This window comes from Zestomonas ipomoeae (assembly GCF_057128665.1).
In genome coordinates, this window is record NZ_JBSKHQ010000004.1 from 1 (window position 1) to 57,061 (window position 57,061).

Annotated in this window: 49 protein-coding genes and 1 pseudogene (1 of these 50 cut by a window edge); 32 read left to right on the forward strand and 18 right to left on the reverse strand. The window is 65.4% G+C overall.

Annotated features, from left to right (window positions below; all coding sequences use genetic code 11):
• The 15 genes and pseudogenes from ACWKV7_RS07080 to ACWKV7_RS07150 form a co-directional block, all read left to right on the forward strand.
• Positions 1-327 (forward strand): annotated as a pseudogene (locus ACWKV7_RS07080) (type VI secretion system tip protein VgrG); the annotation flags it as partial.
• Entirely contained in the window at positions 324-3,548 is a 3,225-nt protein-coding gene (locus ACWKV7_RS07085) for a hypothetical protein (RefSeq protein ID WP_483856955.1), read from the forward strand. The pseudogene ACWKV7_RS07080 and the gene ACWKV7_RS07085, both read left to right, overlap by 4 nt.
• A complete protein-coding gene (locus tag ACWKV7_RS07090; RefSeq protein ID WP_483856956.1) occupies positions 3,545-4,780 on the forward strand; it encodes a hypothetical protein in 1,236 nt (411 codons plus the stop codon). Before ACWKV7_RS07085 ends, ACWKV7_RS07090 begins: the two co-directional genes overlap by 4 nt.
• Positions 4,781-4,878: 98 nt before the next feature.
• Positions 4,879-5,370 carry a hypothetical protein gene (locus ACWKV7_RS07095; RefSeq protein WP_483856957.1) on the forward strand — a complete coding sequence of 164 codons (492 nt, stop codon included), beginning with the start codon at positions 4,879-4,881 and terminating at the stop codon, positions 5,368-5,370.
• Complete coding sequence (locus ACWKV7_RS07100) at positions 5,357-6,424, forward strand: hypothetical protein (protein WP_483856958.1); 1,068 nt, start codon at positions 5,357-5,359, stop codon at positions 6,422-6,424. The genes ACWKV7_RS07095 and ACWKV7_RS07100 overlap by 14 nt, the downstream gene beginning before the upstream one ends.
• A gap of 869 nt (positions 6,425-7,293) precedes the next feature.
• Complete coding sequence (locus ACWKV7_RS07105) at positions 7,294-7,629, forward strand: hypothetical protein (RefSeq protein ID WP_483856959.1); 336 nt, start codon at positions 7,294-7,296, stop codon at positions 7,627-7,629.
• 58 nt (positions 7,630-7,687) lie between these two features.
• Positions 7,688-8,158, forward strand: a complete 471-nt coding sequence (locus ACWKV7_RS07110) for a hypothetical protein (RefSeq protein ID WP_483856960.1) — start codon at positions 7,688-7,690, stop codon at positions 8,156-8,158.
• Between the two features lie 210 nt (positions 8,159-8,368).
• Positions 8,369-8,743, forward strand: coding sequence for a hypothetical protein (locus ACWKV7_RS07115; RefSeq protein WP_483856961.1), 375 nt, complete (start codon positions 8,369-8,371; stop codon positions 8,741-8,743).
• A gap of 77 nt (positions 8,744-8,820) precedes the next feature.
• Positions 8,821-9,438: a hypothetical protein gene (locus ACWKV7_RS07120; protein ID WP_483856962.1), complete on the forward strand. Its 618-nt coding sequence runs from the start codon at positions 8,821-8,823 to the stop codon at positions 9,436-9,438.
• A gap of 313 nt (positions 9,439-9,751) precedes the next feature.
• Entirely contained in the window at positions 9,752-11,425 is a 1,674-nt protein-coding gene (locus ACWKV7_RS07125) for a phosphoinositide-specific phospholipase C-related protein (protein WP_483856963.1), read from the forward strand.
• A gap of 648 nt (positions 11,426-12,073) precedes the next feature.
• On the forward strand, positions 12,074-12,616 hold the full coding sequence (gene ectA / locus ACWKV7_RS07130; RefSeq protein ID WP_483856964.1) for a diaminobutyrate acetyltransferase: 543 nt from the start codon (positions 12,074-12,076) through the stop codon (positions 12,614-12,616).
• The gene (gene ectB, locus ACWKV7_RS07135) at positions 12,613-13,887 is read left to right on the forward strand and encodes a diaminobutyrate--2-oxoglutarate transaminase (protein WP_483856965.1); all 1,275 of its coding nucleotides are present in this window, start codon (positions 12,613-12,615) and stop codon (positions 13,885-13,887) included. The genes ectA and ectB overlap by 4 nt, the downstream gene beginning before the upstream one ends.
• A gap of 155 nt (positions 13,888-14,042) precedes the next feature.
• On the forward strand, positions 14,043-14,438 hold the full coding sequence (locus ACWKV7_RS07140) for an ectoine synthase (RefSeq protein WP_483856966.1): 396 nt from the start codon (positions 14,043-14,045) through the stop codon (positions 14,436-14,438).
• Between the two features lie 27 nt (positions 14,439-14,465).
• Positions 14,466-15,383 (forward strand): ectoine hydroxylase, encoded by a 918-nt coding sequence (gene thpD / locus ACWKV7_RS07145; protein ID WP_483856967.1) that lies wholly within the window; start codon positions 14,466-14,468, stop codon positions 15,381-15,383.
• Positions 15,384-15,474: 91 nt separating this feature from the next.
• Positions 15,475-16,905 (forward strand): aspartate kinase, encoded by a 1,431-nt coding sequence (locus tag ACWKV7_RS07150; protein ID WP_483856968.1) that lies wholly within the window; start codon positions 15,475-15,477, stop codon positions 16,903-16,905.
• 101 nt (positions 16,906-17,006) lie between these two features.
• Here the strand turns inward: ACWKV7_RS07150 and prfH are convergent, their stop codons facing one another.
• Entirely contained in the window at positions 17,007-17,624 is a 618-nt protein-coding gene (prfH, locus tag ACWKV7_RS07155) for a peptide chain release factor H (protein WP_483856969.1), read from the reverse strand.
• Positions 17,621-18,760 (reverse strand): RNA ligase RtcB family protein, encoded by a 1,140-nt coding sequence (locus ACWKV7_RS07160; RefSeq protein ID WP_483856970.1) that lies wholly within the window; start codon positions 18,758-18,760, stop codon positions 17,621-17,623. The genes prfH and ACWKV7_RS07160 overlap by 4 nt, the downstream gene beginning before the upstream one ends.
• Positions 18,761-19,262: 502 nt before the next feature.
• Here ACWKV7_RS07160 and ACWKV7_RS07165 point away from each other — a divergent pair.
• The gene (locus ACWKV7_RS07165) at positions 19,263-20,153 is read left to right on the forward strand and encodes a tetratricopeptide repeat protein (RefSeq protein WP_483856971.1); all 891 of its coding nucleotides are present in this window, start codon (positions 19,263-19,265) and stop codon (positions 20,151-20,153) included.
• 220 nt (positions 20,154-20,373) lie between these two features.
• Here ACWKV7_RS07165 and ACWKV7_RS07170 read toward each other — a convergent pair whose 3' ends face one another.
• The 3 genes from ACWKV7_RS07170 to ACWKV7_RS07180 form a co-directional block, all read right to left on the reverse strand.
• Positions 20,374-22,191 carry a C1 family peptidase gene (locus ACWKV7_RS07170; RefSeq protein ID WP_483856972.1) on the reverse strand — a complete coding sequence of 606 codons (1,818 nt, stop codon included), beginning with the start codon at positions 22,189-22,191 and terminating at the stop codon, positions 20,374-20,376.
• A 101-nt stretch (positions 22,192-22,292) separates the two neighbouring features.
• A complete protein-coding gene (locus ACWKV7_RS07175; RefSeq protein ID WP_483856973.1) occupies positions 22,293-23,516 on the reverse strand; it encodes a CaiB/BaiF CoA transferase family protein in 1,224 nt (407 codons plus the stop codon).
• 59 nt (positions 23,517-23,575) lie between these two features.
• Positions 23,576-24,754: an acyl-CoA dehydrogenase gene (locus tag ACWKV7_RS07180; RefSeq protein ID WP_483856974.1), complete on the reverse strand. Its 1,179-nt coding sequence runs from the start codon at positions 24,752-24,754 to the stop codon at positions 23,576-23,578.
• Positions 24,755-24,906: 152 nt separating this feature from the next.
• On the opposite strand from ACWKV7_RS07180, the gene ACWKV7_RS07185 reads away from it, so the two are divergent.
• Positions 24,907-25,806, forward strand: a complete 900-nt coding sequence (locus tag ACWKV7_RS07185) for a LysR family transcriptional regulator (protein ID WP_483856975.1) — start codon at positions 24,907-24,909, stop codon at positions 25,804-25,806.
• A gap of 9 nt (positions 25,807-25,815) precedes the next feature.
• Here ACWKV7_RS07185 and hutC read toward each other — a convergent pair whose 3' ends face one another.
• The 5 genes from hutC to hutI all read right to left on the reverse strand — a co-directional run bounded on the left by hutC (position 25,816) and on the right by hutI (position 32,487).
• On the reverse strand, positions 25,816-26,544 hold the full coding sequence (hutC, locus tag ACWKV7_RS07190; protein WP_483856976.1) for a histidine utilization transcriptional repressor HutC: 729 nt from the start codon (positions 26,542-26,544) through the stop codon (positions 25,816-25,818).
• A gap of 366 nt (positions 26,545-26,910) precedes the next feature.
• The gene (gene hutH / locus ACWKV7_RS07195) at positions 26,911-28,440 is read right to left on the reverse strand and encodes a histidine ammonia-lyase (RefSeq protein ID WP_483856977.1); all 1,530 of its coding nucleotides are present in this window, start codon (positions 28,438-28,440) and stop codon (positions 26,911-26,913) included.
• A gap of 233 nt (positions 28,441-28,673) precedes the next feature.
• The gene (gene hutU / locus ACWKV7_RS07200; RefSeq protein WP_483856978.1) at positions 28,674-30,335 is read right to left on the reverse strand and encodes a urocanate hydratase; all 1,662 of its coding nucleotides are present in this window, start codon (positions 30,333-30,335) and stop codon (positions 28,674-28,676) included.
• Between the two features lie 17 nt (positions 30,336-30,352).
• On the reverse strand, positions 30,353-31,273 hold the full coding sequence (gene hutG / locus ACWKV7_RS07205) for a formimidoylglutamase (protein ID WP_483856979.1): 921 nt from the start codon (positions 31,271-31,273) through the stop codon (positions 30,353-30,355).
• The gene (gene hutI / locus ACWKV7_RS07210) at positions 31,270-32,487 is read right to left on the reverse strand and encodes an imidazolonepropionase (protein ID WP_483856980.1); all 1,218 of its coding nucleotides are present in this window, start codon (positions 32,485-32,487) and stop codon (positions 31,270-31,272) included. Before hutI ends, hutG begins: the two co-directional genes overlap by 4 nt.
• A 213-nt stretch (positions 32,488-32,700) precedes the next feature.
• Between hutI and ACWKV7_RS07215 the strand changes: the two genes are divergently transcribed.
• On the forward strand, positions 32,701-33,408 hold the full coding sequence (locus ACWKV7_RS07215) for a DUF1266 domain-containing protein (RefSeq protein ID WP_483856981.1): 708 nt from the start codon (positions 32,701-32,703) through the stop codon (positions 33,406-33,408).
• Positions 33,405-36,074: a DUF805 domain-containing protein gene (locus ACWKV7_RS07220; protein ID WP_483856982.1), complete on the forward strand. Its 2,670-nt coding sequence runs from the start codon at positions 33,405-33,407 to the stop codon at positions 36,072-36,074. The genes ACWKV7_RS07215 and ACWKV7_RS07220 overlap by 4 nt, the downstream gene beginning before the upstream one ends.
• Position 36,075: 1 nt before the next feature.
• On the opposite strand, the gene ACWKV7_RS07225 is transcribed toward ACWKV7_RS07220, so the two are convergent.
• Complete coding sequence (locus ACWKV7_RS07225) at positions 36,076-37,734, reverse strand: Hsp70 family protein (RefSeq protein ID WP_483856983.1); 1,659 nt, start codon at positions 37,732-37,734, stop codon at positions 36,076-36,078.
• Between the two features lie 643 nt (positions 37,735-38,377).
• Between ACWKV7_RS07225 and ACWKV7_RS07230 the strand changes: the two genes are divergently transcribed.
• The 8 genes from ACWKV7_RS07230 to ACWKV7_RS07265 all read left to right on the forward strand — a co-directional run bounded on the left by ACWKV7_RS07230 (position 38,378) and on the right by ACWKV7_RS07265 (position 46,125).
• Complete coding sequence (locus tag ACWKV7_RS07230) at positions 38,378-38,686, forward strand: hypothetical protein (RefSeq protein ID WP_483856984.1); 309 nt, start codon at positions 38,378-38,380, stop codon at positions 38,684-38,686.
• Positions 38,687-38,922: 236 nt separating this feature from the next.
• Complete coding sequence (locus ACWKV7_RS07235; protein WP_483856985.1) at positions 38,923-39,405, forward strand: hypothetical protein; 483 nt, start codon at positions 38,923-38,925, stop codon at positions 39,403-39,405.
• A 228-nt stretch (positions 39,406-39,633) separates the two neighbouring features.
• Positions 39,634-41,826 carry a DNA helicase II gene (uvrD, locus tag ACWKV7_RS07240; protein ID WP_483856986.1) on the forward strand — a complete coding sequence of 731 codons (2,193 nt, stop codon included), beginning with the start codon at positions 39,634-39,636 and terminating at the stop codon, positions 41,824-41,826.
• Positions 41,827-41,863: 37 nt separating this feature from the next.
• Entirely contained in the window at positions 41,864-42,952 is a 1,089-nt protein-coding gene (locus ACWKV7_RS07245; RefSeq protein ID WP_483856987.1) for a TRAP transporter substrate-binding protein, read from the forward strand.
• A 116-nt stretch (positions 42,953-43,068) separates the two neighbouring features.
• Positions 43,069-43,737, forward strand: coding sequence for an outer membrane protein (locus ACWKV7_RS07250; protein WP_483856988.1), 669 nt, complete (start codon positions 43,069-43,071; stop codon positions 43,735-43,737).
• A gap of 87 nt (positions 43,738-43,824) precedes the next feature.
• The gene (locus ACWKV7_RS07255) at positions 43,825-44,406 is read left to right on the forward strand and encodes a TetR/AcrR family transcriptional regulator (RefSeq protein WP_483856989.1); all 582 of its coding nucleotides are present in this window, start codon (positions 43,825-43,827) and stop codon (positions 44,404-44,406) included.
• Between the two features lie 95 nt (positions 44,407-44,501).
• Positions 44,502-45,347, forward strand: a complete 846-nt coding sequence (locus ACWKV7_RS07260) for a Tim44 domain-containing protein (RefSeq protein WP_483856990.1) — start codon at positions 44,502-44,504, stop codon at positions 45,345-45,347.
• Between the two features lie 370 nt (positions 45,348-45,717).
• On the forward strand, positions 45,718-46,125 hold the full coding sequence (locus tag ACWKV7_RS07265; protein ID WP_483856991.1) for an SMI1/KNR4 family protein: 408 nt from the start codon (positions 45,718-45,720) through the stop codon (positions 46,123-46,125).
• A gap of 2 nt (positions 46,126-46,127) precedes the next feature.
• On the opposite strand, the gene ACWKV7_RS07270 is transcribed toward ACWKV7_RS07265, so the two are convergent.
• A complete protein-coding gene (locus tag ACWKV7_RS07270) occupies positions 46,128-46,787 on the reverse strand; it encodes a GntR family transcriptional regulator (RefSeq protein ID WP_483856992.1) in 660 nt (219 codons plus the stop codon).
• A 170-nt stretch (positions 46,788-46,957) separates the two neighbouring features.
• Here ACWKV7_RS07270 and ACWKV7_RS07275 point away from each other — a divergent pair, with 170 nt between their 5' ends.
• Positions 46,958-48,352, forward strand: a complete 1,395-nt coding sequence (locus ACWKV7_RS07275) for an aspartate aminotransferase family protein (RefSeq protein ID WP_483856993.1) — start codon at positions 46,958-46,960, stop codon at positions 48,350-48,352.
• Between the two features lie 17 nt (positions 48,353-48,369).
• Positions 48,370-49,737 carry a glutamine synthetase family protein gene (locus ACWKV7_RS07280; RefSeq protein ID WP_483856994.1) on the forward strand — a complete coding sequence of 456 codons (1,368 nt, stop codon included), beginning with the start codon at positions 48,370-48,372 and terminating at the stop codon, positions 49,735-49,737.
• Between the two features lie 602 nt (positions 49,738-50,339).
• Here the strand turns inward: ACWKV7_RS07280 and ACWKV7_RS07285 are convergent.
• From ACWKV7_RS07285 to ACWKV7_RS07295, 3 genes are read right to left on the reverse strand one after another with little or no spacing between them, the layout of a single operon-like run.
• Positions 50,340-51,059 carry a tetratricopeptide repeat protein gene (locus ACWKV7_RS07285; protein WP_483856995.1) on the reverse strand — a complete coding sequence of 240 codons (720 nt, stop codon included), beginning with the start codon at positions 51,057-51,059 and terminating at the stop codon, positions 50,340-50,342.
• A 41-nt stretch (positions 51,060-51,100) separates the two neighbouring features.
• Entirely contained in the window at positions 51,101-51,796 is a 696-nt protein-coding gene (locus tag ACWKV7_RS07290) for an RES family NAD+ phosphorylase (RefSeq protein ID WP_483856996.1), read from the reverse strand.
• The gene (locus ACWKV7_RS07295; RefSeq protein ID WP_483856997.1) at positions 51,796-52,206 is read right to left on the reverse strand and encodes an MbcA/ParS/Xre antitoxin family protein; all 411 of its coding nucleotides are present in this window, start codon (positions 52,204-52,206) and stop codon (positions 51,796-51,798) included. The genes ACWKV7_RS07290 and ACWKV7_RS07295 overlap by 1 nt, the downstream gene beginning before the upstream one ends.
• A 177-nt stretch (positions 52,207-52,383) precedes the next feature.
• On the opposite strand from ACWKV7_RS07295, the gene ACWKV7_RS07300 reads away from it, so the two are divergent.
• Entirely contained in the window at positions 52,384-52,872 is a 489-nt protein-coding gene (locus ACWKV7_RS07300) for an acyl-CoA thioesterase (RefSeq protein WP_483856998.1), read from the forward strand.
• A 30-nt stretch (positions 52,873-52,902) separates the two neighbouring features.
• Here ACWKV7_RS07300 and ACWKV7_RS07305 read toward each other — a convergent pair whose 3' ends face one another.
• Positions 52,903-54,168 carry a hypothetical protein gene (locus ACWKV7_RS07305; protein WP_483856999.1) on the reverse strand — a complete coding sequence of 422 codons (1,266 nt, stop codon included), beginning with the start codon at positions 54,166-54,168 and terminating at the stop codon, positions 52,903-52,905.
• 58 nt (positions 54,169-54,226) lie between these two features.
• Complete coding sequence (locus ACWKV7_RS07310) at positions 54,227-54,763, reverse strand: TFIIB-type zinc ribbon-containing protein (protein ID WP_483857000.1); 537 nt, start codon at positions 54,761-54,763, stop codon at positions 54,227-54,229.
• Positions 54,764-54,975: 212 nt separating this feature from the next.
• Between ACWKV7_RS07310 and ACWKV7_RS07315 the strand changes: the two genes are divergently transcribed.
• Both ACWKV7_RS07315 and ACWKV7_RS07320 read left to right on the forward strand, forming a co-directional pair.
• A complete protein-coding gene (locus tag ACWKV7_RS07315) occupies positions 54,976-55,371 on the forward strand; it encodes a DUF3301 domain-containing protein (RefSeq protein ID WP_483857001.1) in 396 nt (131 codons plus the stop codon).
• Positions 55,372-55,477: 106 nt separating this feature from the next.
• A complete protein-coding gene (locus ACWKV7_RS07320) occupies positions 55,478-56,602 on the forward strand; it encodes a M14 family metallopeptidase (protein WP_483857002.1) in 1,125 nt (374 codons plus the stop codon).
• A 58-nt stretch (positions 56,603-56,660) separates the two neighbouring features.
• Here ACWKV7_RS07320 and trpA read toward each other — a convergent pair whose 3' ends face one another.
• Positions 56,661-57,061, reverse strand: partial view of a tryptophan synthase subunit alpha gene (gene trpA, locus ACWKV7_RS07325; protein ID WP_483857003.1) — the 3' end only. Its footprint extends 409 nt past the window's final position; the window shows 401 of its 810 coding nt (coding positions 410-810); the start codon falls outside the window, past its right edge; the stop codon is at positions 56,661-56,663.

The following is a 57,061-nucleotide window of genomic DNA, read 5'->3' on the forward strand; positions in this document are numbered from 1 at the left end:
GAAGCCGGCAGCGAACTGACCCTCAAGGGCGGCGGCAGCTTCGTCAAACTCGACGGCGGCGGCGTGACCCTGGTCGGGCCGGTGATCAAGGTGAACTCGGGAGGCGCAGGTGGCAGTGGCTCCGGGGCCAGCCCCATCATGCCGGTCAAACCAAAGCCGGCCGATACCGCTCCAGTTGGGGAAAAAACCGGAAAGGCCAGAGCTAATACCCCTCTCGCCCCTCCTGAGCAGGGCAAAAAAGGACCAGAGATGCTGATTGTTGATGTCTGGGGGGACCCGGAACAGGGCGGACAAATCGAGCTACTGGATCCGGAGGACAAGGCATGAGCAGTTTCAACGATAAAAACATCGAGCAGGGTGTCCGCAAAAGTACGGAATATGAAAATACTCGTCGCGCTCGTCTCGTGTTGAATGTTGATCGCAAGGACGGGGGCAAGCTGCAACTGCCCATCCTGCTCGACGCCCGTACCACTGAAGAAGAAGAGAACATCCAGCAGAACACCCTGCTGGCTGTGGTGCCAATGGCACGCCTACCGGGATACGACAGCCATAGCGAAGCTCCCAGAGGCGCCCTGCCACGCCCCGGCCGCATTTACGTTTTCCTGCAAAACAGGTTATGGCGCGAACTGGAGTGCGACGGCAGAGGACAGTTGTCCGAAGTGGACGTCTCCCACTGGCGCAAGATGGCCGAGCAGGGGGGAAAAGCTAACCAACGCGATCCCGTCGGCAAAACTCAGCACCTGATCATCCTACCGGTAATCCTACAGGGCCGCGACATAGCCAATGACCTCTATATGGCCTACAGCGAAATGCCCTGGACCTGGGAGTACATCCAATGGCTGGAAGCCAGCAGCGGCCGCATTAAGAACCGCTGCCAGAATATTCGCCCGGCGTGGGCCGCCGCGGTGGTGGATGCCAAGCAGTGGAAGCCGACCCAAACCATGCCGGCGCTCCCCATCGCCAACATCACCCAGGGCCTCTGCGCTCGGGAACTGCATTTAGAAACCCTGCTGGAAGACCCGTCGCTGTATACGCCCCAACTCAAGGCGCTGCCCGCTGGCTCACTGCTTGGGCAACTGGAGAGCCGCCAGAGGGAACTGGCTGGACATATGAACCAGACGCCCCCCGACCCGCTGCCGCCCCTGGCCACGAAAGACCTGCTGACTGAATACCAACTGCGCGGCAATCCAAAACTAGTGGGCTTGATGCTCGACGACCCGCTGTTCAGCCTGCGCCATGCCACGGCCCAAGCACGCCTGTGCATGGAACTGCTCCAGATGCAGAACGCGCTGATACCACACCAACCCTTTGGCCACTACGCCGAGCTGCTGTACCAGCACGCGATGGCTAGCGGGGGCGCACTCAACGAGTTTGTGAAGCACCTGGACCTGCGCGCCCTGAAAAAGGCCGTTCTGCACGACGAGCGCCAAGCTGTGCGCAACCAGCTCTACGGAATTCAGGAGCGCCTGGTCCAACTGGTCAATTCGCGTTCCGCCCTCTTCAACGATTTCCTGTACGCCACGGACGAGCGCCTTCTGGAGCCCTATGCGCTTATCAGCGCAATACAACAGGCACTGCGCTCCCCCAAGGCCTGCGACTCGCACTGCATTGAAGCGGAAAACCGGAAAGTGATCGGCGACGCGCTCAAACTGGCGGAGCAACTCGCCGAAGGCAAGCATGCGTTGACACGCAACCTGCTTCCCCAAGCGCCGGACCAACGCTCCGATACCTTGAAGCGCCTGGATGCCCTGAAAAAGAAAGCCACTCCAAAAACCGAAGCGGAGCCCGAGCGGGTCGGCCTCTGCTCCCTGGGTTTCTTCGGTCAAGCCTATGTGGCGCAGAACCTGCTCCTAGGCATTGACGAACTACTGGGCGACTACATCCGTAGCAGTGCCCTGGTGCTGAAGAGCATCGAGCAGAATGCAAAGCTCACGCAGATAAAACTTGATCGTCTCTTCGTCCCAAGCTTCAATCTGCTCAAGCAGCTGCACAGCCAGGCCGATGGCTTGAAACTAATCACTCAAGCCGAAGCCTTGAACCAAAATCTGGTGATACTGGGTGTACATGGCGGCGGCCTGAGTTTCGGTCTTACCCCCACCGAGCGGCAAACCCTTACCCGAGATAACTACCTATACGCTAACCTTGAGGCCAAGGACGGCAGCACTGTCGCTACCACCAGCGGCAAAGAAGCCAATCGGCTAGGCTTTTCCCGCCAGAACTTTGCGCGCCGCGAACTCGGCCATATCCTAGTTATCGCCGCCCCTGCAGACGACCCGGTAGTGGCACAGTTCGCCAAGATCAGGAATATAGCGCCGCACCTCGGCAAGCTTGAGACCCTCAGCACCGCCCCCGGATTGCCGGCACTGGCAACGGTATGTGCGGCATTTAGTTTGTATGCGAATACGATTGGAGCAAGGGAATTAAAGAGTGCAGAGCCATGGCGTTTTCGAACTGGTGCACTGAGTGCTGTAACCGATCTATCCATAGCCGCTAACACTACGGCGCTTCGAGTACTCGAAGCGTTCGGCAAGACGGGGACCTCTTGGTATACGTTCTGGGAAAAGAAGGGTTTCTATATTCAATCGGAACGCTGGGCCAGCATTCTGAGGCAGCGCTCCGGCAGCAGCCTAATCAGCTATTCCCGTATCGGCAATGTCGGCGGCATGGCCCTGACAGCGGTTTTATTCAGCTGGGACGGCTACCGCGCCTACCGTGACGGCGAGGACGACCAAGCTCTGGCCTATGGCGGCTTGGCCTTTGCCGGTGCCGCCTCCTGGGCACTGTACGGCCTGGGTTTGCTTGGAGGACCGCTGACCATTGCAGTCGGCCTCGGCCTGTTCGTCGGCGGTCTAGCCGCTGCCGCTCTGTTGGCGGACAGCCCGGCAGAGCAGGCGGTCAAGCACGGTCCTTTCGGCAGCAAGCAGCGCCACCCACAGATGAATGATCCGCACCTAGCCTATCAGCAACTCCTCGGCACGCTCGGTCAGCCCCAGATACGTATCGCGCGCGTAAGCGATTGGTTCGCCAAAGCGCCGAAGGAAGAGCGGCTAGAAGTGAAAAAAGCCACCACGCGTCATAAAGTGAATCTCGATGCTTTGGATTGGGTCGTAGAACTGGAATCGGCCCTGCTCAGCCAATACCCAAATGGTCAAAGCTTTATTCTGCACGCGTGGGAGCGTCGCGCAGAGCTCACATATGGTAGAGGGTGGGACTATCGAAAGCCGCCACGCAACATCCCGAGAGAGAAACTGGGACCGCTCGTCATGGATGGTACCCGCGTGTTGTTCGTTCTGGGCCGGCAATACCCACCAGAATGGGTCCCGGGCTACAGCTTCCGCTATGCCCTGCGAGTCTGCGCTCAATTTCATCTGAGCGAATTGCAATGCCGTGCTGACGACTTGTTTCCGGAGTATAAGAATTTAATCCTCCCGCAACCTGCGCCGCGCAGCTGGAAGCCATACGACCCTCGCCTCGCGCCACGATCGAACGATACAGAAGAAGAAGCGCCCTATTGGTGCATCAAGCAGAGCGACTTTCAGCCTCTATGAACATTCAGACCTCGCCTGACTCTAGCGACTACTACAGCCCCGCCGCTTACCGCGCCGAAGCCCTGCCGCCGCTCCCCCCTACCAACCGTCACGGCGACCTCGGCGGCTTGCTACGCACCCCGCTTCGCTGGGGCCACTACGCCCACTTGGAGCCCTGGCAGGATACCGACCAGTATCTGAACCCCCAAGTGGCGGGCTATCTGCATCATCTCGAGAAAGACGGTGATACCAAGCTGTTCGTCAACCACCAACGCTGGAATTTCGAAAATCTCAGCGCATTCCTGATCTTAGTTCCGTTCTTAAAGGCAACTTGTCTTATTTTCTGGCCTTGGTTGTTCTGGCTATTCACCGTCCCATCAATGCATATAAAAAATGATAACCTTGATTTATTAGCAGAGCTGCTAGTGGTGCTCTTCTCACTATCAATGGTTTTTCTGAGCTCCTGGCTCATAGGGAAAAATAAAAAGAATCATCATGGCTATTTGACTCAAGTCGGGATCGGATTGGCCGCCGCTTTAATATTTTCCTTTGCCAACTATCAAACGGATGAGCATGGCTTTTTGCTTTTCTTGATGTGCGCTCTAATGGCCACATGCATCTTTATGGGCTGGATCGGTTGGGACTTCCTGCTCGTCACCTATCTGCGTCTGTTTCAGCACGATGGCAGTGCCTTCAACCGTCAGACCGGCATGCTCAGCTTCGCCCGGCGCTTTCGTAAACCCTTCGTCGCGCCCTTCTACGAATTCGACCCAGTCGTGGAATACCGTCCCGACCGCTACGGCGGCGGCAGCCATGCGCTCTGGCTGTTCCACCGCTATACCGGCAACAAGGTCTTCCTCGGCGCCCGGGTGCAGTCCATGGGCATGCGCCTGAAGGATTGCCTGGCCTTCTGGGATACCCTGCAACGCTATATGGATGTCAGCCAGCCGCTGCCCGATCTGCCCATCCTCGAACAGTTCCGCCACCTAGACCCCACCACTGCCGAGCACGACCGCAAGACTGGACGCAACCCACGCCATTGGCGCGACATGAGTTACAAAACCTGGGAAAAGCGCGGACGCGGCGAGCGCATGAAGCGCGTCGACGCCTATCCCTGGCAGCAAAAGCCTTGCATCGTCGAAGCCGCCATAGACCCCTCGCTCAGCATCGAAGCCTACTACCGCAGCCAGGAAGCCAAGGGCATCCAGGCCACGCCCAGGGCTGACGACTTCGACAATGTGCACCGGGGTTAACGGGGCTTCGGCTTTCTGGGCGACGCGCAGGAGACCCTGTCGCTATCCGCATCGCCATCGAGCGCAACCCCTATTACCAACCCGATGCCAAGCTGGATATGAATCAGGACCCCGACCTGCGCAAGCTGACCAGCGCCAATACCCGCATCCGCATTTCCAGCAACCTGCCTGGCATGCTCGCCCATTTGGGCGAGGTGGGTATCATGGCGCACTGTCGTCTGCGCACCAGCGAAGTACGCTATCGCGGCAATGGCGACGCCTACGGGCCCTTGATCAAGGTGCACGAACCTTCGAGTGAGGAGCGGCCACTGCCCGAAGGCCGCGCGTACTACCTGAATACGCCCCCCGCCCGCCCCTGGACCGGTAATGCGCGTGACACCAGCCTTCATCATGAATGGCAGGTACGGGCACAATTCCGCCTGGCACTGGACGGAGGTGAAAAAGGCGGACGCCCCGGCTCGCTCGTTTGGCTGTTCCCGCCACCGCCCATCAGAAACGGCAAGGCGGACGCAAGCAAGTCGCCCGCCCCAGACTTCAACGCAACCGACCTTCCCTTCTGGGCAGACGAGAAGACCCATGCCGAATCCTGATGCCTTCTACAGCCCCGATGCCTATAGCCCGGAGCATATTCCCGACCAGCCGCCGGCGACCAAACAACCCTGGCTGCGCCGCTTCGGCAGTATGCGCCTGCCCTGGGGCAATACTCAGGATCTGGTTCCACTCGATGTACTGAACAATGCCAAGCCCAGCGACCTGCGCCTGGTGGAAGCCGTTAAAAAGGAAAAGGCCGAGCAGCTGGAACAAGGCACATACGTTCCCAAGCTACTGGAGCATTTGGATCTGCATGCTCGCCTTGATAACGAAAAGATTAGGCATGCCCAGCTACCTGCAAGTTCAAAGTTTTGGATATATATGCAGATAATTGGAAAAGGTGGAACGATACTCATGTCACCAATAATAATAATCTCATTTATATTATCCGCTGACTACAAACGCGCGGACTGGCTGCCCGAGCTACTGCATATTTTATTCAATGTATTCCTCTGCTCTATCCTGCCGCTGCTAATAATATGGGGAATAGGCTGGCTCGTAATAAACCACTTTCCTAAACTCTGGATCAAACCCTCCAGAGGCCCACTCTGGGAGTTCAATCGCCGCACCGGACTGGTCACTGTCTTCGATTACGACAACAACGGCGAATACAAGAAAAACGGCACCATCGGCGAGAAGGTCGCGCCCTTCTACGAATTCGACGCCTATATCACCGTCTCTCCGGATCGCCAGGGCCTGCCCAACAATGTGCTGTGCATCGTGCACCGCTACCGGGATATCTGGATCAATATGGCCAACTTCGTCGCCCCCAGCGGCAGCACCTCCGCACCCTGCGCGCTCTGGGACTACCTGCAGAACTACATGGATATCGGCAAACCCCTGCCGGACACGCCGGAGCTGGAAGCCTTCCGCCACCTCGACCCCACCACGGCCGAGCACGACCGCCAGACCGGCCGCGAACCGCGCTACTGGCGGGACATGGACGACGACACCTTCAAGGCCAAAGTGCGGGAAATGACCGAGCGCATTCCCCAGATCGACACCTTCAGCCGCCCCAACCTGATGGCCCGACATGTGAGCTACGGTGGCTGAGCAATCCGGGAAGCACGGCCCCAGATTGCGCTGACGCTTATTCGGGCTGCGGCCCAGCCGATCAGAAACGGCAAGTCGCCAGCCCCGAACGTCAAGACCACCGACCTTCCCTTCTGGGCCGACGAGAAGACCCATGCCGAATCCTGATGTCTTCTACAGCCCCGGCGCCTACAGCCCGGAACATATTCCCGACCAGCCGCCGGCCAGCAAACAGCCCTGGCTGCGCCGCTTCGGCAGTATGCGCCTGCCCTGGGGCAATACTCAGGATCTGGTTCCACTCGATGTACTGAACAATGCCAAGCCCAGCGACCTGCGCCTGGTGGAAGCCGTTAAAAAGGAAAAGGCCGAGCAGCTGGAACAAGGCACATACGTTCCCAAGCTACTGGAGCATTTGGATCTGCATGCTCGCCTTGACAACGAAAAAATCAGGCATGCCCAGTTACCGGCAAGTTCAAAATTTTGGATATATATGCAGGTATTTGGAAAGGGGGGGACCATAATAATTACCCCTGTCATGCTTTTCTCGGCGCTACTAGTTATTAACTATAGTGAGCCGAATTGGCTAGAAAGATTGTTTACCTTACTGATAGAAACCTTTCTCTACATGATTCTTCCGTTACTGGTTATGTGGGGGGGTAGGCTGGCTTGTAATAAACCACTTCCCCAAACTCTGGATCAAAGCGTCCCGAGGCCCGCTGTGGGAGTTCAATCGCCGCACCGGACTGGTCACAGTCTTCGATTACGACAACAACGGCGAATACAAGAAAAACGGCACCATCGGCGAGAAGGTCGCGCCCTTCTACGAATTCGACGCCTATATCACCGTCTCTCCGGATCGCCAGGGCCTGCCCAACAATGTGCTGTGCATCGTGCACCGCTACCGGGATATCTGGATCAATATGGCCAACTTCGTCGCCCCCAGTGGCAGCACCTCCGCACCCTGCGCCCTCTGGGACTACCTGCAGAACTATATGGATATCAGCCACCCCCTGCCGGACACGCCGGAGCTGGAAGCCTTCCGCCACCTCGACCCCACCACCGCCGAGCACGACCGCCAGACCGGCCGCGAGCCCCGTTACTGGCGCGATATGGACGACGTCACGTTCAAGAGAAAAATTCAGGAAATGATCGAGCGCATCGCCAATATCGATACCCTCCAGCGCCCCAATATCATGGCCGAGCACGTAAACTACCAGACTGGATAACTCGACCACCAAGCGCTGGTTTGTCGGGCGAGTAGATGTTCTTTGTCGAGGGATCGCAGTGGGGCAGAATCGGATTCGGCTTTTTGCTAACAACGTTCATTTCACCGATGCCGAGTTCAAGTGCCTTGAGCCGCTGGTGCGCCAACCTGGCAACCATCATGGAAAGCTTGCCCTGGCAAGTGCGCTGGTTTCGCTGGGGCTATTCATATTTGGCTTGATAACCGAGCGCGATTGGCTAGTAGGAATAGCGGCACTTACCACGCCTATTTTGCCGCTTGTGGTCCTATACCTTCTTGGACGCGGGATTCCTGAAGACAGGACCGAAGCCTATGCAGAACAAGGCGGCCTGCTGCTGACCTTTACTTGCGGTCAGTACCCGGAGCTTTCAACTGATATTCGCATTCCGTTTTCGCAAATCGAGTCCATTGTTCTGGAATCGAAAGTGGTGCATGAGGCACGCATAGGGACTCATCGCTGGCGGCAATATCGGATCAAGACTTCCGCTCGGGCGAAACGCCGCATCTGTTGATCAATACCTTCCGGCCGCTTCATCTGGTCCTTCAGGATGTGCAACGGCTCTGCTCGCTGCCCGGTGTCGACCGGATCGATATGCAACTCCTGGCTGCGCAGCAGGAAATCGCTGCGCTCCGCATTGACGGGCCTCGTCCGGTTACAACCTGATAACCCACCCAGGCCAATGCAGGCCTACCCGCACCTCCAATCAAGGATGAACAAGCGAATGACCGATACATCGACAATCCAAGGCGCCTGCTCCAACTGCCAGGCCACCTTCGGGCTGGTGCAGGAGCAGCTCACCACCCTCCTGAGCAACTCCTGCATTAGCTGCGAAAACTGCAAGCAGTCGCTGGCGCTGACGCCAGAGGAAAGCGCCAGGTTCCAGTCCCTCAGCAGCGCGGGCATGGTCAGCATGGTGGCGGTCGCCGGTGCTGCGCTGGCCAGCCTGGTGGCGATCGTTCTGAAATGGGCGGGGGTGATCTCGTTCGAGGTGCAGATCACCGTCACCCTGGGCGCCATCGCGTTGGGCTGGCTGCTGATGTCGGCAACGAAGAAGTCGCTCGATCTAACGCTGGATTTGCAAGCGAGCGCACAATAAGCCGTTCATGCCAATCGCTGCCTCCCGAGGCAGCGATTCTCGAACCGAAGCCCGTCATCACGCCGGACCCCAGCCACATGTCGACAGCAACCGCCCGTTCTGCCCGCGCTAAAAAGCAGGCAGAAAAGAACGCGTTTCGATTGAGCAGCGAGATCGAGAAGGTATTGATCGGCGAGGCTGATCGAGGATTCCCGCGCCCCCGGTTCGAATGGACCCAGGCACATATTTCCTGGGTGGCAGGGGCACTCTTTCTGATATCGCTCGCCAACGTGGTTTACCGCAAGCAAGAGCTACCGCTACTGCTGGGGGTGGCCGTGTTCGTCGGGCTGGCTGGCGCCTTCATCAAGTGGGTCACCACGCCGGAGCCCGTCTGCGAGGATGAGTACGATCTAAGTGTCACTTTTCAGAAGGATGGCATCTCGCTACGCAAGCAAGCACCGAACCGCAATGGAGCCATGGAACAGGTCCGGGACTGGGTCGCACGCAGCAGGATCGTTTCGGTTGCTCCCTTCAAGCAGATGGGCTGGGTCTTCTGCCGCGAGCGCGGCATCGCGATTCGTTTGGATGATGGAGATGCCATCTTCATTGCGCTACGAGGGCCAAAGAAGACGTTCGCCGCACACCTCCAGCGTCTTTCGCACGCTCTGCCGCCCCTGGGCTATACGCTGGAGAAGCTGCGTAGCTTCCAGCCCTGAATGCACCAACGAATCGATCTGGCTCGCATAGCGTGCGAGCGATTGTTACCGCACCACCCTCCCGCTAGACACGAACAGCCAAGCAAGTAGCAACTCGCCAAGCTTTCCAGCTTTTAGTTCTGGCGCGCCGGACGGTGTGGTGCAAGCCGCGTCCTAGAGCCCTCCGGGCAGTTCCCCGCAGCACCGCGCCGGCGCCAAAAACCCCGGTCTAGAGCAGCTGCGCCCCCTCACGCAAGCGCCTCTTGGCTATTTGCTAAAGTCCCTGACTCGTACCGTTTCGCACTCCCCAAAACAACAAGGATGGAGTCGTCTCATGTCGCCTTTCCGTGCACTCGTGTTGGGCCTGGCGTGCCTGCTCGGCCTCCCGGCTTTCGCCAATCCGCAGGTGGACAGCTACCGGCAGAGCTGGGAATACCGCGCGCTATCGCTGCAGCGTCTGCTGGACCTGGGCAGTCCGCTGGGCAGCGCCAGCTTTCTGCATGCCCATAACGCCTATAACTCCAAGCACTACCAGAACCTCGGCAGCTACTGGGACCCTAACCAGCAATTGAGCCTTTCCGAGCAGCTCGACCTGGGCATTCGCGGGATCGAACTGGATGTGCATTACACCCTCGGGAACGCCTTCAGCAAGGAGTTGCTGCTCTGCCATGGGCAGGACAATCACACCGGCTGCAGCCCCTTCGACCGGCGCTTCAAGGACGGGTTGGCGGAGATCGGCAGCTGGTTGCGCCAGCCGGCCAATCGTCAGGAAGTGCTGCTGCTGTACATCGAGGATCACATGGATGGGCAGTACGACCGTGCGCTGAACGAGTTGAATGCGCAGATCGGCGACCTGCTCTATCGCCCCGGTAGTTGCCGCAGCCTGCCGATGAACCTTAGCCGAGCCGAGGTGCTGAACGCCGGCAAGCAGGTGCTGATCGTCGGCGGCAATTGCAGCCACGGCAATTGGGCGGCCAGCGCATACAACTACGGCTACCCGACCGACAACGACACCTTCCAGGCCTATCCGGCGTGCCGCACCAACAGCTACAGCACCGCCTATATCCAGAGCAACCTGATGCGCATCTACGAGGATGGCACCCAGCTGTCCAAGCTGTTCGGCAACCCACCGCCAGCCATCGATGCGCGGCGCATGGCGGAGTTGACCCAGTGCGGCATCGGCATCATCGGCCTCGATCATATCCAGCCGTTCGACTCGCGCATGGCGGCGCATATCTGGAGCTGGGGCCGCGACGAGCCGAACAACTATGCCGGCAACGAGCATTGCGCCCAGCAGCGCGCCGATGGCCGCTTCAACGATATCGACTGCCAGCGCCAGGCGCCCTTCGCCTGTCGCGATGGCGCCGGCAACTGGCGCATCACCGGGACACCTGGAATCTGGACCCAGGGCGAGGCGCTGTGCCAGGCGGAATTCGGTGGCGACTACCATTTCGCGGTACCGAAGAACGGCTACCAGAACGTGCAGCTGATGCAGCACAAGCTGAATGTGGGCCGCGAAGTGGAGGTGTGGCTGGCCTACTCCGACCGGCAGCAGGAAGGCCACTGGGTGCCGAACGACCACCCCAGCCTCGTTGCCCTGCCCGCGCCGGCTCCGGTCTATCGCAAGCTACGCAACGGCAAGGGCTACTGCCTGGACCTGGAAGGCCGCAGCACCGCCAACGGTACCGAGATCCACCAGTGGAGCTGCCACGGCGCCGACAGCCAGTTGTGGTACCAGGACGCCGCCGGGCGCCTGCACAGCAAGATGGACCCGAGCAAGTGCGCCGATGTCTCCGGTGGCGGCACCGGCAAGGGCACGCGGGTGGTTCTGTGGAGCTGCCACGACGGCGCCAACCAGGTCTGGCAGCGCGGCAGCAACAACTCGCTGCGACCGGCCCACGCACCGGGCATGGCGCTGGATATCAAGGACCCGTTCTGGGGCCAAGGCCAGCGTGCCCATCTGTGGAATTACCACGGCGGCGATTCCCAGCAGTGGCTGTGGGAGTAAACGACTCGATCCGCCGGTTCGCACGACCGCGAGCCGGCGCCATAACGTCCGCAACTTGCGCCGAAATAACGGCTATATATCCGCACGATAGCGACGATTGCCTGGCCTGCAGTGGGCGCTGATCAGCGAAACAATTAGCGCCTCAATTAGCGATTGATTCGCCGGCTCCACCCTGTCATTTACCTGACATATATCATCTATTTATCGCCCCATACCGCAGCCTGGCCAGGCGCTGACCGGCGAGTTCTCCGTGCGCATATTTTTCCGGATATTCGCAAATATCTGCCCGTGAATAACACCGCTATTCGGCAGTACTCCAGACGGCATATCCGAACGCCAGGATCATCGCTAAAACCCTCATGTTTACTGGGCTACATGAATTCCACCAGGGTCTTTCACTGACTCCGACCGGCCATCATCGTGCAACTATTCTGACTGCACGATGAACTTCGCCAGCGATGCTCGGTGAATTACCCCGCGAATCGCTTCTTTCGAAAATTTCAATAGGATAGTTGCAGCCCCCGTAACTAAGGCGCTGCACGCCAGTGCACGGTGCTTGAGCACGGCGAATATCCGGAGTTCGGGTTGAGAAAATTTTCCCGCTATGTTTACCCTAATAGGGATTCGCACAACTTCAAGGATTTTGTTTTGAGTTTTGCTCCCGTCACACTCCGTCGCCCAACCGACGGCGACGGACACTCGCTTCACCAATTGGTAGCTCGCTGCCAGCCCCTGGACCCCAACTCGGTGTATTGCAACCTGCTGCAATGCTCCGACTTCGCCGATACCGCCATTGCCGCCGAGAACGCCGACGGTCAACTGGTGGGATTCATCTCCGGCTACCGTCCGCCCGCGCGCGCCGACACGCTGTTCGTCTGGCAGGTGGCGGTGGATGCCTCCCTGCGCGGCCAGGGCCTGGCCTTGCGCATGTTGCTGGCACTGACCGAGCGCGTCGCCGCCGATGGCGTTCGCTACCTGGAAACCACCATTTCGCCTGACAACGGCGCTTCCCAGGCGTTGTTCAAACGGGCCTTCGCCCGCCTCGGCGTCGACTACCAGACCCGCACCCTGTTCTCCCGCGCCGTGCATTTCGCCGGCCAGCACGAGGACGAAGTGCTCTACCGCGCCGGCCCGTTCAACGCCCCTGTCTTGGCCCCCGTCTTGGAAAAAAGCCTCAAGGAGACCGCATGAAACTCTTCGAACAGAACGAATCGTCCGTCAGGAGCTATTGCCGCTCATTCCCCGTGGTGTTCCAAACAGCGCGCGGCGCGGAGCTGATCACCCGCGAGGGCAAGCACTACATCGATTTCCTCGCCGGCGCCGGCACCCTGAACTACGGGCACAACCACCCGGTGCTCAAGCAGGCGCTGCTCGACTACATCGGCAACGACGGCCTCACCCATGGCCTGGACATGTACTCCGATGCCAAGGAGCGTTTCCTCGAAACCTTCAGCCGGCTGATCCTGCAGCCGCGCGGCATGGACTACCTGATGCAGTTCACCGGCCCGACCGGCGCCAACGCGGTGGAAGCGGCGCTGAAGCTGGCGCGCAAGGTCACCGGACGCAACAACATCATCAGCTTCACTAACGGCTTCCACGGCTGCACCATCGGCGCCCTGGCCGCCACCGGCAACCAGCATCATCGCGGTGCCGCCGGCGTGCCGCTGACCGACGTCAGCCGCATGCCCTACGCCAACTATTTCGGCGACAAGGTCAACACCATCGCCATGATGGACAAACTGCTCAGCGACCCCAGCAGCGGCATCGACAAGCCGGCCGCGGTGATCGTCGAGGTGGTGCAGGGCGAAGGTGGTCTCAATGCCGCATCCGCCGAATGGATGCGCAAGCTGGAGAAGCTCTGCCGCAAGCACGAGATGCTGCTGATCGTCGACGATATCCAGGCCGGCTGCGGCCGCACCGGCACCTTCTTCAGCTTCGAAGAGATGGGCATCAAGCCGGACATGATCACCCTGTCCAAGTCGCTGTCCGGCTTCGGCCTGCCGTTCGCCATGTTGCTGTTGCGCCGCGAGCTGGACCAGTGGAAGCCGGGCGAACACAACGGCACCTTCCGCGGCAACAACCACGCCTTCGTCACCGCCGCCGCCGCCCTGGAGCACTTCTGGCGCGACGACGAGTTCGCCCGCAGCGTGCGTTCCAAGGGCAAGCGCATCGCCGACGGCATGAACAAGATCGTGCGCCGCTACGGCCCCGACTCGCTGTTCGTCAAAGGCCGCGGAATGATGGTCGGTATCAGTTGCCCGGACGGCGACACCGCCTCGGCCATCTGCCGCCACGCCTTCGAGCACGGTCTGGTGATCGAAACCAGCGGCGCCCACAGCGAGGTGGTCAAGTGCCTGTGCCCGCTGACCATCAGCGAAGAGCAGATCGACAAGGCCATGGGCATTCTCGACGCGGCCTTCGCCGCCGTGATGTCCGACCAGGCCCGCGAACAGGCTGTGTGAAAACGTAGCGAGCGAAGGTTAGGCAAGGCAAAAACAGGCGAGGAAGCGGAGTTTACGAGCTGTAAATGAGCATTCCGAGCCTGTTTTTAACGCCGCATAACCGAGCGCAGTAGTTTTCACACAGCCTGCAACCAAGCCTCTTGAGGAATTGAAAAATGATCGTACGCACCCTCAACGACTGCGAGCAGTCCAGCCGCCGAATCGTCACCGAGACCTGGGAGAGCACGCGCATGCTGCTCAAGGACGACAAGATGGGCTTCTCCTTCCACATCACCACCATCTACGCCAACACCGAGACCCACATCTGGTACCAGAACCACCTGGAGTCGGTGTACTGCATCAGCGGCGAGGGCGAGATCGAGACCCTGGCCGACGGCAAGGTCTACCCGATCAAGCCCGGCACCCTGTACATCCTCGACAAGCACGACGAGCACCTGCTGCGCGGCTTCAGCGAAATGAAGATGGCCTGCGTGTTCAACCCGCCGCTCAACGGCAAGGAAGTCCATGACGAAAGCGGCGTGTACCCGCTGGAGGCCGAAACCGTCGCCTGAATCAGGCCACAAGGGAGGAATCGACGCGTGACCCCTGAGCAAACCGACCTATACCCCTCGCGCCAGCACGACGAACCGAGCTGGAAGGAACGCCAGGACCCGGTGGTCTACCGCCGCGATCTGGAGAACGCGCCCATCGCCCCGGAGTTGATCGAGCGCTACGAGCGTGACGGCTATCTGGTGATGCATGACGTGTTCAGCGCCGAGGAAGTGGCGGTGCTACGCCGGGAGCTCGACCGCGTGCGCCGCGACCCGGCGGTGGCGGAGTCCGGCAAGACCATCGCCGAGCCGGACAGCGGCGCGGTGCGTTCGGTGTTCGCCATCCACAAGGACAACCCGCTATTCGCCCGCGTCGCCCGCGACGAGCGCATCGCCGGTATCGCCCGCTTCATCCTCGGCGGCGAGCTGTACGTGCACCAGTCGCGGATGAACTTCAAGCCCGGCTTCACCGGCAAGGAGTTCTACTGGCATTCGGACTTCGAGACCTGGCACGTCGAGGACGGCATGCCGCGCATGCGCGCACTGAGCTGCTCGATCCTGCTCACCGACAACGAGCCGCACAACGGCCCGCTGCTGCTGATCCCCGGCTCGCACAAGCACTACGTGCGCTGCGTCGGCGCCACGCCGGAGAACCACTACGAAGAGTCCCTGCGCAAGCAGCAGTTCGGCGTGCCGGACGACAACAGCCTGAGCGAAATGGCCAGCCGCTACGGCATCGATACCGCGCTCGGCCCGGCCGGCAGCGTGGTGTTCTTCGACAGCAACATCCTGCACGGCTCCAACAGCAACATCACGCCCAGCGCGCGCAGCAACCTGTTCTACGTCTACAACCAGGTGGACAACGCCGTACAGGCACCCTTCTGCGCCCACGCGCCACGCCCGGCCTTCGTCGCCGAGCGCGAGGACTTCACCGCGCTGGACATCCAGCCGCAGCAGTACCTCTGATCGACCTCGCAGGCCCGCGGCGGGCCTGCCTTCGCTCTTTGGCCGGCGCTTGCCGGCCCAGGGAAGCATTCACCTACGACTGGACGCCTACATGCATACCGTAGAAAAGATCGGCGGCACGTCCATGAGCCGCTTCGAAGAAGTCTTGAACAACATCCTCATCGGCCCGCGCCAGGGCAACCAGCTGTACCAGCGGATTTTCGTGGTCTCCGCCTACAGCGGCATCACCAACCTGCTGCTGGAGCACAAGAAGACCGGCGAACCCGGCGTCTACCAGCGCTTCGCCGACGCACGCAGCGAAGAGGCCTGGCGCGATGCGCTGGAGGCCGTGCGCCAACGCATGCTGGCGAAGAACGCCGAGCTGTTCCCCAGCGCCTTCGAGCGCCAGGCGGCCAACCAGTTCGTCGAATCGCGCATCGCCGATGCCGGCCAGTGCATGCTCAGCCTGCAGCGACTCTGCGCCTACGGCCACTTCCAACTCACCGAGCACTTGATGAAGGTGCGTGAAATGCTCGCCTCCCTCGGCGAGGCCCACAGCGCCTTCAACACCGTGCTGGCGCTCAAGCAGCGCGGGGTCAACGCCAAGCTGGTCGACCTCACCGGCTGGCACCTGGAGGCGCCGCTGGCGTTCGAGGCGATGATCCGCAGCCGCTTCGAGGACGTCGACCTGTCCCGCGAACTGGCCGTCGCCACCGGCTACACCCATTGCAGCGAAGGGTTGATGAACACCTTCGACCGCGGCTACAGCGAGATCACCTTCGCCCAGATCGCCGCTGCCACCGGTGCCCGCGAGGCGATCATCCACAAGGAGTTCCACCTCTCCAGCGCCGACCCCAAGCTGGTCGGCGAGAACACCGTGGTGACCATCGGCCGCACCAACTATGACGTTGCCGACCAGCTGTCGAACCTCGGCATGGAGGCGATCCACCCGCGCGCGGCCAAGACCCTGCGTCGTGCCGGTGTCGAGCTGCGTATCAAGAACGCCTTCGAGCCCGAGCACGCCGGCACGCTGATCAGCCAGAGCTACCGCAGCGAGCGGCCCTGCGTGGAAATCATCGCCGGGCGCAAGGATGTCTTCGGCCTCGAAGTGTTCGATCAGGACATGCTCGGCGATGTCGGCTACGACATGGAGATCACCAAGCTGCTCAAGCAACTGCGCCTGTACGTGGTGAACAAGGACTCCGACGCCAACAGCATCACCTACTACGCCTCCGGCTCGCGCAAGCTGATCGACCGCGCCGCGCGGCTGATCGAGGAGCGCTACCCGGCCGCCGAAGTCACCGTGCACAACGTCGCCATCGTCTCGGCAATCGGCTCGGATCTGAAGGTCAAGGGCATCCTGGCCAAGACCATGGCCGCTCTGACCGAGGCGGGCATCAACATCCAGGCGGTGCACCAGTCGATCCGCCAGGTGGAAATGCAATGCGTGGTCAACGAGGAAGACTACGCCGCCGCCGTGGCCGCGCTGCACCGCGCGCTGATCGAGCCGGAGAACCATGGCGAGGTGATTGCGGCGGCCTAACCTACCCGCCGTTCTGACAAGCGCCGGACCGCCCTGCAGATGCAACTTCGAAACGCTTTCGCACGCCGAGGAATCGCGGCCCGGGCGGGCCGCTTTCCGTACTAGGTGACGTCGTCGAAGCGCTCGCCCTTGAACAGGCGACGGGCGTTGCCACGTTCGAGGCGATGGTGGGACAACCGTCGCTGCGCGCGCAGCGCGTCGCTGGCCTGTTCCGCCTGCTCGGCCAGGCGACGGGCGATCAGCACCAGGGCCAGGCGCTTGTTGGCGTGCTGGCTGCGCTCGCTCTGCACCTTGACGCTGATGCCGCTGGCCAGGTGGGTGGCACGCACCGCCGAATCGGTGGTGTTGACGTGCTGCCCGCCGGGCCCCGACGAGCGCAGGGTTTCGAAGCGCACCTGGCTCTCCAGGCTGGCTGGCGGCGCGGCGAAGCGCGCGCCGCCGAAGAACCAGTTCTTGCGCTTATGGCCCGGCCGATAGGGGCTGGCGCAAATCCATTGCAGCGAACCGCTCCAGGCATCGGCCAGCGCCTCGGCACCCGCGCCGCTCAGGGCCAGCAACACCGAGCGCAGGGTAGCCGCACGCTCGCCGGCCTCCTGCTCCAGTACGCGCACCTCGACGCCCTGCCCGGTGGCCTCTGCCAGCAGGCGCTGGAGCGCCTTGGCCACCGCCAGGGCGCACTCTTCCGGCCCCTGGGCCGCCGACAATTGCAGCAGGATCATCGGCAGCACCCTACCCGCGTCTTGTAGGTCAGCACCGGTTTCAGCCGCGCCAGGACCCGCAGCAGGCCGGCCTCGCGCAGCGCACCGACCACCGAGTCGATGGCCTTGTAGGCTTCCGGCGCTTCCTCGTAGATCAGCGCCCGGTCGGCGCAGATCACCCGGCTGCCGAGTGCGGTGCGCGCCAGTTGCTCGACGCTGTAGCGCGCGGCCAGGCGGTCCTTGCACTCGCTGCGCATCCACTTGCGACCGGCGCCATGAGCCAGGGACAGCAGGCTGCGCTCGTCGGCCAGCGGTTCGACCAGATAGCTGTAATCGCCACGCGAACCGGGAATCACTACCAGCCCCTGGTCGGACGGGGTGGCGCCCTTGCGATGCAGCCAACCATCGAGCCCGCCGATGCAGGCCGGCGAGACCAGGTTGTGGTTGATATCCAGCAGCGCCTCGCCGTCAGCGCGCAAACGTTCCAGCATGCGTCGGGCGATCAATTGGCGGTTGGCCTCGGCGAAGCGCAGCGCACCGTCGTGACGAGCCAGGTAGTGCGCGCTGGCGGCCGTGTCGGTCTCCAGCCCGGCATGGCCGAACAGCTCGACCTGCTCGCGCAGGATCGCCTCGCCCAAGCCGCGCGAACCGCTGTGCACCAGCAGGAGCAGGTGCTTGCGGTCGATACCCAGGGTTGCCAGCGCCTCGTCATCGAAGCTCTGGTCGAGTTGCTGCAGCTCGGCGAAGTGATTGCCGCCGCCGATGGTGCCCAGCGAATGCTCGTGGCCGCAGGGCGGCAGGCCGAAGGCGGCGACGGCGTCCTGCCAGTCGTCGTCGAGCGCCGTATCCAGATCGCCCAAGCGTTTTTCCAGCTTGTCGAGATGCAGCTTGGCCGTCGCTAGATCGGTGCGCCACAGCGCCATGCCGCAGCCAATGTCGTTGCCGACCAACGCCGGGTACAGCCGGCCGACGGAGAAGAACGCCGCGCCGACCGGATAGCCGCGTCCGGGGTGCAGATCCGGCATGCCGGCGACCCGTTGCATGCCCGGCAGGCGGGCGGTGGTTTCCAGTTGCTGGATCGCTTTTCCTTCGATCCAGGTGTCGTCCGCGGCGATCAAAGCGACGCCGTCGGACAGATTGCGAATGCAAGTGCCCATAGTCCAATCCTGATGGGTTGAAACGAAGAACTAGGGTCTGTTGACGTTTCGGCGCGAGCCGCGTTGCTGCGCCAAATGGCGCCAGGCTAGGCGCAGGACGCAGGGAATGGTATTCCCTTGCCAAGTCCTGCAACGACGGCTGGCGCCATTTGCCGCGCAACCCGCAGGGACGGGCCTGTTTTTGCGCGGCACGTCGTTGCTCGACGGTTCATTTGGACGACCAAACTTCACGTCTCGCGTCCAGTTCCGCGCAAAAACAGGCGCCGTCGCGGCCACGGCGAAGCGTTAACAGACCCTATCGGATTGGCAGGCCGGAGCCGGGCAGAGCGGACCGCTAACGTTCAGCGGCGAGAGCGATCAAACCAGGCGCGACCTGCAAAGGGTGATCAGCTGTTGCATGATGTGGCTCCTTTGCAGTCGGTTGAGGGAAGGCGCGCATCCTAGGCTTATCCGGCGCGCCACGCAATCGCCGGAAGCCCGGTATCACCCAACGAGGAACATCATGGCCGCCGAAGACGTTGCCGAAGCGCTGCACGAACAAGCCATCGAGCTGTCCGACCAGGGCCGCGAGGACGAAGCGCTGGAATGCTACCGCCAGGCGCTGGAGCTGGATTTCGCCCGCCCGACCACCCACTACAACATCGGCCTGATCCACAAGTACCGGGGCAACTGGCAACTGTCGCAGCGGCACAACCAGTTCGCCGTCGACTTCGACCCGGAGGACGAGGCCAGCAACTGGAACCTGGCCATCGCCGCCACCGCCCTGCGCGACTGGGGTACCGCCCGCGCCACCTGGCAACGCCTGGGCCTGAACATCGAGCCGGGCCATGCGCCCATCGAGTCGGACTTCGGCATGACCCCGGTGCGCCTCAACCCGGATGAGGACGCCGAGGTGGTCTGGGCCCGCCGTATCGATCCGGTGCGGGCGCGGCTGCTGAACATTCCCTATGCCGGGTCGGGCTACTGCCACGGCGACGTGGTGCTGCACGACGGCGCGGCGGTGGGCTACCGCGAACACAATGGCCGCGAGTACCCGGTATTCAATGTGCTGGAGCTGTTCACGGCATCGGCCGAAAGCACCTACGAAGCCGAGCTGCAGGTGGCCGCGCCGGCGGACGTCGACGAGCTGCTGGCGCGCCTCGGCGAACAGGGCATCGCCGCCGAGGACTGGTCGCGCTCGGTGCGCATCCTCTGCAAGCAATGCTCGGAAGGCCACCCCCATGATCATCACCAACCGGAGGAAGTCGCGGCCGACGAGACCTTGCGGGTGATCGCCATCGCCGGACCGGACGAGGCGCTGATCCAGCAGGTCCTGGATGAGTGGGCGACGGCGGATCGCCGGGTGCTGCGCCGCGAGTGCGTGCTGGACGCGAACGAATTCGAAGGTCGCTAGAACGGCGCACTTCTGTAGGGGCAAACTTATTCGCCGGCGCCGAAAGGCGAATGAATTCGCCCCTACAGCCAGCGGCCGCGCATTTCCCCGTGAAGCGGCTGCGTGCCAGACGCGAACGAATTCAAGCGGCGACAGAACGGCACACTTCTGTAGGGGCGAATTTATTCGCCAACGTCCGCAAGGCGAACGAATTCGTCCCCACAACCAGCGGCTGCGCGGTTCAGTAACCGCGCATTTCCTCGTCCTTGAAGCGGCGGAACTCGCTGCTGCCGAGGACCAGCGCCAGCAGGCTGTCCATGGTGTAGGGGTCGTTGTCGAAGCCGCCGTGGCTGGTGGCGCGGCTCCACCGGCTGTCGCGACCGGCGACGTAGAGGTGGCCGCTCGGCGGCTGCGGCGCGCCGTGGTAGCGCGCCATGCCCAGCAGGGGAACCTGCTGCCACTTGTCCTCGAAGGCGTTGCTCACCAAATACAGCAGCGACTTGCGGTAGATCAGCGCGACGTTGTCGGCGCGCTCGTCCACGTCCGAGAGCAGGAACAGGTGCTGCTGGCGCACCTGCTGGCCAAGCAGCGGCGCCACCCGTTCCTGATGCAGTGCCAGACTGCTGGCCGGTGCCAGCAGGATCAGGTTGTCCAGCGGCGGCCCTCCGAGGGCGTGCCAGACCTGCAGCAGGCGCGCCTGCCAGATTGCCCCGGCGCTGTGCCCGACCAGATGCACGCGCGGCGCCGCCGGGCCCTGCTGGGCGAGCCAGGCGATCAGCCGGCGCAGGGTCTGGCTGCCGGCGGCTTCCGGCAGGAAGGCCCGTTCGCAATCACGCTTCATCTCCTGCCAGAGGGAGTGGCCGAGCGGCTGGGCGAGCTTTTCCAGCTGGTTGTCCCACCAGGAACTGAGCGCGCCGACGCGGTCGTCCGCCGCTTCGCGCTTGCTGCGCAGCACATCGGCCAGCTCTTCCCGCAGGCCGCTTTCCCAGATGAAGTGCAGGTCGTGCACGCCGTTGTCGGCGAAGGCGCGGCGCCATTTGTAGACGCGCATCGCCGCATTGCTGACCTGGTTCAGCCCGCCGTGGGCATACAGCAGCAGGTGCTTGGGCCGATGCAGCTGCAAATGGCTGATGATGCCGTCGAGCTGCGCTGGCGAGGAGGCGAACTCGCCGATTGGATCGAAGATGCCATCGTCGATGTGCAGGTAGTTGAGGGCGATCAGCTCCGGACGCGGCCCGCCGGATGCCGGACGCGCCGTGCCGCCGGCGGCCACGTAGCGGCTGGCGGTATCGCTCACCCGGTAGTCCACCGGCACCCCGAGCTGGGCGACCCAGACGTCCCAGACGTTGGCTTCGAAGTCCGCGTAGGTCCACAGGGCCACGCCGGCGCGCGACCGGCCGTCCACCGCCAGCCCGCCCCAGCCCGCGCCCCAGGAGTTCTGGATGAGAAAGCCCTCGCGGTTGTAGCCGACGATGGCGAAGGCATGCCCGGCTCCCGGCGGCTCGGCATCGTTCCAGCGGATCACCCCGCCTGGCGGCTCCTCCCAGCCGCTGTGGGTGGCGGCGGAGGCCAGCAGCACGCCGACGTCGCGCAGCGCCGCCTGCACGTCGTTGATGCGCGCCAGCACGCGAAAATAGGCGCCGAGGGGAACCTCCTGGGCCTGTTGCTGGATCTGCGGGGTCAGTCCGCCGCGATAGTCCGCCGGCCAAACCTCGGCCGCCACGGCGCCGTGCTTGTACCAACCCTTCATGGCGCCGCGGGTGCTGCTGTGGTTGTAGTTCTCGCCCGGCCACTGGTCGTAGCGCCTGGCCATGGCGAACAGCATGTCCGGGCTGACCCTGGTATCGCCGGCGCGCAGGTAATCGATCAGTGCGGCCAGGGCATAACCGGTGCAGGCGCCTTCCGCGCCCTGGTCAAGAATGTTCAGCCGCGGCCAGTCGGGGTACAGCTCGACTGGCAACGGGCAGAGCGACGCCGAATAGATCAGGTCGCGAAAGTCCATGGAGTCGCGGCGTACATCCAGTTCCGCCGGGACGTCCAGCTGGGTATCGGCAGCCATGGCCGTCTCCTTCCAGGGAGCGATTCATAGCTGAAAGCATCGACCAGGGGGTGGGGAAGTCAAAGCGCAGCGGCGAGCGCCGCCGCGCTGCACCGCAGCGCTTAGAGCACGCCGGCGCCGCGCAGTTCGTCGATGCGTTGCGGGCTCAGCCCCAGCACCTCGCCGAGCACCTTCGCGGTGTGCTCGCCGAGCAGCGGCGGCGCCTGACGATACTCCACCGGCGTCTCCGACAGGCGGATCGGGCTGGCCACCTGCGGCACCGTGCCGCCCAGCGGATGCGGCAGTTCGACGCGCAGGCCGCGGGCCAGCACCTGGGGATCGGCGAACACCTGGGCCAGGTCGTTGATCGGCCCGCAGGGCACGCCGGCCGCCTCCAGCTGGGCGACCCACTCGGCGGTGGTCTTGAACACCGTGGCCTGGCGGATCAGCGGGATCAGCTCGCCGCGATGGGCGACGCGAGCCTTATTGGTGGAAAAGCGCGGGTCGTCGGCCAAAGCCGTAAGGCCGGCGACCTCGCAAAACTTACGGAACTGGCCGTCGTTACCGATGGTGAGGATGAAGTCGCCATCGGCGGTGGGAAAGTCCTGGTACGGCACGATGTTCGGGTGGGCATTGCCCAGGCGTTTGGGCGCGTTGCCGGTGGTCAGGTAGTTCATCGCCTGGTTGGCCAGGCAGGCCACCTGCACGTCGAGCAGGGCCATGTCGATGTGCTGGCCAATGCCGGTCTGGTCGCGATGGGCCAGGGCGGCGAGCATGGCCACGGTGGAATAGAGACCGGTGAGGATGTCGGTCAGCGCCACGCCGACCTTCACCGGGCCGGCGCCCTCCTCGCCCTCGGCGCGACCGGTCAGGCTCATCAGCCCGCCGAGGCCCTGGATCATGAAGTCGTAGCCGGCGCGCTTGGCGTAAGGCCCGCTCTGGCCGAAGCCAGTGATCGAGCAGTAGATCAGCCGGGGATTGGCCGCCTTCAGCGCGGCGTAGTCCAGGCCGTAGGCCGCCAGGCCGCCGACCTTGAAGTTCTCGATGAGGATGTCCGACCGCGCCGCCAGCTCGCGCACCAGCCGCTGGCCCTCGGGCTGGGTGAAGTCGATGGTCACCGACTGCTTGTTGCGGTTGGCCGAGAGGTAGTAGGCCGCCTCGGGGGTGTTCTCGCCCTCGGCATCCTTGAGGAACGGCGGGCCCCAGTGGCGGGTATCGTCGCCGCTGCCGGGGCGCTCGACCTTGATCACCTCGGCGCCGAGGTCGGCGAGAATCTGCCCGGCCCAGGGCCCGGCGAGCACGCGGGACAGGTCGAGTACGCGAATATGCGAGAGGGCACCGGGCATGGCGGAAACTCCTAGGGATACACGGTTGGCCCCCTCTCCCAAAGGGTGAGGGGCGCAGGTCAGAAGAACGCCTGGATGCCGGTCTGCGCGCGGCCGAGGATCAGTGCGTGCACGTCGTGGGTGCCCTCGTAGGTGTTGACCACCTCCAGGTTGACCAGGTGGCGGGCCACGCCGAACTCGTCGCTGATGCCGTTGCCGCCGAGCATGTCGCGGGCCAGGCGGGCGATGTCCAGGGCCTTGCCGCAGCTGTTGCGCTTCATGATCGAGGTGATTTCCACCGCGGCGGTGCCTTCGTCCTTCATGCGGCCGAGGCGCAGGCAGCCCTGCAACGCGAGCGTAATTTCGGTCTGCATATCGGCCAGCTTCTTCTGGATCAACTGGTTGGCGGCCAGCGGGCGGCCGAACTGCTGGCGATCCAGGCAGTACTGACGCGCGGTGTGCCAGCAGAACTCGGCAGCGCCCAGCGCGCCCCAGGAAATCCCGTAGCGGGCGGAGTTCAGGCAGGTGAACGGACCTTTCAGGCCGCGCACGTCGGGAAAGGCGTTCTCCTCGGGGCAGAACACGTTGTCCATGACGATCTCGCCGGTGATCGAGGCGCGCAGGCCGACCTTGCCGTGGATCGCCGGGGCGCTCAGACCTTCCCAACCCTTTTCCAGCACGAAGCCGCGGATCTCGCCGGCGTCGTCTTTCGCCCACACGACGAACACGTCGGCGATCGGGCTGTTGGTGATCCACATCTTGCTGCCGGAGAGACGGTAGCCGCCGTCGACCTTCTTGGCGCGGGTGACCATAGAGCCCGGGTCGGAACCGTGGTTCGGCTCGGTCAGGCCGAAGCAGCCGATATATTCGCCAGACGCCAACTTAGGCAGGTACTTCTGCTTGGTCGCCTCGTTGCCGAACTCATGGATCGGCACCATCACCAGCGACGACTGCACGCTCATCATCGAGCGATAGCCGGAGTCGATGCGCTCCACTTCGCGGGCGATCAGGCCGTAGCACACGTAGTTCAGGCCGCTGCCGCCGTAGGTTTCCGGGATGGTGGCGCCGAGCAGGCCGGTCTCGCCCATCTCGCGGAAGATTGCCGGGTCGGTCTGCTCGTGACGAAAGGCTTCCAGCACCCGAGGGGCCAGCTTGTCCTGGGCGAACTGCTGGGCGCTGTCGCGCACCATGCGCTCTTCCTCGGTCAACTGCTGGTCCAGCAGCAGCGGGTCGATCCAGTTGAAGCTTGCCTTGGCCATTCGGGAATTCCTCGGAAATACGTGGGTCGTGCATTCATCCTAGGCAGCCCTGGCGATCTGGGCAAACGAGGATTTTGCACGGCATTGTGCGTTTTTCTCATTCCGTGGAAAGATTGATGCCTGTATCAGCGCCAGATTAGTGAGGTCAGCGCATGCGCCGCAAGATCCCCAGTACCGCCGCCCTGCTCGCCTTCGAGGCGGCCGCACGCCATGAGAGCTTTACCCGCGCCGCCGAGGAACTGGCGCTGACCCAGAGCGCGATCTGCCGGCAGGTCGCCGGGCTGGAGGAATTCCTCGGCATCGCGCTGTTCCGCCGCTCGCGGCGCGGGGTCAAGCTCACCGAGGCCGGACGCGGCTACAGCCGGCGAGTCGCCGCGCAATTGGATGCGGTGGAACGCGACACCCTGTCGGTGATGGGCCAGCACGGTGCCGACGGTCTGGAACTGGCGGTGGTACCGACCTTCGGCACCCAGTGGTTGTTGCCCCGCTTGAAGCGCTTCCAGGCCCTGCATCCGGAAGTGACGGTGAACCTGACCAACCGCACCCGGCCGTTCCTGTTCGCCGATACCGAGTTCGACGCCGCGCTGTATTTCGGCGACGGCGACTGGTCCGGTACCCAGTGCCATTACCTGATGCCGGAGAACGCCATGCCGGTGTGCAGCCCGGACCTGCTCGGCGGGCGCACCCGCGTCGATGCCGAGGCCATCGCCGGCCTGCCGCTGCTGCAGCAGAGCACCCGCCCCTATGCCTGGCGCCAGTGGTTCGCCTCCCTCGGCCTCAGCGTGCCGCGGGACATGACCGGGCCGCGCTACGAGCTGTTCTCCATGCTCGCCCAGGCGGCCGAACACGGCATGGGCGTGGCGCTGATCCCGCCGTTCCTGATCCAGCGCGAACTGGCCGAAGGTCGCCTGGTGATCGCCAGGGAGCACGCCAGTGTCAACGACAAGGCCTATTACCTGGTGATTCCCGAGCGCAAGGTGGAGTCGGCGGCGCTGCAAGCCTTCCGCGACTGGCTGGTGGAGGAGGCGCGGCGCTATCGCGAGCCGCAGTGACGCGCGAGGTCAGCCCTCGCCGCCGTCGGCCAGATGGATGTGGGCGCGCAGGGCGTAGCGGCTGCCGGGGTGCCAGAGTTGGGCGACGCTGACCAGGCGACCGCCGGACCAGGTGCGGCGCAGCAGCAGCAGGCAGGGCTCGTCGGCGTCGATACCGAGCAGCTCCTGCTCGCGCGCACCGGGCAGGCGGGCGCTGAGCAGGTGCTCGATGTCGGTCAGCGGGCAGGTGCGGCTGAGGTGCTGGTTGGGGGTGAGCTGGGTGTAGTCCTGTTCGAGGTAGTCCGGGCACAGCGCAGGGTTGACGTAGCGGTCTTCCAGTTGCACCGGGATTTCGTTTTCGCAATGCACGATCAGGCTGTGGAACACCGGCTCCTGGATGCGCACGGCCAGGCGCTGGGCCAGCTCGGCGTTGGCACTGAGCTGTTCCAGGTGCACGATGCGGGCGCTGTATTCATGGCCGCGGGCACGGATTTCCTCGGCGATGTTGCGGATCTCGGTGAGCGGCGACTCGGCCCGCGGCTCGGCGATGTAGGTGCCATCGCCGACGAAGCGCTCGACCACGCCGGCATCGGCCAGCTCGCGGATGGCGCGGTTAACGGTCATGCGGCTGACGCCGAATTGCTCGGCCAGGCTGGTCTCCGCCGGAATGCGGTCGCCCGGCCGCAGCTCGCCGGCACGGATGGCGGCGAGGATGTGGCTCTTGATGCGCTGGTACTGCGGGGCGTCGGCGGTGCTCATGGCGGCATAGCATACCTGTGCAGAGACGAAGCGGCTCGGGCTGCGCCTGTAGGGGCGAATTTATTCGCCTGATACGCCGCCAGGCGAATAAATTCGCCCCTACAGGTACGCAGGAACCACCTTTAGAACCAGAACGTAGCCCGGATAAGTCGCAGCACGCGGCGCAATCCGGGAAGCGTGGTCCCGGATTGCGCTGGCGCTTATCCGGGCTACGAAGCTGACCGAAAACCACGTAGGGCGGGTGCAACCCGCCGAGGCCCCGTGAGGCGGCGGGTTCCACCCGCCCTGCGGCTGACGACTGCGCCCGTAGGGGCGAATTCATTCGCCTGACGCGGCGTCAGGCGAATGGCCCTACCAATGCCTGCATCACAGGCTCGGCAACAACCCCGCCGTGGCGTAGTCGTTGTACGAACCGGCGCGGATCAGAGCGCTGGCGGCTTCGATGTCCGGGGCGAAGTAGCGGTCCTTGTCGTAGAACGGCACGCGCTCGCGCAGGCGGCCTATGGCACCTTCGAGCAGTTCGGAGGTGCGCAGCGGGCGGCGGAATTCCACGCCCTGGGCGGCGGCGAGCAGCTCCACGGCGAGGATGCCGGCGGTGTTTTCCGCCATGTCCAGCAGGCGGCGGCCGGCGAAGGCGGCCATGGACACGTGGTCCTCCTGGTTGGCCGAAGTCGGCAGGCTGTCCACCGAGGCCGGGTGGGCGTAGGTCTTGTTCTCGCTGGCCAGGGCAGCGGCGGTGACCTGGGCGATCATGAAGCCGGAGTTGACCCCACCGTTCTCCACCAGGAACGGCGGCAGGCCGCTCAGGTGCGAGTCGATCAGCAACGCCATGCGCCGTTCGGAGAGCGAGCCGATCTCGGCGATGGCCAGCGCCAGGTTGTCGGCGGCGAAGGCCACCGGCTCGGCGTGGAAGTTGCCGCCGGAGAGGATCTGCGCGTCTTCCGGGAATACCAGCGGGTTGTCGGAGACGGCGTTGGCCTCGATCTCCAGCACCCGCGCGGCGTGGCGGATCTGGTCCAGGCAGGCGCCCATCACCTGCGGCTGGCAGCGCAGGGAGTACGGGTCCTGCACCTTCTCGCAGCTGCGATGGCTGTCTTCGATTTCGCTGTGGTCGAGCAGGCGGCGGTAGGCGGCGGCGACGTCGATCTGCCCCGGCTGGCCGCGCACGGCGTGAATGCGTGCATCGAACGGCGTGCGGCTGCCTTTGGCCGCCTCCACCGAGAGCGCGCCGGAGACCAACGCGCTGGCGAACAGGTCCTCGGCGGCGAACAGCCCGCGCAGGGCGAAGGCGGTGCTGGCCTGGGTGCCGTTGAGCAGGGCCAGTCCCTCCTTCGGCGCCAGGGTCAGCGGTTGCAACCCGGCGATGCGCAGCCCGTCGGCGGCCGGCAGGCGCTGGCCCTGGTGGATCACTTCGCCCTCGCCGAGCAGCACCGCGCTCATGTGAGCGAGCGGCGCCAGGTCGCCGCTGGCGCCCACCGAGCCCTTCACCGGCACGCAGGGGTAGACCTCGGTTTCCAGCAGGCGCATCAGCGCATCCAGCACCACCTGGCGAATGCCGGAATGGCCGCGGGCCAGGGAGTTGATCTTCAGCACCATCATCAGCCGCACGGTGCCCTCGTCCATCGGCGCGCCGATGCCGGCGGCGTGGGACAGCACGATGGAGCGCTGCAGAACCTCCAGGTCCTTGGCTTCGATGCGGGTGTTGGCGAGCAGGCCGAAGCCGGTGTTGATGCCGTAGATCACCCGCCCCTCGGCGAGCAGCTGGCTGACGGTGGCGGCGGAGGCGGCGATGACCGCGCGGGCCTCGTCGGCCAGGCGCAGGCGCACCGGCTCGGCGGTGACGCGGCGCAGCTCGGCGAGGCTCATGCGGCCGGGGTTGATCAGCAGGTCGTACATGTTCGTGTCCTCGGATGGCCATGGGGGCCGGTCGTAATCAGGGGGACGCTGGGCGTCCGAAAAATCCGTTGGGACCGTAGGGTGGGTTGAGCGCAGCGATACCCACCATGGCGGCCTTGGCAAACGTGCATGGCTGGGGCCCCGCTCCTTGGGTATCGCTCCGCTCAACCCAACCTACGAATGATGCGCTTCGCCCCAACCTACAAATTGCGCGGCTCAACCCAACCTACCGTTCACTCCGTTTTCAGCATCGGCAGATCGAGCCCCTGCTCGCGGGCGCAGCGCTGGGCGATCTCGTAGCCGGCGTCGGCGTGGCGCATCACCCCGGTGCCGGGGTCGTTGCGCAACACCCGGCCGAGGCGCCTGGCCGCCGCGTCAGTGCCGTCGGCGACGATCACCACCCCGGCATGCTGGGAGAAGCCCATGCCCACCCCGCCGCCGTGGTGCAGCGAGACCCAGGTGGCGCCGCCGGCGGTGTTCAGCAGGGCGTTGAGCAGCGGCCAGTCGGACACCGCGTCGGAGCCGTCGCGCATGGCTTCGGTCTCGCGGTTGGGGCTGGCCACCGAGCCGGAGTCCAGGTGGTCGCGGCCGATGACGATGGGCGCCTTCAGCTCGCCGTTGGCGACCATCTCGTTGAACGCCAGCGCCAGGCGCGCGCGGTCCTTCAAGCCGACCCAGCAGATGCGCGCCGGCAGGCCCTGGAAGGCAATGCGCTCGCGGGCCATGTCCAGCCAGTTGTGCAGGTGCGGGTCGTCGGGGATCAGCTCCTTCACCTTGGCGTCGGTCTTGTAGATGTCCTCGGGGTCGCCGGACAGCGCCACCCAGCGGAACGGGCCGATGCCTTCGCAGAACAGCGGGCGGATATAGGCGGGGACGAAGCCGGGGAAGTCGAAGGCGTTCTGCACACCCTCTTCCAGCGCCATCTGGCGGATGTTGTTGCCGTAGTCGAGGGTCGCCGCGCCGCGCGCCTGCAGGTCGAGCATGGCCCGCACCTGCACCGCCATCGACTGCTTGGCCGCCTTGACCACCGCCTGCGGCGCGTTCTGCTGCTCGGCGCGCCACTGCTCCATGCTCCAGCCGGCCGGCAGGTAGCCGTGCAGCGGGTCGTGGGCGCTGGTCTGGTCGGTGACGCAGTCCGGGGTCACGCCGCGCTTGACCAACTCGGGGAACACCTCGGCGGCGTTGCCCAGCAGGCCGACGGAGATCGCCCGGCCCTCGCGCCTGGCGTCGTCGATCAGGCGCAGCGCTTCGTCCAGGCTGCTGGCCTTGTGGTCGAGGTAACGGGTGCGCAGGCGGAAGTCGATGCGCGTCTCGTCGCACTCCACCGCCAGCATGCAGAAACCGGCCATGGTCGCCGCCAGCGGCTGCGCGCCGCCCATGCCGCCGAGGCCGCCGGTGAGAATCCAGCGGCCCTTGGGGTTGCCGTCGAAATGCTGGTTGGCCACCGCGTAGAAGGTCTCGTAGGTGCCCTGGACGATGCCCTGGGAGCCGATGTAGATCCAACTGCCGGCGGTCATCTGGCCGTACATCATCAGGCCCTTGCGATCCAGCTCGTGGAAGTGCTCCCAGGTCGCCCAGTGCGGCACCAGGTTGGAGTTGGCCAGCAGCACTCGCGGCGCGTCGGCGTGGGTCTGGAACACGCCGACCGGCTTGCCGGACTGGATCAGCAGGGTCTGGTCGTCTTCCAGCCGCTTGAGGGTATCGAGGATGCTGTCCAGGCACTCCCAGTTGCGTGCCGCCTTGCCGATGCCGCCGTACACCACCAGCTTGTCCGGGTGCTCGGCCACCTCGGGGTCGAGGTTGTTGTGCAACATGCGGTAGGCGGCCTCGGTCAGCCAGCTCTTGCAGGTCAGCTCGCCGCCACGGGGCGCGCGCAGGGTACGGGGTCCGGTCATTGTTGTTCTCCTGGCCGTCAGCGGGCCAATTTCCAGAGCAGTCGGGCGGCGCTGCGGGCGCCGTGGTTGTCGATGTCGAAACGCGGGTTGAACTCCACCACCTCGGCCAGGGCCAGGCGGCCACTGGCCTTGACCCGGTCGACGATGGCTTCGATGAATTCCAGCGGCACGCCACGGGCGGCCGGGGCGCTGACGGCGGGCATCACGCTGGCCGGCAGCACGTCGAGGTCGATGGACAGCTGCACGGCGTCGACCCCGTCGCAGAAGGCGTCGATGCGCTCCAGCAGCGCCGGCAGGCGCTGCGCGTCGAGGTCCTCGTCGAGCCACCAGGTGAGGCCGAAGTCGCGGGCGTTGTCGAACAGCGCGGCGCTGTTGGACGGCTCGGCGACGCCGAGGCAGAGGTAGTCGAACGGCCGGCCGCGCTCGCGGTGCCAGGCGCCGATCTGGGCGAAGGGCGTACCGGAGCTGGCACGGGCGGCGCGGCGCAGGTCGAAGTGGGCGTCCAGGTTGATGATGCCGAAGCGTGCCTCCGGCCGCGCCTGGGCCAAACCCTGGAAGGTGCCCCAGGCGGTCTCGTGGCCGCCGCCGAGCACCAGCGGCAGGTGGCCGGCCTTGAGCAGCGCGGCGACGGCGTCGCCGAGGGCCTGCTGGGCGCCTTCCAGCTCCTCGCCCTCGCAGCGCACGTCGCCGGCCTCGTAGACCGGCTGCGAGCCGTGCCAGGCCAGGTTGGCCAGCGCCTTGCGCAGCGCCAACGGCCCTTCGGCAGCGCCGACCCGACCCTGGTTGCGGCGCACGCCCTCGTCGCTGGCGAAGCCGAGCAGCGCCACGCCGCTGGCGTCGGCGTTCTCGATGGGGCGCACGCACTGGTGCCAGCGCAGCGCGCGCGGGCCTTCGTCGGCGTCGACGCGGCCGCTCCAGAGGCTCATATCGGTGTTCATCGCGGCTCTCCCTCCAGCACCCGCTGCCACAGGCGCGGGGTCAGGGGTTCGTAGATCAGTTGCGCGGGATGCCCGACATCCCACAGGGCGAAGTCGGCGCGCAGGCCGGGGCGAATCATTCCGCGATCGGCCAGGCCCAGGGCGCGGGCGGCCTCGCGGGTCATGCCGGCGAGGGCTTCTTCCGGGGTCAGGCCGAACTGCGTGCAGGCCAGGTTGCCCATCAGCCGCAGCGAGGCGAACGGCGAGGTACCGGGGTTGAGGTCGCTGGCCACCGCCAGCGGCACGCCGGCGGCGCGCAGGGCAGCAACCGGCGGCTTGCGCGTCTCGTTGAGAAACAGGAAGGCGCCGGGCAGCAGCACGGCGACGGTTCCGGAGGCGGCCAGCGCGGCGATGCCGGACTCGTCGAGGTATTCCAGGTGATCGGCGGACAGCCCGGCGAACTCCGCCACCAGTCGCGCGCCGCCCTGGTCGGACAGCTGCTCCACATGGCCCTTGATCGGCAGGCCGAGCTGGCGGGCGCGCTCGAACACCCGGCGGCTCTGCGCCGGGGTGAAGCCGACGGTTTCACAGAACAGGTCCACCGCATCGGCCAGGCCGGCCTCGGCGGCGGCCGGCAGGATCTCCTCGCACACGCGCTGGATATAGCCATCGGCATTGCCGGCGAACTCCGCCGGCACCGTGTGCGCCGCCAGCAAGGTGGTGCGCACCCGCAGCGGCCGCTCGGCGCCGAGGCGGCGAGCGACGCGCAGCTGCTTGAGCTCGTGCTCCAGGCTGAGGCCGTAGCCGGATTTGATCTCGACCGTGGTCACGCCCTCGTTCAGCAGCGCCTGCAGGCGCGGCAGCGCGGCCTCGAACAACTGCTGCTCGCTGGCGGCGCGGGTGGCCGCCACGGTGGAACGGATGCCGCCGCCGGCCGCGGCGATCTCGGCGTAGCTGGCGCCGTTCAGCCGCCGCTCGAAGTCCGCGGCGCGGTCGCCACCCCAGACCAGGTGGGTATGGCAGTCGATCAGCCCCGGCGTCAGGCAACGCCCCTCGCCGTCGATCACCTCGGCATCGGCCGACGACCGCCACTCGGCCATCGGCACCAGGCGCTGGATCACGCCGTCGGCGACCTCTACTGCCGCCAGATCGTCGAGCAGGCCGTAGGGCTGCGGCCGGTCCGGATCGAGACTGGCGAGGCGCAGGTTGATCCAGCTGCGGGTCGAAGTGGGCATGGCATGTCCCTTGATTTATTTGTACATACAAATAGAAGCAAATGACCCATCAGTCAAGCTTAATGTATATACAAATGATCGAGCGCTTCCGCGGCTATCCCGTGAAAGGCTTCACAACCTGCCCGCCAGGCTGCTTGCGCGCAGCCCTGTGCCAGTAGAATGCCGGCCTTTGAAATCGATCCGGGCCGACCCTCGGCCCGTCCGGAGGCATTCATGGACGAATCGCAGCAGCATTGGCTCCTCGCGCTGTCCGCCCCGATGGTGGGGATCAATCAGGAAGCCGGCTACACCGAGCCCGGCTTCTACAGCCCCGAGGTACGCAGCGGCGTCGACCTCAACCATAGCTGGGGCATCACCGACCGCGGCGGACTGCTGGAGACGATCGAGGGCATGGCCGACAACGGCCATGCCGCGCGCCTCGCTCCGGCCTATTACGATTTCGACCGGCAGTCGCCGAGCCAATGGCGAGCCACCCTCGCCGAGCTGGACGAGCGCACACGGGTGCTCTACGAGTTCGCCGCCCGCACCGCCAGCGAGTGCGGCGCGGGCGGCATTCGCTCCTGGGACCTGGGGCGCATGGGCTTCCTGATCCGCTGCGGCCTGCGCAACGGCTGGGTCGACCTGGCGGAAAGCCTGTGGCTGCAGCAGCGCCTGGCCCTGCGCGCGCAGTACTACTACCGCAGCTGGCCCGCCTACATCAGCGGCTTCCTGTTCGGCCGGGTGTTCTGGATGTACCTGAACATCGAGCAGCCGGTCGAGCTGCAAGCCTGCCTGAGCCATGCCGGCGGCCACCCCGGTAACCACGAGATGATCCAGCACCTGTGCTTCCACGAGCAGTCGCCCCTGCGCGCGCTGCCCTGGCACATCGAGCTGCCGGAGCTGGACAAACCCGACAGCCTGCAGGAGTTCGACTGGTCATGACCACCTCGTGCTGGGACACCCTGGGCATCGCCGCCACCAATGACCTCGAGGTCATTCGCGATGCCTACCGCGGCCGCCTGCCGCACCATCACCCGGAAACCGACCCCGAGGGCTTCCAGCGCCTGCGCCGCGCCTACGAAGAAGCGCAAGCACTGGCCCGCGAGCAGGAGCCGACGACCGCCGAGTCCACGCCGGCCCCTGAGCACGAAAGCGTGCCGGCGCTGCTCGAAGCCTTCCGCAACCTGCTCGCCGACCCGGCCCAGCGTTTCCTGCCGGACGCCTGGTTGCGCTATATCGAGCAACTCGACCAGAGCACCCTGGAAGAACTGGATGCCCTGCACTGGCCGCTGTTGCAGGAGCTGCTCAACGCCCGGCCGCTGGCCCATGCCTGTGCCCGCCCGCTGTTGCAGCGCATGACCTGGCAACAGCGCCTCGGCGAACTGGACCCACAGCAAGCCGAGGCCATCGACCAGCGCCTGAACGAGATCGCCAACGAAGACGACCTGTTCGACTTCAGCAGCGCCGCCAGTTGGTCCTGGGAGGCCCAGCAGGAAAGCATCTGGTATCTGCACCACCTGGAACACCTGTTCCGCCGCCAGTCCGCCGAGCAATTGGCCTTCGCGCTGCAGCTGCATGGCGCGCAGCCGCTGCCGGATCAGGCGCGCATCCCGGAGTTGTTGCTGGCCTGGTGCACGCGGGCCGGGGTCGGCATATCGAGCCTGCTCACGCTGTGCCAGGAGCGCCTCCAGCGCACGCCGGACGACCTCGACTGGCGCTACTGGCTGGCCTGCCAGGCCGAGGCGCTGGGCGAAACCGCGCTGGCCCGCGAGCAATGGCTGTGGCTATGGCGCGAGCGGCGCCTGCCGCAAGCCGCCGAGGGGCTGTTGAACGCCTGCCGCCGCGACGCCCCGACGCGCCTGCCGTTGCTGATCCTCGCCCTCGACCCCGCCAAGCCCTACCAGGCTTGGCCGCAGGACTGGGACCAGGCGGCCCAGGCCTATGGCGGCGGCCCGATGCAGGCACCGGAAACCCGCGCGCGCTGGGCCAGGGCCGTGGCCGACGAGCTTCCCGGCGTGGCCGGCCTCTACCTGGAGTGGAGCCTGGGCGTCAACGAACAGGCCTTGCTGATCGCCCTGCTCGGCGACGACGGTCGCGATCCGTTGCTGCGCCTGTATCGCCATGCCTGGGCACTGGAGCGTGGCGACGATGCCTTGCTGCGCGACATTCTCGCCGCCGCGCCGCCCAGCGACCCGCTGGACCGGCTGATCCTCGAGGGCCTGCAGCGCCACGCCCAGCTGCGCCTGGCCTGGCTGCAGCAGGCGCCGGTGCCGCGCGCGCTGCGCGCCTACCTGGCCAGTGACGAAGCCGAGCCGGTGCTGGAGGCTACGCTGAGCAGCCCCGGCAACGAAGCCAGCCGCCTGGCCTGGTTCTGGTTGCAGCGGCGCTGGCCGTTCGCATTGCGCGACCTGCACCGGCTGCACAAAGCCGGCCTGCTGGAAGGCAGCGCGCTGCAACTGAGCAAGCTGCGCACGACCCTGCAACTGGCCAAGGAGAGTGTGGAATGGCCGTTGCCGGCGGGCGTTGATGCCGAGCTGCGCTGGGCCTGGCAACGCCAGAACGAGTTTTTGCTCAACCTGCTGTGCGCACCGCAGCGCTGGCTCGACCTGCTGGAGGGCGACGTGCTCGCCGCCCTGCCCACCACGCCCGGCCATCCGGCGGTGCCGCTGATCAAGACCCTGCAGGTGCTGCACGGGCGGGATGGCCATTTCGAAGCCCTGCATCAGTTCCTGCGGCAGGATCAGCCGATCGAAGCGCTGCTGGGGCAACGCCTGCCGTTGACTGTGGAGCGCTTCCTGGCGAGCCGCGCGCCGCTGAGCAGCGAGCAACTGTTTCAGTGCGCCGAGCAGAGCGACGAAGCCATCGAACAACAACCGATGAGCGCCATGCTGCTGTATGCGGTGCTACACCACGACCCGTCGCTGTCCCAGCAGCAGCGCACCGAGGCGCTGCGCGCCCTGGCCGATTACCGGAGCCAGGCGGATTGGTTCGAAGCGTTCCGCAACGGCCTGGTACGCGGCAAACCGGCGCGGCCGGGCCAGGATCTATTGGGGGAGTTGCAGCCGGCCTACAACAGCGCCCTGGACGCCCTCGGCGTGCTGATTGCCGGCGCGCCGCCGCGCACCAAGCAGTTGCGCGCGCTGCAGCGATTGAAGGACAACGCCGAAATGCCCAGCATCCTGCGCCTGGCCGTCGCCGGGCTGCTGCAATGGAGCGAACGCCTGCTGCTGGGCAAGGCCAGCGAAGAAGTAGTGCCGGCCTGGCAGGTCTGGCGGCTGGGGTCGCGCCTCGGCGCGGGCGCCTTTTGCCTGCAGATGCTGGGCTATTCGGCGCTGGCTGGCTACCTGCTGCTCCACAGCCATCCGCTGACGATCCTGTTGCCGCTGCTCGGGCTGCTCGGTGCCGCCCTGCGCCGGCTGCACGATATCGGCCTCGGCCTCGGCATGCTGGTATTCCTCCTGGTGCTCGCCTTCGTGCTGCCGTTCGCCCCGCTGGCGCTGTGCTTCCTGCCCGGCGATTCATTACCGAACCGCTACGGCCCACCCCCCGGTAGCCGGCCGCGCTTCGAAGGTGGCGGCCTGCAGGCGGTCTTGCGCGGCGAGGCCTGAGCTACAAGCCCAGCTGGTCGAGCAGGCCGCCCAGCTCGCTGCGGCCGGCGTCGATGCGCTTGCGGTCCTGGCCAAGCAGCAGGCGCTCGAACTCGGCGAGCCACTCGCCGATCTGCTGGCGCTGCTCGCCGAGGGCCTGGCCCCAGGCCCGCTCCAGGCGCGCCAGCAGGGTGCGGTTGGGCAGGCTGTCGCGCGGGTGCACCTTCAGCTTCTGCAGCCGCTCGTGGCTGGCGGCGCGGGCGGCTTCGTCGAGACCGCTGGGGCTGCGGTCGATCACATGGCTATGGCGCTCGCCGCTGTCGGGCAGGATCACGTCCACCTCCAGCAGGCCGTTGATGTCGTAGCTGAAGCGAATGTCCAGCGACTGCACACCATCGCCCCTGGGCAACGGCACCTCGAAGGCATCGACGAACAGGTTGTCGGCGACCCGCGGCTGCTCGCCCTGGTAGACCTGCACGCGCACGTGGGTCTGCTCAGGATGGCCGCTGTAGAAGCGCTCCACCCGCGACACCGGCACCACGGTGTTGCGCTCGATGATCGGCGAGAACATGCCGTGGCGTTCGCCCTGGGTGGTGGCGATGCCCAGGGTGTAGGGGCAGACGTCGGTGAGGATCACCTCCTCGATGGCCTGGTCACGGGCGCGGCAAGCAGCCTGGGTAGCGGCGCCGAGGGCGACCAGGGTGTCCGGGTCGAGATGGCGGTAGGGCAGCCGGCCGAACAGCGTCGCCACCAGTTGCTGCACCACCGGCAGGCGGCTGGAGCCGCCGACCAGCACCAGACTGTCGAGGGCCGAGGGCTTCAGCCGGGCGTCGCGCAGGGCCTGCTCGATGGGCGCGCGCAAGCGCGCCAGCAACGGCTTCCAGATCTGCTGCGCGCGGGCCTCGTCCAGTTGCCACTCGCGGCCTTCCCAGCGCAGCGTCTGCGGGCCGTCGGCCAGGGCGCACTTGAGCTGCTCGACGGCGTCCAGCAGGCGCGCCAGGGCCAGCGGTTCGAGTGCATCGCGGCTCAGTCCCCAGTCCGCCAGGCAGGCCTGTACCAACGCTGCGGTGAAGTCCTCTCCGCCGAGGAAGTTGTCGCCGGTGGAGGCGTTGACCTCGATCAGCGGCAGCGCGTACTCCAGCACGGTGACGTCGAAGGTGCCGCCGCCCAGGTCGAAGATCAGGCTGCGCTCGAAAGCCCGCTCGTGCAGGCCGTAGGCCATGGCCGCGGCAGTCGGTTCGTTGATCAGCCGCGCCACCTTGAGCCCGGCCAGCTCAGCGGCGAAGCGGGTGCGTTTGCGCTGCTCGTCGCTGAAATAGGCCGGCACCGAGATCACCGCCTCATTGACCGGGCAGCCGAGAAAGGCCTCGGCATCCTGCTTCAGCGAACCCAGCACCAGCGCCGACAGCTCTTCCGGGCTGAAGCGCTGGTCACCGAGCAGGTAGCGCTTGTCGCTGCCCATGAAGCGCTTGAAGGCTGCGGCGCTGCGCTCGGGATGGGTGGTGAGGCGGGCGCGGGCGGCACGACCGACGAGAATGCTGCCGTCCTCGTCGACGCTGACCGCCGAAGGCGTGAGGAACTCGCCGAGCACATTGGGGATCAGCTCGGCACGACCCTCGCGCCAGACCGCCACCAGGCTGTTGGTGGTGCCGAGGTCGATGCCGATCAACGGTTCATCCATGGGAAAGCCTCCTTCCATGACGTCGATAAAACGGCGGCAATTCTACCGGCATCGCGCAGCATCTGCCGTGAAACATATCAGGTGCGCCGTCGCGGATTGACTCGTACACTTGCGGCACCCGAAAGGGGGCACGCTTTGCCAAACGCATACTTGCGCGCATTTGTAGCGTGCCAAGCGAGGCAACCTGCCCGAATGTGAGCACTTCTGACCGTGCGTTGCATCACGCCATGGCCAGGAGCTTCTTCCTAGAATCCGGGAGCCTCTGCGCCGAGTCGGCTCTTGCCGCCTCTGCGCCATTTCTGGCCCATCTGCATGAAGCCCCTTGTTGGCATGGACGCGATCATTGAAAAAACACCGGGCCGACACCCTTCGCTTGTCAGGCACCTCGGACACCCACCGGGAAGCCCCCCTGCCCACGCGCTACGACGGCGATTTCGTCCAACGCGCACGCCGAGTCATCTTGGCAAAAGCATATGAATTGGCGGCGCAACCTTCATTAGGAATGGTCTGAAAAAGCTGCTCGCGAATATGCGCTCAAACACCCCCGCGAATAACCGGGGGGAGTTTCGCAAACTCGAGCTTTTCAGATTTTCCTTCGAGGGCGCAACCATGGAAGTACTGAGAACACACATCGGAGGATTTTATGGAAAAGATTCTTTTTAGCACCGATCAAATGCCAGCGGGAATGGAGGTCAAGCAAATCTACTCCATGATCCAAGTTACAGGCACAGTAGAAATATCGAACAAAGGGCTGCTTCGCAGCTTAGTGGAGCGCAACCGAAACGAATACCAGGAGATATTGGATCGCTTTACAAGCTATGCCCCGAGAGAAGCCAACGCAATCATTGGCGTCCAAATTTCTACGGCGGCACAGGCATTTAATAGTGGCTCATTTCTTTATATTACCTACATCGGTACACCGGCCATTATCGGCGATATAGAAACCCGCTGACGAATAATGCTCCCCACTTGTCCTTCAGCCAGGGCGGGTCATTGACCCGCGCGGGGTGATGTTCGGGAGCACGCCGAGGCGGTTGATGGATTGACCGGCAATGTTTCGCGGTTGGGCTTCGTGCGGGTTGTGGGGATCGAACGGCGGGTTACGCCGCTACGCGGCTAGCCCGCCCTACCTGGCTAATGAGGATGAAATAAAAAACATAAAGAATGGAATGAGTAAGAGGTGTGATTGTGAAGAGAGTTGATTTAGAGCGACGTGTGGTTGGGTTTTTATTTTTATGCTACTTGGTGCTTTCCATTGTCTTCTTGTTCTTCGCGAGATGGATTTGGGTTGAATATTTTAGTTTGCTTACGCTGTTTTATTCTCCGTCTCATCATGTTTTGGCGATTGCTCTCCCATTAGTTATCCTGGCTTCTTCATATTGGTATCAGAATGGATTTCTGGCTCGATTATCTCTTTTTGTTACTGCTTTCGTATTTTGTCAGTTGATGATAAGGCAGCTTGTTGAGATTTTCTTGGAGACAGATATTGAATTTGATGAATTTATTAGATTGGTTGCTTCCTGCGTGGTTATGATTGCTCTTTCTCTTAATGTGGTAAGGGTGACGAGAGGCCTTGTGGGGTTGGAGACATTTTGTATTGCCCTATTTGCAGGTGGTTTGTGTGTTGCACCTTTTGTAGTTCGTGCATTAGAGGTTGGTGTGAGATTGTAGTTTTGTAGGGCGCGCTGATCGGGGCTTACCTCCGCGCCGTGGTGCTGGCTGGCACAGTGGCAGCAGAACTTGAGTGGGGGTTACAAATCGTCCGGCGGGTTACGCCGCTGCGCGGCTAACCCGCCCTTGTGTTGGCCGAGGGATGCCGCGCCATAGGCTGTTGGCGGTGCCGAGAACCACCCGACCATCCGGTTTGCCGCCCCCTCCCCCCGTCCGTAGAATGCCGCGATGCAAAACGATCCCGAACTCCTCATCGCTTATCTCAACGACGCCCAGCGCCAGGCCGTGGCCGCTCCGGTCGGGCGGCAACTGGTGCTGGCCGGCGCCGGCTCGGGCAAGACCCGTGTGCTGGTACATCGCATCGCCTGGCTGATCCAGGTGGAAAACGCCTCGGCCCATTCCATTCTCTCGGTGACCTTCACCAACAAGGCCGCCGCCGAGATGCGCCACCGCATCGAACAACTGCTGGGCATCAGCCCGGCGGGCATGTGGGTCGGCACCTTCCACGGCCTGGCCCATCGCCTGTTGCGCGCCCACTGGCAGGAGGCCGGGCTGGCGGAGAACTTCCAGATTCTCGACGCCGATGACCAGCAGCGGCTGGTCAAGCGGGTGATCCGCGAACTCGGCCTCGACGAGCAGCGCTGGCCGGCGCGCCAGGCGCAATGGTGGATCAACGCACAGAAGGACGAGGGCCTGCGCCCGCGGAACATCCAGGCCGGCGGCGACCTGTTCCTCGCGACCCAATTGAAGATCTACGAGGCCTACGAGGCGGCCTGCGCCCGCGCCGGGGTGATCGACTTCTCCGAGCTGCTGCTGCGCGCCCTCGATCTCTGGCGCGACAAGCCGGGCCTTCTGGAGCACTACCAGCGGCGCTTCCGCCACATCCTGGTGGACGAGTTCCAGGACACCAACGCGGTGCAGTACGCCTGGTTGCGCCTGCTGGCCCGTGGCGGCGACAGCCTGATGGTGGTCGGCGACGACGACCAGTCGATCTATGGCTGGCGCGGCGCGCGCATCGAGAACATCCAGCAGTTCAGCGACGACTTCCCGGATGCCGAGACCATTCGCCTGGAGCAGAACTACCGCTCCACCGCCAGCATCCTCAAGGCCGCCAACGCGCTGATCGCCAACAACCAAGGACGCCTCGGCAAGGAGCTGTGGACCGAGGGCGGCGACGGCGAGCCGATCGGCCTGTACGCCGCCTTCAACGAGCACGACGAGGCGCGCTACGTGGTGGAGGGTATCGAGCGGGCGATCAAGGACGGCCTGGCACGCAGCGAGATCGCCATCCTCTACCGCTCCAACGCCCAGTCGCGGGTGCTGGAAGAGGCACTGCTGCGGGAGAAGATTCCCTACCGCATCTACGGCGGCCAGCGCTTCTTCGAGCGTGCCGAAATCAAGAACGCGATGGCCTACCTGCGGCTGATCCATATCCGCCACAACGATGCGGCGCTGGAGCGGGTGATCAACGTGCCGGCCCGTGGTATCGGCGAGAAGACTGTCGAGACCCTGCGCGAGATCGCCCGCCAGCACGGCACCTCGCTGTGGACCGCGCTGCACCAGGCGGTGGGCAACAAGCTGGTGCCCGGCCGCGCCGCCAGCGCGCTGAACGCCTTCGTCGAGCTGGTCGACACCCTCGCGCTGAAGGTCGAGCAGATGCCGCTGCACCTGATGACCCAGACGGTGATCGAGCAGTCCGGCCTGCTCGCCTATCACCGCGACGAGAAGGGCGAGAAGGGCCAGGCGCGGGTGGAAAACCTCGAGGAGTTGGTCAGCGCCGCCCGTGCCTTCGAGCATGAGGAGCTGGAGGACGATCAGTCGCCGCTCACCGCCTTCCTCGACCACGCCTCGCTGGAGGCCGGCGAGCAGCAGGCCGGCGACCACGAGGACAGCGTGCAGCTGATGACCCTGCACAGCGCCAAGGGCCTGGAGTTCCCGCTGGTGTTCCTGGTTGGCATGGAGGAGGGGCTGTTCCCCCACAAGATGAGCCTGGAAGAGCCCGGCCGCCTGGAGGAGGAACGCCGCCTGGCCTACGTCGGCATCACCCGCGCCATGCAGCGGCTGGTGGTGACCTACGCCGAGACCCGTCGGCTGTACGGCAGCGAGACCTACAACAAGGTGTCGCGCTTCGTCCGCGAAATTCCGCCGTCGCTGGTGCAGGAAGTGCGCCTGTCCGGCAGCGTCAACCGGCCCTATGGCGGCAGCGCGCGCAGCAACGCCGGTACCAGCTCCATGTTCGCCGGCGCGGCGGTGCCGGAGACCGGCTTCAACCTCGGTCAGCGCGTGCGCCATGCGCTGTTCGGCGAGGGCGTGATCCTCAACTTCGAAGGCGCTGGCGCGCAGGCGCGGGTGCAGGTGAATTTCGATGGCGAAGGCAGCAAATGGTTGATGCTGGCCTACGCCAAGCTGGAAGCGTTCTAACCGCCCCGTGGGGCTAACAAGAAAAAAGGGAGACTCCATGAACCGCCGCCACCTGTTCGGTGCCGCCGCCCTGCTGGCCATGCTCGGCCTGACCGCCTGCAAGGACGACAGCGCACCCGAGAAGACCACCGCCGAGCCGACGCCGGCCTTCACCTGGAAGATGGTCACCGCCTGGCCGAAGAACTATCCGGGCTTGGGAACCGGCGCCAACCGTTTCGCCGAGCGGGTCAACGCCATGAGCGGCGGGCGGCTGACCGTCAAGGTCTATGCCGGCGGCGAGCTGGTGCCGCCACTGGAGGTGTTCGACGCGGTATCACGCGGTACCGCCGAGATCGGCCACGGCGCGTCCTACTACTGGAAGGGCAAGGTGCCGGCGGCGCAGTTCTTCACCGCGGTGCCGTTCGGCTTGTCGACCAGCGAGATGAACGCCTGGCTGAGCCACGGCGGCGGCCAGCAGCTATGGGACGAGGCCTATGCGCCCTATGGCGTGAAGCCGCTGGCGGCGGGCAACTCCGGTATGCAGATGGGCGGCTGGTACAACAAGGAAATCCATACCCTGTACGATCTCAAGGGCCTGAAGATCCGCATGCCCGGCCTTGGCGGCGAGGTGCTCAGCCGGCTCGGCGCGACCACCGTCAACCTGCCCGGCGGCGAGGTATTCACCGCCCTGCAGACCGGCGCCATCGACGCCACCGACTGGGTCAGCCCCTACAACGACCTGGCCTTCGGCCTGCACAAGGCGGCCAAGTACTATTACTACCCTGGCTGGCAGGAACCGCAGGCGGTGATCGAACTGCTGATCAACCAGAAGGCCTACGACAGCCTGCCGGCCGACCTGCAGGCGATCGTCAGCGAGGCCGCCCGCGCCTCGACCCAGGACATGCTCGACGATTACGTCTACAACAATGCCATCGCCCTGGAAGAGTTGAAAAAGCAGGGCGTCGAACTGAAGCGCTTCCCCGATGACGTGCTGGCGGCACTGCGCGAGGAGTCCGAGCGGGTACTCGGCGACCTGGCCGGACAGTCCGAGCTGAATGGCCGCATCTGGGCCTCGATGAAGGCCTTCCAGGCCCAGGTCGGGCAGATGCATCGCCTCTCGGAGAAGGAGCTGTACAACTGGCGCTGAGCCAGCGGTCAGTCGACCCTAGAACAGTGGCCACTGGCCAGCTAGACTCTGCCGCAGCCTGCCCCTCCCCAGGGTTCGGGCTGCACTAGCTGCCAACCACCCGCTCAAGGATCGCCATGAAGCGCACTCTGCTGCTGACCGCCCTGCTGATTCCCATGACCGCCCTGGCCCAAGGCTTCGAGGGCACATACGTCGGGCTCTACACGGGTTACGCCTGGGCCCACGACCAAGGCACCAGCTACGACCGGACCAGCGGCGCCAAGACCGGCTGGACGCAGGAGAACCATCCCCGTTCGGCGCAGTATGGCGGCCTGTTCGGCTACAACTGGACACTGTCGCAACGCTGGCTGCTGGGCCTGGAGGCGGACTACGACGGCCGCGCCGACAACCGCGACGGCAGTCTGCAGAAGCTCAATGGCGTCACCAGCGCCAACTTCAGTGGCACCAGCGAAATCGAATCCAGCGGCTCCCTGCGGGGCCGGTTCGGTTATCTGCCCACCGATGACCTGTTGCTGTTCGCCACCGCCGGCTATGCCTACGCCAAGGTTGCGCGGGAGTGGCAGACCGTCGGCGGTTCGACAGACTCGAAAACCATGGGCGCGGACGGCTGGACGGTCGGCGCCGGGGCCGAGTACCGGCTGGGCCTGAACTGGTCGACCCGCCTCGAGTACCGCTACAGCGACTTCGGCACGCAGAAGAAGATTCCTGTCGATATCTGGGGCGAGAACTTCAATCAGCGCCTGACCGAACAGAGCGTGCGCCTGGGCGCGGCCTACCGGTTCTGATCTGCCGGGGGCAGGGCCGCTCCCCGCCCGTCGCCTCTTCCCATCAAGGCACCCCGCCGCCGCCATACTGAGCGGCGGAGGTGCAGCATGTCCCCATCCTCGCCCACGGCCCGCCAGATTCTCGATACCGCCCTCGACCTCGCCGACTACTGCGGCTGGGAGCGTCTGCGCCTGTTCGACGTCGCCGCCCGGCTGGAGATCGACCTGGCCGCCATCGCCCGCCACTACCCGCAGAAGGACGACCTGGTGGAGGCCTGGTTCGACCTCGCCGACCAGGCGCTGCTGACCCGCAGCCATGCCTCCGACCTGCTCGAGCTGCCGGCCGGCAAGCGCCTGGAAGAACTGCTGATCGCCTGGCTGAACGCCCTCGCCCCGCACCGCTCGGTCACTGGGCAGATGCTGCTGTACAAGCTGGAGCCTGGGCACGTGCACCTGCAGGTGCTCGGCCTGTTGCGCATCAGTCGCACCGTGCAGTGGTGGCGCGAAGCGGCACGGCGCGATAACAGCCATCTCGCCCGCATCCTCGAAGAAAGCGCGCTGACCGCCGCCTACCTGCGCACCGTCGTGCATTGGCTGCGCCACCCGCAGGAACCCGAAGCCGACCTGCGCGCCCTGCTGCGTCGGCAACTGCGCTGCGGCCCGCTGGGCATGCTGCTGCGCGCCGCCTGAGTGCCAGGCAAAAAGCGGAAACAGTCTGCCGCTGGCCATCGCCGTTCGCCCTGTGCACCATGGCGCGCGCATACAACCCAGTGGAGTCACTCGCCATGCAACGTTTTCTCAGTCTCGTCCTGGCCCTGTGCCTGGGCCTGACCCTCAGCCTCGATGCCAATGCCAAGCGCTTCGGTGGCGGCAAGAGCTTCGGCTCCACCCCCAGCCACCAGACCCGCCAGGCCCCGCGCGCCGACAGCACGGCGCCCAGCAACACCGCCACCGCAGCGACCCCTGGCCGCGCACCGGCCGCCAGCGGCGCCTCGCGCTGGCTCGGCCCGCTGGCCGGCATCGCCGCTGGCGGCCTGCTGGCCTCCATGCTGTTCGGCGACGGCTTCGAAGGCCTGCAACTGCTCGACATGCTGATCTTCGGCCTGATCGCCTTCCTGCTCTTCAAGCTGTTCATGGCGCGCCGCCAACAGGCGCAACCGGCCATGGCCGGCCATGCGCCCTACCAGCGCGAAATGCCGCAGCCAGCCGCCCCGCTGTTCGGTAGCGCTGTCCCGGCCGCCAAGCCGGTGATCGACGCGCCGGCCTGGTTCGACGAGCAGCGCTTCCTCGGCGCCGCCCGCGAGCACTTCCTGGCCCTGCAGCAGCACTGGGACGCCAACGAGATGGACAAGATCGCCGAATTCGTCACTCCGCAACTGCTCGACTTCCTCAAGCAGGAGCGTGCCAGCCTCGGCGATGGCTACCAGTCCACCTACATCGACAACCTCGAGGTACAGCTGGACGGCATCGACGACCAAACCGAGCTGACCGTCGCCACCGTCACCTTCGGCGGCCTGGCCAAGACCTCGCGCTTCGACCAGGGCGAAGCCTTCAGCGAAAGCTGGCGCATGGAACGTGCCCAAGGCGACAACCAGCCTTGGCTGATCGCGGGGATCCGGCAGAACGGCTGAGTCCACTCGCGGCTGCGAATTGAACCCGGGTTGTCCCGGGTTTTTGCGTTTCTCGGGAAGGACATTTTTGGTACCGGGCTGGCAAGTTGTCGCTTGCTCGTTGTGTCCGATGATCCGCGCGCAGGCTGATTTCCGCGTGTCAGTGATGCTTCAGACGTCAGCACAGCGCGAAAAGTGGCCAGCACACCAACCAACCGGCAGCAGCCCTAACACACCGTTGCCAATCCAGTCTCAAGACCCGCAAAGAGCCATTTTTACCCCACACCTTGCCAAACAACCGCCGGTCCGTTTGTTGCCAAGCTGCGCATGGCGATACCGCCGGAAGCCGGGCTACTGTATAAGCGCGCATTTCTCTGGGGAGGGGCCTGTCGTGGAAGAAGTCATCGAACAACTGCGTGAACTCAACGAACCAGTGCCGGTGCCGTTGGAGCTGCCGGACGAAGAGCTGCTGGTGGAGATCGAAGAGCAGTTGCTGATCAACCTGCCTTTCGAGCTGCGGGAGTTCCTGCTCAAGGTCAGCGATGTGGTCTACGGCCGGCTGGAGCCGGTGACGGTGACCGACCCGCAATCCCATACCTACCTGCCGGAGGTGGCCGCCACTGCCTGGGACCTGGGCGTGCCGCGGGACCTGGTGCCGATCTGCGAGGATCGTGGCGACTACTACTGCGTCGACCTGGAGGGCGAGGTGCTGCTCTGGTCCGGTGAAGAGGGCGAGATGACCGACGAAAGCTGGGATTCGGTCTGGCACTGGGCCAGGGACGTCTGGCTGGAAAGCTGATCCTACGGAGCGTCTTCCAGGCTCAGTAGATTGAGCAGGAACTGGCCGAAGTAGCGCAGGTCCTGCTCCATCGCCGCACGCGCGGCCTTGCCGTCGCCGGCCTCCAGCGCGCGCAGGCAGTCCTCGTGGAAGTCGTTGAGTCTCAACGACAGGTCGGCCTCGGTGAACAGCCGATTGAAGAACGGGCCGACCTGCAGCCACAGCGTCTCGATCATGCGCAGCAGCACCGGGTTGGCGCAAGCGCCATACAGATCGAGGTGGAAGCGGCTGTTGGCATGCAGGTACGCTTCGACGTCGCGACGCTCCAGAGCCGCCTCCATGCGTTCGACGCCGGCGCGCAACTCAGTCATCTGCCGCGCGTCCAGGCGCCCGGCGGCGCCTTCCACCGCCAAGCCTTCGAGGGCCAGGCGCACATCCAGCAACTGCTGGAAGCGCTCGCGGGTCATCGGCGGCACCCGTACCGAGCGCTGCGGCTCGCCCTCCAATGCTCCCTCGGCGACCAGGCGCTGCAACGCGGCGCGCACCGGCATCGGGCTGGTGCCCCAGGTCGCCGCCAGGTCACGAATCTTCAAACGCTCGCCGGGTTGAAACCGGCCCTGCAACAGGGCTTCGCAAATGCGTTGGTACAGCTGCGCCTGCAAGTTGTCCCGTTGATCGCTCATGGGTTCGGCTACCTCTCCGTCGCATCCCAGCCTGCCTGCCAGGCACTAATGCTGCTGTTTGTGATCACATTCTACGGGCATATCGGCATAAATCCCACCATTGCTAGCCCTATTGACAGATATGTGATCACAAAATCATGATGTGTTGAAAATCAAACGAGGTGTTCGACATGACAACCAGCGGCATCGCCGAAAGCGCCGTGGAAACGCTCGCCGCCCGCGAACGGGCGCGCTTCATCGAAACCCATCCGAACTCCGTCGCCCTTGCCGAGCGGGCCCGCCATTCGCTGTTCGGCGGCGTGCCGATGCACTGGATGAGCGACTGGTCGACGCCTTGCCCGCTGTTCGTCAGCCATGCCGAAGGCGCGCGTTTCCACGACGTGGACGGGCATGCCTACCTCGACTTCTGCCTGGGTGACACCGGTGCCATGTTCGGCCATTCGCCGGCCCCCATTGCCCGCGCCATCGCCGAGCAGGCCGGCAACGGCCTGACCACCATGCTGCCCGGCGAGGACGCGGTGGTGGCCGGCGAGCTGCTCGCCGAGCGCTTCGGCCTGCCCTATTGGCAGGTGGCGACCACCGCCACCGACGCCAACCGCTTCGTGCTGCGCTGGGCGCGGGCGATCACCGGACGCAACGTGGTGCTGGTGTTCGACGGCTGCTACCACGGCACCGTCGACGACACCCTGGTGCGCCATCGCGAGGGCCGCACCCTGCACCGCCCAGGCCTGCTCGGCCAGGCCCAGGACCTGACCCGCTACAGCCGCGCCATTCCCTTCAACGACCTGGCTGCGCTGGAAACCGCGCTGGCCCAGGGCGACGTGGCGGCCGTGCTCTGCGAGCCGGCGATGACCAACATCGGCATGGTGCTGCCCGAGCCCGGCTTCCACCAGCGCCTGCGCGAGCTGACCCGCGCCTGCGGCACGCTGCTGATCATCGACGAAACCCACACCATCTCCACCGGCCCCGGCGGCTGCACCCGCGCCTGGGGGTTGGAGCCAGACTTCCTCACCCTCGGCAAGCCCATCGCCGGCGGCGTGCCCTGCTCGGTCTACGGCTGCACGGCGGAGATGGCCCAGGCCATGCAGCTGGCCCGCAAGCACGCCAGCGAGCACGGCGAAGGCCACGGCCACAGCGGCATGGGCACCACCCTGTCGGCCAACGCCCTGGCCATGCACTGCATGCGCGCCAACCTCGGCGAGGTGATGACCGAGCAGGCCTACGCGCACATGCTGCCGCTGGCCACGCGCCTGGCCGAGGGCCTGCGCCGGCTGATCCGCTTGCACGGACTGGCCTGGTCGGTGACCGAGTTGGGCGCACGCTGCGAATTCCAGTTCTGCGCCGAGTCGCCGAAGACCGGCGCCGAGGCCGAAGCGGCGTTCCACGACAGCCTGCAGATGGCCCTGCATCTGTATCTGATCAACCGCGGCATCCTGATCACCCCGTTCCACAACATGACCCTGTGCTGCCCGGCCACCAGCGAGGCCGACATCGACCGGCTGATCGCCACGCTCGACCAGGGCCTGGGCGAGCTGCTGGCGATTCCCGGCGCCAGGCTCATCTAACCCACACGAGAATTCCCATGCGATTCGCCAACCCGCAAGAAGCCGAAACCTTCCTCGCCCAGTACCCGGATGTGAAGAGCTTCGAGCTGTTCATCATCGACCCCAACGGCGTGCCGCGCGGCAAGCTGCTGCGCCGCGAGGAGCTGCTGGCGATCTATCGCCACGGCCGGCCGCTGCCCAGCACCATCCTCGGTCTGAGCATCAACGGCGAAGACGTCGAAGACACCGGCCTGGTCTGGGAAGTGGGCGATGCCGACTGCTGGTCCTTTCCGCTGCCCGGCAGCCTGGCGCTGCAACCCTGGCGCCGCTCGCCCACCGCGCAGTTGCAGGTGAGCATGCACCCGAGCCAGGGAATGCCGGCCACCGTGGCCGACCCGCGGCACGTGCTGGCTCGGGTGATCGACGGCCTGAAGGCCGACGGCTACCACCCAGTGATGGCCGCCGAACTGGAGTTCTACCTGCTCGACTGCGAGCGCGGCGAAAACGGCCGGCCGCTGCCCGCGCGGCAGATGAATGGCCAGCGACCGCAGGCCACGCAGGTCTATGGCATCTATGAGCTGGAGCAGTTGCAGGCGTTCCTCGACGACCTCTACGCCGCCTGCGAGGCCCAGGGCCTGCCGGCGCGCACGGCGATTTCCGAGTACGCCCCGGGTCAGGTGGAGATCACCCTGGAACACCGCTTCGATGCGCTACAGGCGATGGACGAGGCGGTGCGCTACAAGCGCCTGGTCAAGGGCGTGGCCAACGCCCACGGGTTGCAGGCCTGCTTCATGGCCAAGCCGTTCGGCGACCTGGCCGGCAATGGCCTGCACATGCACGTCAGCCTGGCCGACGAGCAGGGCAACAACCTCTACGCCAGCGAGGCGCCGGAGGGCACGCCGCTGCTCAGGCATTCGGTGGCCGGCATGCTCGCCACACTGCTCGACGGCCTGGCGATCTTCTGCCCCCACGCCAACTCGTTCCGCCGCTTCCAGGCCAACAGCTACGCACCGCTGGCGCCGACCTGGGGCATCAACAACCGCACCGTCTCCCTGCGCGTGCCCGGCGGGCCGGCACCCAGCCGACACATCGAGCATCGCATCTGCGGCGCCGACGCCAATCCTTACCTCGCCGCCGCCGCGCTGCTGGCCGGCATTCACCACGGCATCCGCCAGCGACTCGACCCCGGCGCGCCCATCGAAGGCAACGGCTACGCCCAGGCCCGCGAACAGCTGCCGACCGACTGGCTTACCGCACTCCGGGCTCTGGAACGCTCCGAATGGGCCCGCGAGGCGCTGGGCGAGGACTTCCTCAGGGTCTACCTGGCGATCAAGCAGGAGGAATACCGCCAGTTCATGGGCGAGGTCGGCGAGCAGGACTGGCGCTGGTACCTGACCCAGGCGTGAAGTGCCCGACCAGCATCCCAGCGGCCCGAACGCCTCCTGGGCCCCGGCCTGCGCCGGGGTGACGGGTTCGAAACGCGGTGCGAGCGGGTGACGCTGCTATCGCCTGGCTGGACGGCGCACCAGCGTCCGGGATGCTTCGTCATGCCGGCGCAGGCCGGTATCCAGACGCGGGCTCGCCGATGCCTTGACCCCGTGCGCCTGGGCCCCGGCCTGCGCCGGGGCGACGGGTTTAAAGCGCGGTGCGAGCGGGTGACGCTGCTATCGCCTGGCTGGGCGGCGCACCAGCGTCCAGGATGCTTCGTCATGCCGGCGCAGGCCGGTATCCAGAAGCAGGCTCGCCGGTGCCTTGAACTCCGGGCGCCGGGGCGACGGGCTGGGTAGATGTGCAGTGAGCGGGGAACACGGCGGGGCTGTTTGCCGGCTTCGGTTTACAGGGCAAATCGGCGCATAGGCGAATCCCTCGTCGCATAACCTCCAAGCCCGTCATACCGACGAAGGTCGGTATCCAGTTGCCGACTCGGTATTGCCTGCAACCACCGAGCCTGCGGCCCGCGCCGGCCGAGTGCTTTTCCCTTCGGCCCCCGCCCGCCGGCCCCATGCCGTCATTGCTCAGGTGTGTTGCTCACCTTGATGTAGCTGCCGGCGATGGTGGCGCCGGCGCCGCCATAGTTCTGGCAATCCTCCGCGAAGCGCTCCAGCACCCGCATGTCTGGCCCCGACCGCAGCAGGTCGACCGGACAGGTCACCGCCAGGCCGGCGTCCCGCAGATGGAAGTAAGCGCCCCGGCCCTCGAGCGTGCCCTCCAACCCGCCGATCGCCGCCGGGCCGTACTGTTCGACGTTGAAGCCGGGGCGCACCGGGAAGAACGCCGCCCGCAGGCGGCCATCCGCTTCGCGCCGGATATCCAGCGTGCTCCAGATGGCCTGGCCGACATAGTGCAGGTAGTGCCCTTCCGGCGTGTCGGCCAGCGGCGCGAGCTGCGCCGCGTCCATTACCTGGCCGAGGTTATGACGAGTCGCCGCCCCCTCAAATCCGGCAGCCAGCGCCACTTCCAGCCAGGCACGGGCCATTTCCGGCTGCCCGGCGCGCAAGGTCGCCAGCATCAAGTTGTTCAGCGCCAGTTCCCGTGCCGAGGAAGAGCCATTCTCCCGCTCGGCATAGCGCAACTGGCGCTCGAACAGTTCGATGGCCTCGGCATGGCGCCCGGCCTGGTAGGCGGCCGTGCCGAGCTGATTGCAGCGCGCCGGGCTGTCGCAACGCGTCGGCTCGGCGGCGGTACACAGGCCGGAGAAAAGGATCGTCAGAAGCAGGCAGATACGCATCGGGAAAATTCTCATCAAGGGAAATGGGGCGATTTGCAGCCTCAGCGCTGCAACTGCTCCAGGCTCAGCCGCCGCAGCAGCTTGCCCGGCTCGCGCTCGACCGCCACCGTGCCGGCCACCGGGTCGATGCGGTAGGTCAGGTCGTAGAGCTGCACCGGCTGGCTCAGCGGATCGGCGCGGAAGGCGGCGAGGCATTCGCCGGTCGGCCAGCGCGCGGAAGGAAACAGCAGGCCGGGCAGTCCCTCGTGGGACAGACGCTTGCCCAAGGCCTGGGTGTAGGCGTCGTCGTTGGCCACCAGCGCGGGGTATTCCTCGGCCTTGCCGCGCAGGTCGACGAACAGGCCGGCGGCGTGCACCTGCCACACCTTGCGGTAGCGGGTCACCGAACGCTCTACCCCTTCGATGTCGCGCAGCATCTGAATCTGGTGGTAGCAGGTTTCGGCCAGCGCGCAGTCCTCGTCGAGGGCGCCGTACCAGACCCGCACGGTGCCGTCGCCATAGCGGCTGGCGACGCTGGTGTCGGCTTCGAACGGGTAGCCGATCGCCTCGCTGTAGGCCAGGCCGCGTTCGATCACACCCGGCGGCTGATTGCGCACGCGCATCTCGGCGGCGTTGGCCACCTCCTGGGCCCGGGCATCGTCGACCAGGTCGTCGAACAGGTTGGCCGAGGCCCGCAGGGAAACGATGTTGCGGTACACCGGCCCGGCGAAGTCGCAATTGCGATCGAGCAGTACCATCAGCGGCCCCGTTGGAAATCGATCAGCCGGGCCACCCGGGCGATGCCCAGCAGGCCGTCGCCGACCATCACTTCCAGCGGCGTCGCACCGTCCAGCGCGCGGTTGCGCCGGTGCACCCAGCTGAAACGCAGTTCTTCGTCCTCGGGGAACAGCAGGCGCAGGCCCTTGTGGATGCCAAGCAGGTAGCCAGCGCGGTCGAGGGTATCGCGGCTGGCCGGCAAGGCACGTTCGCCGGCACGGTACTTGGGTAGTTGGGTGCGGCTCTTCGGGCTCATGCCGAGCAGCTGCATCTGCACCTCGGTATCCAACCGCCAGCGCTCGAACAGCGCGGCGACCACGCGAGCCAAGTCGCGGCGGGCTGCCTCTCCGGCCAGTTCGACGGCGGCCGAGTGGGGGGCGGCGACGGTCATGTCAGGTCTCCATCCGTTGTTATATCTTCAGTATCGGTAGATGAAACATCATATGCAAGCGCAAGCGGCTCCCTTTCGCGTGCGCTTCGCCACCCACGGTCTTGCTATGGTCGCGCCCACCGGAAACCATCCCGGCGCTGGACTATGGTTGCTCCATATCCCGAAGAAGATGCCGCTATGGAACCCGGAAACGCCCACCTGTCGATGACCGTGTTGATGACGCCGGACATGGCCAACTTCGCCGGCAACGTGCATGGCGGCACGCTGCTCAAGTACTTGGACGAAGTGGCCTACGCCTGTGCCAGCCGCTATGCCGGCAGCTACGTGGTGACCCTGTCGGTGGACCAGGTGATCTTCCGCGAGCCGATCCACGTCGGCGAACTGGTGACCTTCCTCGCCTCGGTCAACTACACCGGCCGCACCTCGATGGAGATCGGCATCAAGGTAGTCACCGAGAACATTCGCGAACGCGCCATGCGCCACACCAACAGTTGCTTCTTCACCATGGTGGCGGTGGACGACGAGCGCCAGCCGATCCCGGTGCCGCCGCGCCAACCGCAGACCGCCGACGAAAAACGCCGCTTCGCCCAGGCCCAGCAGCGCCGGCAGATTCGCCAGGAGCTGGAGCAGCGCTACCGGGAACTGAAAGGCGAGGTACCGGGCTAGGCGCTGCGGGAACCCGTCGCGCCGGTCGGTTTACAGGCAGCGGCTGCCTTTGTGCTCGGGCAGCGGGCCGGTGTAGCAGAGCTGGCCGGTCGTGGCCTTCCAGAACGGCGGCACGCCGGGCTGGTAAGGGTTGTCGGCATCGGCCAGGGCGGCGAGCTGCGCGCTGCTCGGCGCACTGTCGGCCGGCAACTGCGGCAGCAGGTTGAGCAGCTTGAGCTTGGCGTCCAGGTCGTGCAGCCGGCCGATGTAGGTGTTGAAGTCAGGGCCGGAGATATTCAGCAGCACCGAGCCCACGTAATTGCGCCACTGCATGTCGGGCTTCCGCTGCGGCGTGTCGCTCAGCAACCGTTCCCGGAACGCCGCCGGCGACAGCTGCGACCGCTCGGCCAGCGTCTGGAAGGGAGGTAGCAAGCGGTTGATGGTCATCTGCGGCTTGTAGACCAAGCGCAGGGCCGCGTAGCCCAGCCGCTCCCGACCAAGCGCACCCGCCGCCTCATTGGCCCGCAACCCGGCGAACAGCGCTGCGCCGCCACCGAACTCGCGCACAAAGGCTGCTTGCATGGAGCGCTCCGCCGGATTCAGCGGTGCCATTGGCTGCGGAGCCGGGATCAGGCCGCGGCGATAGAGCTGCGCCAGCCAGTCGAGGTCCTGATCCAGCAGGCTGGCCATCAGTATTTTCAGGACCAGATGATCGGCTACGGCCAGTTGCCGGCGCAGCGCCGCGACATCCGCTTCGAGCAGCGCCAGCGCCGCCTGGCCATCGCCGGCCTTCGCCAGGCGCAGGGCTTCCAGCGCCTGCAGCCGGTTGCCGCGCAGCAGGTAGCTGAACGGCGGTAGCGGTTCGTAGTAGCTCGGTTCGGTCAGGGTCGCGTAGTCGTGCAGTTGCAGGAAGTACCGGTACCGCTTCAGCAACTCCTGCTGCTCGGCCGTCAACGGTTCCGGCTCGCGGGCGATCAGGCCAGGCAGGCAGTCCTGCTGTTCCTTGGCGCAGAAGGCCGGCCCCTGCGGCAGTGCCAGCACCTCCGGCGGTGCCGGAGCGAAGTGCTCGCCATCGCCATGCTCCGCCACCCAGTACCGGTAAGTCTCGAGGCGCGACTTACCCAGCGCGGCCGGTTCCTGCCCCAAGGACGCATCCAGGCCGTTGAGGAACAGATAGGCGGCACTTCGATCCGGACGTGCCTCCAACTGCTGCAACCAGCTCTGCACCTCCGGGCTCGGCGCCTCGTCGCGCAACCAGGCGTAACTGCCCGCCACCAGCGCCGCCACGGCGGCGACGGCGATATAGCGCTTCTTCATGGTGATTTCCTATCGTGGGGCGGGCCTGGTCATCTTTCGGAAAGCGGCTTGCACCCGCTCACTCATGGCCGATATAGAACAGCAGCTCGCGACGCTGCGGGTGGTCCTTGAGCCAGGCGCGAACCTCGTCGGCACGCTGGACCGCCTCCTCCCCGGCCAGCCGGGCGAAGCGTTGCCGCCGCGCCTCTTCGGAGGCCTGCTGGCGCACCTTGCGCTGCCAGGCATCGGTGAAGATCTGCGGCATCCTGTGGCTCAGTTCCAGCGCCTTGAGCAGTTGCCACTCGCCGCCATCGAGCCAGGCCTCGTCGCAGGTGCTGCACAGGTCCAGGCGATTGTGCGCGAGGCCGCTGATCTGGAACTTGGTCATCAGCTTGGCGCACTTCGGGCAGCCCAGGGCGGTCGCGCTCTCGCTGGCACTGACTTCGTCCAGGGTGGCCGGCGCGGCGTCTTCCGCCGGTGCGCTGCGCTCGGCCCAGTCGCGGTAATGCAGCAGCGACACCAGCGCGCCTTCGCACTTCGGGCAGCCGTGGGCAAGCACGCCTTCGTCCAGCTTGGTGGGCTTGAGTTCGATGTTCTTGCAGGCGGGGCACTTCATGGCGATCGTCCTTGTGGGGTGGCAGGCCAAACTAGACAAGAATGCCATCACCGGCAAGCCGATGCTGTGCTGCATCGCCCGAAGCGCAGCGCAAGGCCGGCGAATCCGCCAGCGGCATCCAGCGTGCGAAACCCGACACGCGTTCGGCACAGGCGTCTCAGCCGCACGGCGGGATCGGTTAAGCTGGGCGCCCCCCGTTGCCGGACCGATCCATGCTGACCCTGGGCGATGTGACGATATTCCTGCTGCTGGCCACTGCCGGCGCCTGGCTGTGGCATGCCCATGGCCTGCGCGAACGCGCCCTGGCGCTGGTCAAGCAGCACTGCACGAAGATGGACGTGGAGCTGCTCGACGGCGCCGTCGCCCTGCGCAGGCTCGGCCTGATGCGCGACGCCCAGGGCCGCCGGCGCCTGGCGCGGACCTACAACTTCGAATTCACCGTCACCGGCGAACAGCGGCATGCCGGCCGCATCGTGATGTTCGGCCGCCAGCTCGGCCATATCGAGCTGGACGCCCATCCCTTCCCCGGCAAGGCACCCCAGCAGGACGCGCAGATCATCCAGCTCGACCACTGGCGCCGCGAGCATCGCCGCCACGACGGCGAATAGTCCCCCGGCCCGACTTGCATGAATGCGACATGGCCGGCCAGCGGGCATGCGCACGGCGGTGCGGGCGGCTATCCTGCCCGGCACTCGGCACAATGGGGGTGCAACCATGCAGATTCGCAGCGATTTCGACAGCGGCAATATCCAGGTCCTGGACGCCAGCGATCCGAGCCAGATACGCCTGGCCATTCGCAAGGACTTTGCCAGCGACCACTTCCAGTGGTTCCACTTTCTCGCCGAAGGCCTGGTGCCCGGCCAACGCCACGGCTTCTCCCTGGTCAATGCGCCGCAATCCAGCTATGCCAGTGCCTGGAACGGCTACCAGGCGGTGGCCAGCTACGACGGCGAACACTGGTTCCGCGTGCTGACCCGCTATGACGACGATGGCCTGCACTTCGAGCTGCTGGCCGAGCAGCCATCGGCGCGCTTCGCCTATTTCGAACCCTACAGCCGTGCCCGCCATGCCCGCTTGCTGGTCCGGGCCCTGGCGCTTCCGAATGTCGAGCTGCTGGCTTGCGGCAGCAGCCTGCAGGGCCGCGAGCTGCCACTGTTGCATGTTCGCGGTAGCGCGAGCGCGCCGCGCAAGATCTGGCTGATCGCCCAGCAGCACCCCGGCGAGCACATGGGCGAGTGGTTCATGGAAGGGCTGATCGAGCGCCTTGGCCAGGACGACGCCGAGCTGCGCAGCCTGCTGGCGCAGGCCGACCTGTACCTGATGCCGTGCATGAACCCGGACGGCGCCTTTCTCGGCAACCTGCGCACCAACGCCGCCGGCCAGGACCTCAACCGCGCCTGGCTGGAGCCGTCCGCCGCGCGCAGCCCGGAAGTGCTGTTCGTCCAGCGGCAGATGGCGGCCATCGGCGTCGACTGCTTCCTCGATATCCACGGCGACGAGGAAGTTCCCCACGTGTTCACCGCCGGCTGCGAAGGCAACCCGGGCTTCACGCCGCGCCTGGATGCGCTGGAGCAGGAATTCCGCCAGCGCCTGATGGCCATCGGCGAATTCCAGGTGAAACACGGCTACCCGCGGGACGAACCCGGCCAGGCCAACCTGGCGCTGGCCTGCAACTGGGTCGGGCAGACCTACGATTGCCTGGCCTACACGGTGGAAATGCCGTTCAAGGACCACGACGATAATCCGCAGCCGCGCACCGGCTGGAACGGTGATCGCTCCAAGCGGCTGGCGCGGGACGTGCTCAGCGTGCTGGCGGCGATGGTCGGCACGCTGCGCTGAGCGCCGGCCTGACATGCAAAAGCCGCCCGAGGGCGGCTTGTTTTATCGAGCGACGAACTCAGCGACGGGCGCCGCGCACGCCCTCGGCCAGGCTCGCGCAGAGGTCGAGCACACCGTTCACCGCCTGTTCCGGCGATTGCGCCTTGGCGATCTGGTCGACCAGTGCCGAGCCCACCACCACGCCATCGGCCAGGCGGGCGATGGTTGCCGCGTGTTCCGGCGTGCGAATGCCGAAGCCGATGCTGATCGGCAGGTCGGTATGCCGGCGCAGGCGCGCGACTGCCTGCTCGACATGCTCGACGGTCGCCGAGCCGGCACCGGTCACCCCGGCCACCGAGACGTAGTAGACGAAGCCGGAGCTGCCGTCGAGGACCTTGGGCAGGCGCGCATCGTCGGTGGTCGGCGTGGTCAGGCGGATGAAATCCAGCCCGGCGGCCTGGGCCGGAGCGCAGAGGTCGA

Excerpts from the sequence above, each read along its gene's own strand:
- ACWKV7_RS07085 (WP_483856955.1), top strand. The coding sequence starts at position 324 with ATGAGCAGTTTCAACGATAAAAACATCGAGCAGGGTGTCCGCAAAAGT.
- ACWKV7_RS07090 (WP_483856956.1), top strand. The coding sequence starts at position 3,545 with ATGAACATTCAGACCTCGCCTGACTCTAGCGACTACTACAGCCCCGCC.
- ACWKV7_RS07095 (WP_483856957.1), top strand. The coding sequence starts at position 4,879 with ATGAATCAGGACCCCGACCTGCGCAAGCTGACCAGCGCCAATACCCGC.
- ACWKV7_RS07100 (WP_483856958.1), top strand. The coding sequence starts at position 5,357 with ATGCCGAATCCTGATGCCTTCTACAGCCCCGATGCCTATAGCCCGGAG.
- ACWKV7_RS07115 (WP_483856961.1), top strand. The coding sequence starts at position 8,369 with ATGACCGATACATCGACAATCCAAGGCGCCTGCTCCAACTGCCAGGCC.
- ACWKV7_RS07120 (WP_483856962.1), top strand. The coding sequence starts at position 8,821 with ATGTCGACAGCAACCGCCCGTTCTGCCCGCGCTAAAAAGCAGGCAGAA.
- ACWKV7_RS07125 (WP_483856963.1), top strand. The coding sequence starts at position 9,752 with ATGTCGCCTTTCCGTGCACTCGTGTTGGGCCTGGCGTGCCTGCTCGGC.
- ectB (WP_483856965.1), top strand. The coding sequence starts at position 12,613 with ATGAAACTCTTCGAACAGAACGAATCGTCCGTCAGGAGCTATTGCCGC.
- ACWKV7_RS07140 (WP_483856966.1), top strand. The coding sequence starts at position 14,043 with ATGATCGTACGCACCCTCAACGACTGCGAGCAGTCCAGCCGCCGAATC.
- ACWKV7_RS07150 (WP_483856968.1), top strand. The coding sequence starts at position 15,475 with ATGCATACCGTAGAAAAGATCGGCGGCACGTCCATGAGCCGCTTCGAA.
- prfH (WP_483856969.1), bottom strand. The coding sequence starts at position 17,624 with ATGATCCTGCTGCAATTGTCGGCGGCCCAGGGGCCGGAAGAGTGCGCC.
- ACWKV7_RS07160 (WP_483856970.1), bottom strand. The coding sequence starts at position 18,760 with ATGGGCACTTGCATTCGCAATCTGTCCGACGGCGTCGCTTTGATCGCC.
- ACWKV7_RS07165 (WP_483856971.1), top strand. The coding sequence starts at position 19,263 with ATGGCCGCCGAAGACGTTGCCGAAGCGCTGCACGAACAAGCCATCGAG.
- ACWKV7_RS07170 (WP_483856972.1), bottom strand. The coding sequence starts at position 22,191 with ATGGCTGCCGATACCCAGCTGGACGTCCCGGCGGAACTGGATGTACGC.
- ACWKV7_RS07175 (WP_483856973.1), bottom strand. The coding sequence starts at position 23,516 with ATGCCCGGTGCCCTCTCGCATATTCGCGTACTCGACCTGTCCCGCGTG.
- ACWKV7_RS07180 (WP_483856974.1), bottom strand. The coding sequence starts at position 24,754 with ATGGCCAAGGCAAGCTTCAACTGGATCGACCCGCTGCTGCTGGACCAG.
- ACWKV7_RS07185 (WP_483856975.1), top strand. The coding sequence starts at position 24,907 with ATGCGCCGCAAGATCCCCAGTACCGCCGCCCTGCTCGCCTTCGAGGCG.
- hutC (WP_483856976.1), bottom strand. The coding sequence starts at position 26,544 with ATGAGCACCGCCGACGCCCCGCAGTACCAGCGCATCAAGAGCCACATC.
- hutH (WP_483856977.1), bottom strand. The coding sequence starts at position 28,440 with ATGTACGACCTGCTGATCAACCCCGGCCGCATGAGCCTCGCCGAGCTG.
- hutU (WP_483856978.1), bottom strand. The coding sequence starts at position 30,335 with ATGACCGGACCCCGTACCCTGCGCGCGCCCCGTGGCGGCGAGCTGACC.
- hutG (WP_483856979.1), bottom strand. The coding sequence starts at position 31,273 with ATGAACACCGATATGAGCCTCTGGAGCGGCCGCGTCGACGCCGACGAA.
- hutI (WP_483856980.1), bottom strand. The coding sequence starts at position 32,487 with ATGCCCACTTCGACCCGCAGCTGGATCAACCTGCGCCTCGCCAGTCTC.
- ACWKV7_RS07215 (WP_483856981.1), top strand. The coding sequence starts at position 32,701 with ATGGACGAATCGCAGCAGCATTGGCTCCTCGCGCTGTCCGCCCCGATG.
- ACWKV7_RS07220 (WP_483856982.1), top strand. The coding sequence starts at position 33,405 with ATGACCACCTCGTGCTGGGACACCCTGGGCATCGCCGCCACCAATGAC.
- ACWKV7_RS07225 (WP_483856983.1), bottom strand. The coding sequence starts at position 37,734 with ATGGATGAACCGTTGATCGGCATCGACCTCGGCACCACCAACAGCCTG.
- ACWKV7_RS07230 (WP_483856984.1), top strand. The coding sequence starts at position 38,378 with ATGGAAAAGATTCTTTTTAGCACCGATCAAATGCCAGCGGGAATGGAG.
- uvrD (WP_483856986.1), top strand. The coding sequence starts at position 39,634 with ATGCAAAACGATCCCGAACTCCTCATCGCTTATCTCAACGACGCCCAG.
- ACWKV7_RS07245 (WP_483856987.1), top strand. The coding sequence starts at position 41,864 with ATGAACCGCCGCCACCTGTTCGGTGCCGCCGCCCTGCTGGCCATGCTC.
- ACWKV7_RS07250 (WP_483856988.1), top strand. The coding sequence starts at position 43,069 with ATGAAGCGCACTCTGCTGCTGACCGCCCTGCTGATTCCCATGACCGCC.
- ACWKV7_RS07255 (WP_483856989.1), top strand. The coding sequence starts at position 43,825 with ATGTCCCCATCCTCGCCCACGGCCCGCCAGATTCTCGATACCGCCCTC.
- ACWKV7_RS07260 (WP_483856990.1), top strand. The coding sequence starts at position 44,502 with ATGCAACGTTTTCTCAGTCTCGTCCTGGCCCTGTGCCTGGGCCTGACC.
- ACWKV7_RS07270 (WP_483856992.1), bottom strand. The coding sequence starts at position 46,787 with ATGAGCGATCAACGGGACAACTTGCAGGCGCAGCTGTACCAACGCATT.
- ACWKV7_RS07275 (WP_483856993.1), top strand. The coding sequence starts at position 46,958 with ATGACAACCAGCGGCATCGCCGAAAGCGCCGTGGAAACGCTCGCCGCC.
- ACWKV7_RS07280 (WP_483856994.1), top strand. The coding sequence starts at position 48,370 with ATGCGATTCGCCAACCCGCAAGAAGCCGAAACCTTCCTCGCCCAGTAC.
- ACWKV7_RS07285 (WP_483856995.1), bottom strand. The coding sequence starts at position 51,059 with ATGCGTATCTGCCTGCTTCTGACGATCCTTTTCTCCGGCCTGTGTACC.
- ACWKV7_RS07290 (WP_483856996.1), bottom strand. The coding sequence starts at position 51,796 with ATGGTACTGCTCGATCGCAATTGCGACTTCGCCGGGCCGGTGTACCGC.
- ACWKV7_RS07295 (WP_483856997.1), bottom strand. The coding sequence starts at position 52,206 with ATGACCGTCGCCGCCCCCCACTCGGCCGCCGTCGAACTGGCCGGAGAG.
- ACWKV7_RS07300 (WP_483856998.1), top strand. The coding sequence starts at position 52,384 with ATGGAACCCGGAAACGCCCACCTGTCGATGACCGTGTTGATGACGCCG.
- ACWKV7_RS07305 (WP_483856999.1), bottom strand. The coding sequence starts at position 54,168 with ATGAAGAAGCGCTATATCGCCGTCGCCGCCGTGGCGGCGCTGGTGGCG.
- ACWKV7_RS07310 (WP_483857000.1), bottom strand. The coding sequence starts at position 54,763 with ATGAAGTGCCCCGCCTGCAAGAACATCGAACTCAAGCCCACCAAGCTG.
- ACWKV7_RS07315 (WP_483857001.1), top strand. The coding sequence starts at position 54,976 with ATGCTGACCCTGGGCGATGTGACGATATTCCTGCTGCTGGCCACTGCC.
- ACWKV7_RS07320 (WP_483857002.1), top strand. The coding sequence starts at position 55,478 with ATGCAGATTCGCAGCGATTTCGACAGCGGCAATATCCAGGTCCTGGAC.